This is a genomic window from Bacteroides sp. 41_26 (assembly GCF_949740115.1).
Classification (GTDB): Bacteria; Bacteroidota; Bacteroidia; order Bacteroidales; family Bacteroidaceae; genus Bacteroides; species Bacteroides nordii.
Genome location: NZ_CATJGZ010000112.1, coordinates 115,343 through 173,013, shown reverse-complemented (window position 1 = coordinate 173,013; position 57,671 = coordinate 115,343). Strand labels below are relative to the sequence as shown.

Genomic DNA, 57,671 nt, shown 5'->3' with positions numbered 1-57,671 from the left:
GCATTTATTCCATGTCATAATGTGATGAGACCTAGTATCTGTAAATAAATTATTGAAATGCAGGAGGAGAAAAGAATGGTTATTTTAAATATATTCGTATTTTAATAGAGAAGGCTGAATGTATGCTTATGTGTCTGTTGTAAAACATGTTTGATTATGATGTAGTGTATGGTTTATATGTGTATATTTGTAAACACATGCAAAAAAACGAAAAGACGTAATTTTATTTATATGAAGTTCTATTTTCTTTTTTGTGTATGTTAATAGCTAAACATACATAATTATGAAATCACTACTGTTCTTTTTATTGTCTGTTATTATTCCAATTCAGCTGTTTTCACAGCATTCTCTCGGGATTGCAACAAATCTTCCCCGTTCCGGTGATCATCTTCAGAAACAGGAAGTGTCTTATAAGTCTCCCGGATTAAAAGGTCCGGGAATCGTTTGGGATTTCAGTGAGTTAGAGAATAAAAATGCGAACTATAAGCTCAGATATACCTCTCTCCATTCTGATTCGGATACCATTATCGGTATCGAGCACCGTACGATGTATTATTACCAATTGTGCGGTGATACTCTTTTTACTCCCGGGTATGAGAACCCTACTACCCGCATCATGTATCGTGAGCCCGAAGCTTTACTTGTATTTCCCTTTCCTTATGGGCGTACCTTTACCAATTCTTTCGGTGGAAAGGGCAATTATTGCAATCGTATGAAGATTGATATTTGTGGTAATTCTACGGTTACGGCAGATGCTACCGGTATGATGGTCCTTCCTGGCGGGGATACTTTGCAGCATGTCCTGAGAATCCATACCCGCAAGTTAATCTTTGAGCAGATGAGTCCGGGATTCGTAAGTATTACTGCCGGTTTGGATACTTTACCTTCTGCGGTTTGTTATCGCGACAGTGTTAATTTGCATCTGGCTAATGATTCTTCTTATTTCCAAATTGACACCTGGCGCTGGTATGCGGAAGGTTATCGTTATCCTGTTTTTGAAAGCATAAACAGTGCCATTTGTACATCCGGCCAGAAATCGACTCATTTCTCAACCTCCTTTTATTATCCTCCTGAGGAACAATACTATGGCTTAAACGAAGATTCTGATAATCAGGAGAAACGGGATCGGATAGAGGCGGATAAACAGCCGGAATCTTTTATCCAGGGAGCTCCTGAAAATGAGAATAACGGTCACGGATATGAGGATGAATTTATTCATTACACCTTCACTTTAAGTGATCATGTGGTATCCTTGAATTATACCCTGAAAGTTGGTTCGGATGTGACTCTCGGTTTGTATGACATTCAGGGCCGTCAACAATCCTCCATACAGAAAGCCTGTCAGGCTGAAGGCAGTTATCAAAAACAGTTTCCGTTGGATGGTCTACCAGGCGGAGAATACCTGTTGCGTATCGTTGTAGGTGATAAAGCATACGGCGAGAAGATTCTGAAACGATAATCATTATTCTTTCCTTAAAAACAACACACTTATGAAACGTACCGGTATATTGGCAATTCTGTTTGTATTTGTTTTTGCCTGTGGCTTTTCTCAGGATATTAATCAAAACTATATCCGTACCCGCGTCATGCTACACGAAAGTGACCCTTCCAAATGTCTTGAAACGATACAGTATTATGATGGTCTGGGGCGTCCGTTCCTGAATGTACAAAAAAATGTGACCCCTTCGGGTACCAATCTTGCCACCCTTCAGGAATATGACGGAGTGGGGCGTGAATCAATATCCTGGTTGCCATATGTAACCTCTTCAGATTATTTATCGCCTCAAGACATAAAGAATGATATTTCTGCTACCTATGGTGGTGATTCCCGCCCTTTTAGTGAATCTGTTTATGAAGCTTCTCCTTTGAATCGTATTGTCAAGCAATACGGCCCCGGCGCTGCCTGGACTGATCATCCTGTATCAACAGCCTATCTGACAAATACTGCTACCGATACACTTTGCTGCAAATTATACAAAGTGGACACTTCCGGTTCATTGGTGCAGAATGGCAATTATGCCGCCGGTTCATTATACGTTAATCAAGCGGCAGACGAGGACGGGCGTCTATCCTACTCCTTCACGGATATGCTTGGACAAGTCGTTTTAACCAGGCAATTGGTTAGTGGTGAGCCTTATGATACCTATTATGTATATGATGACTTTGGGAATCGACGTTTTGTACTTCCTCCTGCCTATCAGGATACTCCCGATCTTTCTCTATATGGTTATCAATATAAATATGATTCCCGCAACCGGTGTGTTGAGAAGACTCTACCGGGTTGTGAGCCTATATGGTATGTGTACGACAAGGCAGATCATCCGATTCTTTCTCAAAGTGGCGTTCAACGTGCAAAACAGGAGTGGAGTTTTATGCTATATGACGCTCTCAATCGGGTTGTTGTAACGGGAACTATTCAAACACAACGTTCGAGGGAGCAATTGGCAAATGACTATAAGGATGTCTTATTCAAAGGAACACTCAGCACGAATTGTTCTTTCGATCTCAGCAAAGCAGATAACTTGTTGGGATACGAAGCCCCTGTTTTGTCGGGCTATAAAGTCAGGGTGCTGTTGGCTAACTATTACGACCGGTATGATTTCCTTTCTTTGGATTGTTTCAATACCTATGTGATGGATTATGTGGAAGATGCTTCGTTTGGTATCAGGCATGAAAGTGCTCAGGGGTTATTGACGGGAACGTATGTCCGTCAATTGGATGATTTGAGTAAAGGAGAGTTTGTTGCGCATTATTATGATGTGAGAGGGCGGGAAATACAGACAGTGAGTAAACTGACTCCGTACGGGCATTATAATCTTGGCTGGACCAAATATAATTTCACTGGTCAGCCATTGCTCACGAAATATCTGCATTCTTCCTCCTATTATATTTATCCCTATCCTCCCGGTGATCCCAGGGGTAATAATAGTCAGCAGGAACTTTACGAATATGACTATGATAATGCCTCGAGATTAATAAAAACCTATCACACTCATAATGGCGGACAGAGAGTCTTGCTTTCCGAGTTGATCTACGATAATTATGGCAGGCTACAGGAGAAGAGACGGCATGACGGGCAAGATACCGTGCGGTATACATATAATATAAGAAACTGGACCTTATCCATAAAAAGTCGGGGATTTGAAGAGGAGCTGTTTTACAATACCGGTTCATTTACCGATGCGGATCCTTGTTATAATGGCAATATATCCGCTATAAAATATAATCAAAACGGGAATAAATATACTTATCAGTTTCTCTATGATGGATTAAGCCGTTTGTCGGCTGCCAATGCTTATGACAGTCAGGGAATCAGAGTGCCGCATCATGAGTTTTATCTGTATGACAAGATGGGTAATATAACCTATCTGGAACGCAGACTGAATAGTAATAAAATAGATGCGTTGGAAATCCGGTACACAGGCAACCAGATAAAAAATGTATCTTTAAGAAATCCTATATCCGGTTATAGTTATGATTTTGGCAGTATGTCTTATCCTGATTTGTCGGATGCAGCCATTGAATATTATTATGATACTAACGGTAATTTAATTAAGAATTTAGATAAGGGAGTTGTTTCAACGCGGTATAATTTCTTAAATTTGCCGGATACCGTTCAATTCCAGAATGGGAATCAGATTATAAATAGTTATTTGGCCGACGGTAGAAAGGTGAAAACCGTTTATAAAACATATAGTACGGGAATAGTTGTTCCCCAGGATTCTGTCTATCATGGTAATGCTTCTTATAGCAAAGCTACGGATGAATGGAACGGTCATTATATGTATCGTACTTGGCAAAACAGTACCCCTGAGATGTTTATGGTTCAAACTCCCGAAGGTTATATCGGTGCAGATCATGTAGGCATTGACTCTCGTCGTAACTATGCTTATTATTACTATGTCCATGATCATTTGGGTAATGTTCGTATCACCCGTAATTCTCAGGGCTATTACCAGGATCAGTCTTTGGAATATTATCCCTCCGGTGTTCTGTTTGACCGTAGTGTTGACCTTTATCGTCAACCTTATATGTTTGGTGGGAAAGAACTGGTGAGCATGCATGGGCTGAATGAATATGACTTTACAGGACGGCGGCAGGATCCGCTTATACAGAGTTTTACTTCGATAGATCCGTTGTGTGAGAAATACTATTCGATAAGTCCGTATGTGTATTGTTTTAATAACCCGATCAAATATTTTGATCCGGATGGAAAGCAGCCCAGACCGGTAAGACCACCGGTTAGAAGAGGATATAGAAACGGCGGAAGACCAAATCCTTATACTTTTTATCCGGGAGGCGCTAAACCACAATCTTATATGCAAACTACAAACCTCTCTTATACAGGGAATGGGTTGAGAGGAACAGTAGCAATGGAACCACAATCTTTTTTGCTAACAGTAAATACAGCGGGAGGAAATAGTGTGCAGATGAGTAATAATAATGCAATAGCTCATTTTGCTACTGGTGTTGCGGAATTTACTGATGCGCATATAGATTTTAAGAACAAGTTAGCAAGTCTTGTTTCTACAGTGAAGTATGGCGAAGATGGTGTCATCCAAAATAGTACAGAACTTGTGATTAATGATCCTGATTTGGCAATACAGCAACTTAGTTATGAGACTCAGGCTACAGAAATGAATGAGAGTTTAGGTGAACTTGACTTTACTGGCAAATCGTTAGAGGAAATGGTAGAGATGTCTGCAGAGCGAAAAGCTACTATACAGAAAAAGTTAGGATTATCACCCAAAGATTTAATAATGATTGAATTTTTTACGAATCCAAATGCTTTTCAATCTACTCAACAAGAAAGAAGATTTTTACCAGAATTTAATCAACGATGATGAATTATGAAAAAGAGAAAGAATAAAAAGTGGACAACTAAAAATACTCATATAAAAAAAGAAAATAAAAGTATTGATATAAAACCTGAAAAATGGTATTTTAAATGGGGAACATGGATTATTATAGCATTGGCCATTTTAATTATAATATTACGTGCTTTAAATAGCCATATTGTAGGCTATGATCGTTTTATTGGTATGCCAATAGAGTGGATGCGATCACTACTTGATTAGTTTGTATAATGTGTATTGCTTATACTTTCTATTTCAGTCAATGTGACAGGTAGGAGGAATTTGGTTAATAATAATGAATTATGAAAAAGAGAAAGAATAAAAAGTGTACAACTAAAAATACTCATATAAAAAGATTTAATAAAAGTCGTGAGATAGAACCTGAAAAATGGTATGATAAATTAGCAACATGGGTTGTTATTGCAGTGGCTATTGCACTTATAATATTAATTGCTCTGAATAATCATATTGTAGGTTATGATAATTTTATTGGTATTCCAATGGAGTGGGTACGATCACTGTTTGAGTAATAGTCTTTTTATGGTTTTAAATTATCAATACAAAAAAGTTCTTTTGTATGTTTTGCTTAGATGGGAGAAACCCAATATTGGCATTATACAAGGCATATTGAGGATATAAGGCTTATAGGGCAGCAAGAGTAGCAGCTACGGCAGTGAGAGTTACGGATGCCACAACAATAGCCACAGCTACCACTGCGACTGCCACTTATAGTTATAATTATTTTCTAAGTCCTGAACAAGCAGCAAAAGCACAGCAATCATTACTTGATGGAATTAAGAGTGTTGTAAACCAAAATTCTGTAGTTTCTCCGGAATATAATAACCAGCGAAAACGTGAAAGGGATGCAAGAGATCAGCGAAATCAAGAACAAGCGAATATTGCCCAAAGTATTGATACTAATATATCAGGTACTATGCCAAATGGTGATCCTGCACCTAAAAGAGATCCTAATGATGGTCAAAAAGGGACAAAAACGGCTATTGGTGTTGTAATCGTTGCTGGTGGTGTTAGGAGTGTATTGGAGTTGACTAACCCAGATCCTAATAAAGATGCGATTGAAGCACATGAAGAAAGGGCTAAAACCTCTTAAACACAACCGGTACAAGATGACCAGGGATTATGGGAGAAATTCAAAAAATGGATGTTTAATGAATAAAGTTTGTTTATGAAAGATTTTTTTATTAATGTAGGTAGAAAGTTATTTATCCCTACGATTACTTTAATAATTACTTATTGTGTTTTGTATCAATATATAGCAAATTTCTCTTATCTTATTGTTATAAAACTAATATTGTTGATTTTATCCGTATTCTTATTTATAGGATGGATATTCGAATTCTTTAATGAGTTAAAACATAACAATAAGAGTCAAAAGCCTACGAAGAAAAGAGTTAAGAACTTCTATTTGAAATCATATGTGATAATTGTTCAAGTATTTTGTTATTATTGTGCGATTTATTTTCTGTTTTTTTTAGATAAGGAATCTATTCTATTCAATTACTTACTATTGTTTTTATTTGGATTATTGATTGGATGTAGAATTACACGTAAAGCCAACAGCTCTTTCGAGAACATTCAAGATAAATGAGTGGTCATGAGTGTGTATCTATTGGTTGTTAATATAATGAATATATTGGGATTGAACAATGAAAACCGTTTATAAAATATATACGATAGGGATAGTTGTTCCACAGGATTCTGTTTATCATAGTAATGCTTCTTATAGCAAAGCTACGGATGAATGGAACGGTCATTACATGTATTGTACTTGGCAAAAAAGTACCCCTGAGATGTTTATGGCTCAAACTCCCGAGGGTTATATCGGTGCTGATCATGTAGGCATTGACTCCCGTCGTAACTATGCTTATTATTACTATGTCCATGATCATTTGGGTAATGTTCGTATCACCCGTAATTCTCAGGGCTATTACCAGGATCAGTCTCTTGAATATTACCCCTCCGGTGTTCTGTTTGACCGTAGTTCTGAGCAGAGTCGTCAACCTTATATGTTTGGTGGGAAAGAATTGGTGAGCATGCATGGGCTGAATGAATATGACTTCACAGGACGCTGGCAGGATCCGCTTATATCGCGGTTTACTTCGATAGATCCGTTGTGTGAAAAGTACTATTCGATAAGTCCGTATGTGTATTGTGCGAATAATCCGATGAGAAATATTGATATTAAAGGTGATAGCACTACTATTTTGAATCTGGGATATGGTTTAAATCAGCACATAGCAATGCTTATACAAAATAATGAAGGGTTATGGCAATACTATTCTGTTAATGGAGATAATGTATATGCATCAGAAAATCATACAGGTGGACGTGAATCGGATGACTTGAGTAAAGGATTTTTTAGCTCTCCTCAAGAATTTATGGACAGTGAATATTAATCAAGCTGGTGATAAGAATGATGAGAACATTAATTCTTATGGATATTCTGAGGGGTACATATTGCCAACCACAGCAGAGCAGGATAATATAGCGAGAGAGACATTTGTTTCTATAAGTGAAAATGAAGAATATAGCTTTAATCCTTTTAATCCTAATCAATGCGCTACAGTTACTCAGAAAGCATTAAATGCAGCGGGAATCAAAACGGCAAGGAATAATATACGTATTGTGCAACGACAGTTTAGGCAAAAAGAATATGTGATTGACATGAAGCCTTATTTGCCTAGTTGTACTTTTAAGTCAATAATAAGGTACAATCCTAATGGTCAAATAATAAATAGAAAAAAATAAGATGCAGTTAAAGTATAAAATATTCTGGAATTTAAAGTTGGGCTATTGGATAGTGCAGGCTATATTACTTTTTGGAATAAAAGGTTATGGTTTACTCCCAGTCATAACAGCCATTGCAATTATATTATTATGTATATATGCTTTTTTTTGTTCCAATAGTCGGAATCGTATGATTTTATCGTTACTATTTATCGCATATACTGTACTTTTTGCATTTATCGCTATTATAAGTTCCGTTTTTATACATGATATTCTCATTAAAACAATGTTTTTTATGATAACTATTGTGAATTTTATTATTTCAATATCAATGTTTGTGGGTGTAAAAAATATTTAAATCACTAATGAAATAAAAATTTATACAAACAATATTATGAGAATTATTGGCTTAATTCCCCAGGTGTACCTGTTGGTCGTAAATAAATGCAGCTTATTCATTGTTGTTGTATTTTCCATGTTGTCTTGTTATTCTGTAAGAGACCAACAAACAAATGATGCTATACAGTATGATGATTTGACAAAGAAATACGTATATACCTTTGTTGAACAAATGCCCAATTACAAGGGTGGTGATGATACTTTTATAAAAGATTTTAGAGATAATTTTAGTTATAGTTTTAAACCATATGAAGATATTCAAACCAAACTTAAAGTTCTGTTTGTTATTGATACAAAAGGGAAAGTAATTGGTGTAAGAATTTACAATAAGGAAAAAAAACTAACTGATTTTGAAAAGGCAGGATTAAAAGCATTAGAGTTAATGCAAAATTGGGAAAGTGGAAAATATAATAACAAAAATGTTAATGTTATATTAACAAGGACGATAAATGTAGATTTTAGATAATCCGTTGGCGGAATCAAATTAGCATACGTTTATCTGTCAACGAGCTAATAATGGTAATTTAATAAAAAAATGAGGCGAGAGAGCACTTTAATCTTGCATAATTTCTTAAATCTGCTGGATACGGTTAAATTTTACCAGGGTTAAGATACATAATAAAAAAATTGAAGTAGTATGAAACAGAATATTTCTATAATATGGTTGATATTAACGCTTTGTATTATGTCGTCTTGTTTTACAGAGACAAAAAGAGAGTTTAAGTTCTATATTTCTGAAGTAAATATGTATGTGACTACTTTCAAACGTCCTGGTAAATTCTATGTTCTTATAAGTCCGACAAGATATGAGACATCACTTTCTGATAGCGTCGATTATATTGAATTAAGAATAGGTGCTTATGCCAATATTATTCTTGATTCATTGGATAATAGGAATGTATTTATCGAAGATTATTATGGAGACAAAAAGCCGAAAATTCATAAAGTTAACTATAATATCAATCTTGTGGAGAGTAATATCTTTTCAAAACAATATTTTGATAATCATCTCGCTAAGAAAGGATATATTCTTATGAACCTATCTACAGATGTATATGGAATAAATGTGGGCGGGAAGGTGATAAAGAAGGAAAATATATGGGGAGATTAGAAATCTATTGTATTGAATTTCTTGGAGTGCAGTGGATTATTCATATGTATATTGCATGAATGATCTATTTGTGGCAGTATGAGTGAATGGAGAAGCTTCTCAAAATCGTAAAGGGTGAAAAAATATAGCAGTTCAATAAGGATTATAGTGAAAATAGTACTTCAATAGAAAAAGTAAGTAAGCAAAGAATATAGAATAAGAGTGAAAATGATGCATTAGAAAGGAAGAATAGGGGATGGACTTCAAAACCATAATGATATTTATAGTAACTGTGCTGAATGTGCCTTATGGTTTAGGACAGAAGGATACACTCTGTTTTGACGAATATCATGGTGTCGATTTGAATGGTACGTTTATGAAAGATATTCCGGATGCGGTCCGGTCTATACCTTATTATTGGGAATTGAGTCCGGAGCAGTTGGAAGAACATTTGGATAAGATAAAGAAGCACAACGATAACGGTAGCGGTAACTCGCTTTATCATTCTGAGATAGGCGTTCAATACTAAGGGATTTATTATTCAGCTATAGCTACTTTAATCGTTTATGTGAGGTTTATCGAACTTTCTTTTAGCTCAATAGTAACCTTGGTAGGGAGAAACTCCCATCCTTTGTAATATAGGGGAATATCCTGCGAAAAACGATGGGATCCGATTTCTAAGGTATTTACGATAGTGTTGTATTACTATTGACACAATCGTCTTAGTACCTCTTCGTGCTCCGGAAAAAGCTTAGATAATTCATCAAATGTACCTAACTCGAAATTATCGAAAGTAAAGGCAGGAGCAACCGCACAACTAACCAGCGCATATCCGAAGTGTGAAGGCAGCTCGGCAGCAAACCAACATCCGGGCTCGATGGCTACTTGCTGTTCACCTGAAATATCGGTATTCATCAAATGAGTGACTAATCTTCCGTCAGGATGGATTACATATAACATTAATGGGTAACCGGCATGATAGTACCATACTTCCGGCGAAGAAAGTCTATGAAATGCTGATATTTCATTATTCTCTAATAAATAATATATGGAAGTCATAGCGGGTTTGTTACCATCTACCATTTTTCCGGTTCGGAAAATTTCTCTGTAATACCCTCCCTCCGGGTGACGACGTAAATTTAGATGTTCTATCCAATCTGCTGCTTTCATAAGGTTACTGATTTATTAATATAGTCCGGGATGAGGACTATTATATTGTCTGAATTACAAATGTATATGAATGTATGAACAGTAACAAGTAAAGTAACTAATATATTAGTTATATTAACTCTTCATTTATTCCGGCAGATACCAGTGAGATTGAATGGTTATATACATTGGGTTACGTATCCTGTAAGGATTTGTGTAACCCAATGCTTAAAGTGTTTATACCGCCATAATATGATGGGATGTTTGTACTGTAGTTCTGAAATATATGGTTCTATTCTTATTTTCTCTATACTGCGTGGGAGATAATTTCAGATAATTAGTAAATAGTCTTGAAAAATAAAGCGGGTCATCAAATCCTACCAATGGGCTGATTTGATTGACTTTCATTTCTGTCTCTTCCAGGTAATGGCAGGCTTTCTCCATACGGAGCTGTGCCAGATACTTGGAAGGAGAAGTTCCGGTCTGGGCTATAAATATTCTGGAGAAATAGGATACGGAGAGATTTACATGTTCTGCCATATTTTTTAGGGAGAGATGCTTGTGCAGATTCTCCCGCATAAATTTTAAGGAAGTATCAATGATATTACTTTCTTTAATGGTTTCTGATTCCTTTTTATTCTGATTGGAACATCTGATAATACCCAGGAAATGGAAGAATACACTGGTTGCATAAGACATCTGTTCGGTGCTATTTTCTTGTTGTAATGTGTTGAATATCTCTTCGAACATGTCTATCTTATTTTTAAATCTCGACTGTGAGTTATAAGGCATGTCCTGAGGTACATCAAACCCTTTGCTGAAATATCCTGCTTTTTTACCGTTGAAGTGAATCCAGTAAATGGACCATGGTTTCCCTTTACTGCTTCCATAGGCGTGCGGGGTTCCCTGAGGGATAATAAAGAATTGATCTTCTGTTACTTTTGACTTCTTACCATTGTATTCGAGCCATCCTTCGCCTTTTACACAATATATAAGAATGTAATTGGTGGAGCTTTCCGACTCTCTACGGCAGTAATGATATTCGGCATTTGGAAAATAACCCATATTGGAGAAATACAACTCTTTGCCTAATTCGTCGTTTTTGAATTTTTCAATTGCGAATGAGGGAAGACTTATCAGTCGTTCACCTTTGAATCCTTCTTTGATCTTCAGCATAGTATTAAAATAATTAAAGGTTATTGCTCATGGTGCAAATATAAAGGAGCGGTTTTGCAATGGATATTCGATAAAAATGAAAAAGTATCAGATTTTGATTTTGTGGGGTGTAAGTACTTTTTTTAGTGAATATATTATATTTTAGTATCGAAATTTTATATTTTTCGGTGTTTGTATCGGGAAAAAGATATTTTATAATACTTAATAGTTATTTTTGTATCCATATATTGTATTACTATGAAAGCAACTTTGTGTCTGATCCTTTTTCTTAATCTATCAGTTTGGTCATTATTGGGACAGGTTCATTTTACCCGTTTGAATAATGAAGACGGATTGTCACATAGTGAAGTAAAGGCTATATTGCAGGATAGCTACGGATATATGTGGATCAGTACGCGTAATAAACTGAACCGCTATGACGGGTGTGAGTTTAAGGTATTGGATTGTTATGACCCGATAGCGAATAAGCGCAATAACAATACGGCTGCTTTGTGTGAGGATATGAACCGGCTATTGTGGGTAGGCACGGATGAAGGTGTTTTTATCTATGATCCGGTGGTGGAGACTTTTACTTATCTGGAACGTTGGCTGAATCTTCAGGACGCAGGTTTTCTATATAACTGGGTTTCAAATATCGTAGCTGACAAGGAGGGGAATATGTGGATTGTTCTACCTTCTTGTGGCATACTGAAAGTGAATGTACAGACAAAAGCATACAAACTTTATTCAAATTTTGGGCACACTGTGTTTGAAAAAGGAGGACCATTGTCATTGACAGTGGACGGACAGGGTGCTGTCTGGGTTGGATGTATTGACCAGGGAATTTGCCGGTATGACAAAGCGAAAGATGATTTTGTACAAGTACTGGAAGAAACCGGGGTATTCCGGGGGAAAGGAGTGTATGCAATGCTGTCCTGCAAAGAATCTTTATTTGTTGCTTTACACGAGGGGCGATTACTGAGGTATAATAAGGAGACAGGAACGCTGGCTCTGCATGACTTTCCGGAAGTAGACAATGTGATGATCCGCTGTTTGATGATGCCAAAGGATGAAGAACTATGGGTCGGTACAAATAATGGGGTGTATATCTATAATTTGTTGACTAAAAATTGTACTGTATTCAGGAACGATTCTTTTGATTCACACTCGCTTAGCTGTAATACAGTTACTGATATGTATATTGATAAAGAGAAGGGCATCTGGGTTGGTACTCTCTACGGAGGGCTGAATTATCAGAGTCGTAGTGCCGGGAACTTTACGGTTTATATACCGAATGATCATCCGCAGAGCGTACAAAGCCAGTGGATTCATGGCTTGTATTGGGATGCCGATATGCAGAAGCTTTGGGTGGGAACAGAAGATGAAGGCTGTTCGGTTTTTGATAAGAAGACATCGGAGTTTAGCAGGATTAGTGCACGTCATACGGCTCCCATCACTTATATACGAAAAATCAACGGGAATATCTGGATTGGTTATTTTAAGAATGGGTTGGATATTATATCTCCTTCCATGAAGATAACACACTATTCAAGTTTTGAACTGGGCTTGAGAGAAGAAAGTATCTATGCCTTTTGTGAAGATCACACGGGTACCATTTGGATCAGTGATGGTGGAGGAGTATACAGGGCGCAGAAAGGGACGATGCGTTTTGAGAGAGTAACAGAATTCGGAAACGGATACATACAGGATATTATGGAGGATAGCCAAGGGAATATCTGGATTGCGGCGATGGGTAGTGGATTATACAAATACAATATTCATTCCCGTAAATCGAGGCAATATCTTGCTGACGGTAAACCTGGGTCTATCAGTTCGAATTCGGTCAGTAGTATTTTAGAAGATAGTAAGGGACGCATCTGGGTCAGTACGGATCGTGGTGGCATTTGCTGTTTTCAGAACGGGGCTTTTCAAGCCTATTCGCTTGCTGAGGGACTTCCGGATGATATTGTTTACAGAGCAGTGGAAGATGCCCATGGAAATATCTGGTTTGGAACAAATCACGGACTTGTGCGGTTGGAACCGGATACTAAAGAGGTACAGGTTTTTGATAAGAAAGACGGTTTGAGTGTCTCTAGATTCAACTATAACTCAGTGGCGATGACAGATAAAGGTACCATTTTTATGGGGACGATGCATGGATTGGTTTCGTTTAATCCGGGGCAATTTGTGAGAAATGATTTAATCCCTTCTGTCTATTTCACCGATTTTCTGGTAAATGGTAAGAATCTTCTTCCCAATGTTATTAACCAGTATGAAAAGAACTATAAGATCACGCTTAATTATGATGAACGAAATATCAGTATCCGTTTTGTTGCATTGAGTTTTGCTTCTCCTGGGGCAAATCGCTATGCTTATCGTATGAGCAATGTAGACAATGATTGGATTTATACGGATAAGAATGTGATTTCTTATGCCGGACTTACTACCGGAAAATATGTGCTTCATGTGAAGGGAGCCAATAACATGGGAGTATGGGATGAAACTGAAAAGGTGTTGAGCATTGATGTATTGCCACCGTGGTGGGCATCTCCTATGGCTTATGTAATCTATGTGCTGGTAGTACTTTCATTACTTTTTTATTGGATTCGTACATATCTGAAAAGGATAGCCCGTAGAAATGAGGAAAAGAATCTCATCTATACAATCGAAAAAGAGAAGGAGCTTTACGAGTCGAAAGTAGCGTTCTTTACGAATATTACGCATGAGATACGTACTCCGTTGACACTGATTAACGGCCCGTTGGATCTGGTAATACAGGAATCTGCACTTTTCCCGAAGAATGTACAACGTTATCTGGGATTGATAAAGCAGAATGTGGAACAACTGTTGAATCTGGTCAGTCAGTTACTGGATTTTAAGGCTGCCGAAAATATGAATAAACCGTTGATTTTCTCAGAAATTAAGGCTTTGCATCTGATTGAATCTCTGAAAGAACGATTCTCTGTGTTACTTTTGGAACGGAATAAAACCTTTGAAGTTATAGCGGACCGCGTAGATCCGGATATTTGTGTCATTGCAGATAAGGATGCGGTTGATAAGATAATGAATAACCTCATCTTTAATGCGATCAAATATAGTGATACGTGTATTACCGTGCGGGTGAGTCGTGATGATGAGTTTTTGATACTTGAGATCATAAATGATGGTTTGCTGGTATCAAAAGATATGCACGAGGCAATCTTTGAACCTTTTGTCAGGGCAGAAAACAGTAAGGAAAATATAGGGGTAGGCATTGGATTATCGCTTTGCCGGAGCCTGGTGGAACAACATCGGGGTACTTTAACTTATCAGGAAATGGAAGGTTTGAATTGTTTTGTACTGAAACTTCCCGTTCGTCAGAAAATAACGGAGAACGTACAGGCTGTTGAAATGAGCAACGGGCAGATTCAGCTGAACCGAAACAGTATAAGAGTGACTTTACTGATCGTGGACGATCATCCGGATGTGGTGGATTTCTTATCAGAGCAGCTATATGAGGAGTATACCATCCTGACAGCTTCGGACGGAGTACAGGCCCTCAATATAATAGAGCATAATAAAGTGGATATTGTATTGAGTGATATTATCATGCCTAATCTGGATGGTTTGTCTTTGTGCCGTAAACTGAAGTCGGAGGTAAACACCAGCCATATATTGGTGGTGTTGTTAACATCGAAGAATGATGTCAGTACAAAGATTCAAGGACTGGAAGCCGGGGCGGATGCATACATTGAAAAACCATTTAATCTGAATTATTTGTCGGCTTTACTAAAGAGCCTGATAATAAATAAAAACCGCGATATCAGCTTGCAGAACTCTAAACCATTGGTACCTATCGGCCAGGTAGAGATTAATAAGGCTGATGAGAATTTTGTGAATCAGGTAGTAGATATCGTGAATGCGAATATATCCGATCCTGCTTTTAATGTAGAAGTGCTGACTAATAAGATGTGTATGAGCCATTCTAATTTCAGCAAAAAACTGAAGGGAATTGTGAATATGAGTCCTGTAGAATTTATCCGCTTTGTTCGTTTGAATCGTGCGGCAACTATTCTTTCACAGGAGGATTGCCAGGTGAATGAGGTGAGTGTACTGGTAGGTATAAACTCTACAAGCAATTTTATTCAGCAGTTTCAGAAGCAGTTTGGTAAAACTCCCAATGAATTCCGAAAAGAATGTAAGCGGAAGGGGATTGAACCGGAAAAGTAAAATTGTCCATACTTTAAGTAATTCTCTCTATTTCTTTATAGGCTAAATCCCGGTTACTTTGCGGTCATCAAATTAATGATTAATATTTGTATGATCCTAATGAAAACACAATCAAATCTTTATCTGTTCCTGATAGCTTTAATATCGGCTATGGGAGGTTTCCTTTTCGGCTATGACTGGGTAGTGATAGGGGGAGCCAAACCTTTCTACGAACAATATTTTCAAATTGCGGATAGCCCGGTCTTACAGGGCTGGGCAATGAGTAGTGCACTGATAGGCTGTCTGGTGGGTGCACTGAGTGCCGGAAAGATGAGTGACCGTTTCGGGCGGAAGCCTATTCTCACATTGGCGGCAGGGCTTTTTATCTGTACGGCTATTGGTACAGGTGCCGCTCACTCCTTTACTTTTTTCAATATTTTCAGATTGATAGGTGGATTTGCTATTGGTATAGCTTCCAGTCTATCTCCTATGTATATTGCTGAAATTGCTCCGGCTCATTTGCGCGGACGTTTTGTCTCTATTAATCAGTTGACGGTTGTATTAGGTATTCTTGCTTCTCAGATTGTGAATTGGCAGATTGCAGAGCCGGTGGCTGTAGGAGCGACTTACGAGATGATACGTGAGTCATGGAACGGACAAATGGGTTGGCGTTGGATGTTCTGGGCCATGACAGTTCCTGCGGCATTGTTTTTTGTTTTTAGTTTTATACTTCCTGAGAGTCCCCGTTGGCTGGCATCTTCCGGGCATAGAGAGGCTGCTTTTAAAGTCTTCAGCCGAATGGGTGGGCATGATTATGCTCGCCAGGAGTTGGATGCAATTGCTATGGCTTCTTCGAATGGCGAACAACAAGGAGGCTTTAAACAATTGTTGCGTCCTGCAATGCGCAAAGTGCTGATTATTGGTATTGTGATGGCTGTTTTGCAGCAGTGGTGCGGCATTAATGTGATATTCAACTATGCACAGGAGATATTCATGGCTGCCGGATATGGTGTCTCGGATGTGTTGATGAATATCGTGGTGACCGGAATCACTAATGTGATATTTACAATTCTGGCTATGTTTGTGGTGGATCGTTGGGGGCGTAAGGCGCTTACCCTGATAGGCTCATTCGGGTTGACTGTGATTTATGCTTTTATGGGGGCGGCCTATTATTTTCATATTACCGGTATTGTACTGCTCATTATTGTAGTGATGGCTATTGCATGTTATGCGATGACACTGGCAACAACGATGTGGGTGATTATTTCTGAAATTTTCCCCAACCGGGTTCGGGGGGTAGCTATGTCAGTCTGCACATTTGCTCTGTGGGGGGCTTGTTTCATTCTTACATATACTTTCCCGGTACTGAATAGCGGATTGGGAGCTGCCGGAACCTTCTGGCTTTATGGCATCATCTGTCTTGCCGGGGGGATTTTTGTGGTGTTCTGTCTGCCCGAAACCAAAGGTAAGAGTCTGGAAGAATTAGAAAAAGAATTAATAAAATAGTTGTTATATAATATGGAAAAAATAACCCAATATTTAATTCAAAGTACGGTACATACCAGTGAGGTACGTGCCTGGGAAGAAGATATTTTGCTTCCTACCTATGAAATAGGAAAGGAAGAGAAGAATCCCATTTTCTTGGAGAAGCGAGTATATCAAGGTAGTAGTGGCTCTGTATACCCTTATCCTGTAGTAGAAAAAATATCCGATAATAAAGTTGATAAGAAGTATCATGCTCTTTTTATAGAGAATGAGTATATCAAGGTTATGATATTGCCGGAACTGGGTGGACGTATACACATGGCTTATGATAAAGTGAAACAACGCCATTTTGTGTATTACAATCAGGTGGTGAAGCCTGCTTTGGTAGGGCTTACCGGTCCATGGATTTCGGGTGGGATTGAATTTAACTGGCCTCAGCACCATCGTCCCTCCACTTTTCTTCCTACTGATTTTTCTATAGAAGAGAATGCGGACGGTAGTAAGACAATCTGGTGTAACGAAGTGGAACGCATGTTCCGTACCAAAGGGATGCAGGGCTTTACCCTCTATCCGGGTAAGGCGTATATTGAAATCAATGTGAAGATTTACAATCGTACAGCTTTCCCTCAGACATTTTTGTGGTGGGCTAACCCGGCTGTGGTGGTGAATGATCACTATCATTCGGTATTCCCACCCGATGTAAATGCGGTGTTTGATCATGGCAAGCGCGATGTGTCGTCCTTTCCTATAGCTACCGGAGTTTATTATAAGCAAGACTACTCAGCGGGAGTGGATATTTCAAAATACAAGAATATTCCCGTTCCTACTTCTTATATGGCCATTCAGTCGAAATATGATTTTGTGGGTGGTTATGAGGCTGATGTCCAGGGTGGTTTGTTGCATGTAGCCGATCATCATGTGTCTCCGGGTAAGAAACAATGGACCTGGGGAAATGGGGATTTTGGCAAGGCTTGGGACAGGAACCTGACTGATGAGGACGGCCCTTATATTGAACTGATGACAGGAATGTATACGGATAATCAGCCGGACTTCTCATGGTTGCAACCTTATGAAGAAAAATCGTGGGTACAGTATTTCATGCCTTACAGTGAAGTGGGCTATGTGAAGAATGCTACCAAAGATGTTCTGTTGAATGTAGAGCTAAAAGAGGATAATGCTCATCTGGTACTTTATACCACAGGAGTGAATAAAGATGTACATCTGTTGGCAAAGGATATTCAAGGTAAGATATTATTGGATAAGATAATTCAGATTTCTCCGGCAGATCCGTTTACTGTTACTTTCCCGGCAATAGGATTAAAGGAAGAAGATATCCGGATAGAAATCAGAGACTGCGAGGGAAAAGTAATGCTTACTTATCAGGCTGATAAACCGGAAATAAAACCGGTACCCGACCCTGCCAAAGCAGCGAAAGATCCTAAAGATATTGCTTCTATCGAACAGTTGTTCCTGACCGGACTTCATTTGGAACAATATCGCCATGCCACTTATAATCCAATGGATTACTATCAGGAAGCTCTGCGTCGTGAACCGGGTAATGTGCGTTGCAATAACGCTATTGGTTTGCTGTTAATGCGTAAAGGGCAGTTTGCCGCAGCTGAAGCGTATTTCCGTACGGCTGTAGCTACTTTGACAGAACGTAATCCGAATCCGTATGATGGAGAACCATCCTATAACCTGGGCTGGAGTTGTAAGATGCAAGGTAAAGCAGACGAAGCTTATGATGCATTTTTCAAATCGGCATGGAATGCCGCCTGGCAGGATGCTGCCTATTATGGACTTGCACAAATAGATACGGCGAAAGGTAAATATGAGAGTGCTTTGGATAAAGTAGACCGTTCTCTTATCCGTAACTGGCATAATCATAAAGCACGTCAGCTGAAAGCTTCGATTCTGCGTAAGCTGAACCGTAAGGAGGAGGCTTTAAGCCTGATAGAGGAGTCTTTGAAGATAGACCGTTTCAATATGGGATGCCGTTTTGAGTATTATCTGTTGACTAAAGACGAGAACTCACTGGTGGAGATGAAGGAACTGATGAGGCAGTGGGAGCATGCTTATATTGAATATGCGCTTGATTTTGCAGGGGCAGGCTTGTATGAAGAAGCCATCTTGTTTTTGCAAAGTTATGTTGCTGGAGCCGGCAAGGTATATCCTATGATTCACTATGCTCTTGGCTATTTCTATGCTTGTCAGGGAGATAACAACAAAGCATTGGATTGCTATCGGAAAGCAGAACAAGCTGATCATTCTTATTGCTTCCCGAACCGTATCGAGGAAGTGGTGATTTTGCAAAATGCATTGGCTTTGAATACTCAGGGAGCTAAGGCAGCCTATAGCTTAGGAAACTTCTGGTATGCTGCCCGGCAGTATGAGAACGCCATTAATTGCTGGGAGACTTCTGTCGCTATTGCTCCGGACTTTCCTACAGTGTGGCGTAATCTGTCATTGGCCTATTATAATAAACAGAATGATAAAGCAAAAGCACTGGACGCTTTGGAAAAAGCATTTCAGTTGGATGAACACGATTCGCGCATTCTGATGGAACTGGACCAGTTATATAAACGTTTGGGATACTCGCACGAACAGCGTCTTGCATTTCTGGAGGCTCATTTGCCTGAAACAGAAGAAAGGGATGATTTATCTATTGAGCGCATCACTCTTTACAATCAACTGGGACGTTATGCTGAGGCTAGAGCGTTGATAGAAAGTCGTAAATTCCATCCTTGGGAAGGGGGAGAAGGAAAAATTACGGGACAATATGTACTTTGCCGGGTAGAACTTGCCAGAATAGCTTTACGTGAACAGCGTTATGCAGATGCATTGGCTCTGCTGAAAGAGACTGAAAACTATCCTTATAATCTGGGAGAAGGTAAGCTGGCAAATGCTGAAGAAAATGATATCTGGTATTATAAAGGTGAAGCTTATCGGGGACTGGGTGATGAGGAGAACGCCAAAGCTTGTTTTGAGAAAGCAACGATTGGCTCCCCGGAACCACAACAGGCATTTTATTATAATGATCAGCAGCCGGATAAAATATTCTATCAGGGATTGGCATGGAGAGCATTAGGTGATGAAGATAAAGCGCGTAGTTGTTTTAATAAGTTGATTAAGCATGGTGAAAAACACCTCTTTGATACGTGTCGCATAGATTACTTTGCTGTTTCGTTGCCGGATCTGGCTATCTGGGAAGATGATTTGAACAAGCGCAATCGTATTCATTGTAATTATGTGATGGGATTGGGTTATTTAGGATTGAATGAAACATCCAAAGCAATTAAATTTCTGGATAAAGTCATAGAACTGGATATTAACCACCAGGGAGGGCAGAGTCATAGAGGCCTTATTTAGAAGGGAGAAGGGAGAATTGAGAAGGGAGAAGTGGGCTGCGCTATCACGCTGCATAATACTTCTCTTCTCTCCATTCTTTTTTAATATTTTGTTTATGAAAGTAACGCATGAAATAGCAGCTTATACGGCGACAGGTGAACCTGTTTTTTTATTTAAAGTGGTCAATGGGACCGGAGCTTATGTTGAGTTTACGAATTGGGGGGCCAGATGGATAACAGCAGCAGTACCTGATACTAACGGACATCTGACCAATGTGATAGTAGGTTATGATACGCTGGAAGAGTATTTGTCTGATACTTATTATATGGGGGCTACGATAGGACGTTTTGCCAACCGGATAGCAAATGCTTCATTTGTTATAGATGATATTACTTATCAGCTGGAAACAAATGATGGGTGTAATACCAATCACGGAGGGACCACCGGATTCGATCAGAAACTGTGGCAGTGGGAGGAATTACCCAATGGAGTTCGTTTTATGCTCACGTCACCCGATGGTGAAGGCGGTTATCCCGGAAACCTTGATGTGGTGGTAGATTATTGCTGGAACGAGTGCAATGAACTGATAGTTAGCTATTGCGGGAAATCAGATAAGACTACTTATCTGAATATGACAAATCATGCTTATTTTAATCTTAGTGGTACAAGGGAGAAGGTTACTTCGCATCTTTTGACTATTCCTGCCGGGAGAATACTGGATACAACACCCGCGTTTATTCCTACAGGTAAAATAATACCAGTGACAAATACTCCTTTTGATTTTACACATTGTAAACAGATTGGGCAGGAACTCTATGCTGATAACCAGCAATTACACAATAATAGAGGATATAATCATTGTTATGTATTAAAGGAACATCCTTCCTGCGATATGCTGCAAGCTGCCTGTCTCTGCGAACCCGTATCTAAACGGCGTTTGACTGTAACAACTGATTTACCCGGAGTACTGCTCTACACGGCAGGTTATTATAAACTTCCCGATACAGCGGTATGCCTGGAAACTCAGTTTTTTCCCGATACACCTTCACACTCTCATTTTCCCTCTTGTTTGTTGCCCTCGGGACGAGCGTATAATCAGCGAACTATATATAAATTTGATATAGATGACCGGGAAGTGTATTCATAACTATCCCTTTTTCTTAGCTTTATACTCCGAAGGTGGAATCCCCATTGTTTTGGTAAATAACCTGGAAAAATAAAGAGAATCTTCGTAACCTACTAACGGACTTATCTGACTGATTTTCATATCAGTGAAGTCCAGATAATGGCATGCTTCCTGTATTCTAAGGTAATTCAGGTATCGCAGAGGTGAAGATCCGGTTTTTTCTTCAAACAGGTTCGAAAAGTAAGAAGCAGACAGCTTTACTTCGTGGGCGATATCTGTAAGACGGATTTTCTTATTCAGGTTTTCTTTCATATAATGGATGGCAAGCTGTACTACGTCTTTACGTGAGTTGTTCATAGAACCGCAGTCGCGATATTCTCCGATAAATTTCATGGAACCCAGAAAATGAAACAGGCTGGTGGTGGCGTACAGCATATAATTCTTGTTGTATCCGGAACTGATGGAAGAATAAATTTCTTCAAAAAGTGTCAGTCGTTCTTTGATCCGGGAGTGTGCTTCGGGAGTAATATTACGTGGACGGTCAAAGCCTGCACTAAAAAATGCTGCTTTATCCCCGTCAAAATGTATCCAATAGATTGTCCATGGATTAGTAGCATTACTGCCATAAGCATGAGCTTGGTGTTTGGGAAGAATAAAAAATTGATTAGAGATAATTTTGTATCGTTGATGGTCCAACTCAAACCAGCCTTCTCCTTCTACACAGTAAATAAGAACAAACTCATTCACTTCTTCGGCACTTCGCTCACGATAATGAAAACTGGCATGCGGATAATAACCAATATCAGTGATATGGAGTTCCCGGCCCAAAGGGTCCCGTTTTAGCTCTTCGATCAGGAAATCCGGCAATACAATAGCACGTTCTCCTTTGAATCCTTCTTTAATTCGTGGCATGTTTTGTCAGGTATTGGATTTTATAAATCTGAATGAAGCGGCTTATGCTCTCAGCACCCAAAGTTACAAAAAAATCTCTGGAATAAACGAATAAAAAGGGGAAAATGGCATTGAATGACCAACGGGCAGATTGCTTATATCGTTGGGTAGCAAAGTTCTTTACTAAGAGTCGGAAATTCAGAGAATGCAGAGAAAAGCAAGCTGAAAATTGTAACATCGAACTGGATACTCTAATTTATTAATTGTTTTTATTAATCAGATTTACAATTACTTTTACCATCGTTTCCATCTCTTCTGTACGGCTTTCGGCAATCATCAGTGTAAGAGCAACAAGGGTGTTGTTTCCAATTCGTTTACTTCCGTCGGTATTGTACAGAATACCATTTCGTTCCATAAACCAAAGAAATAGAAATGCGGCAATCCGTTTGTTGCCATCACTGAATGAGTGGTTCTTGGTAACCAGATAGAGCAATATGGCTGCCTTCTCTTCGATGCTTGGATAGAGATCCTGCTGGCCAAAAGTTTGATATATCGCACCAATGGAACCTTTGAACGATTGATCCTTTTCGTTGCCAAAGAGTGAACTTCCGCCAAATTTTTCTCGCAATTCATCAATCGCAGCCATCGCGTTATCGTAGGTGGCTCTGAATTGTTCCGTGTTAGTAGTCTTTTCAATTTCCAGCTGTTGATAATCGTATCTATCAAGCGTATCAAGTGCGTATGCATAATCCGTAACCACTCTCAATAAGCCCGTTGCTTCGGAATATTCCAATGTTTTGTGGTCGAGTACATTTGCAAGCACTTTGATGGTTTGCTTTAAATCTTCGTACTGATCCAACTTAATATTCTCTTTGACGGCATATCCTTTTATTAAATACTCTTTGAGTACCTTATTTGCCCAGATACGGAACCGGGTTGCATTTTTAGAGTTTACACGATAACCTATTGATAAAATAGCGTCGAGGTTATAATAAGTTGTTCGATAGTGTTGTTTCCCGTCATTACCCATATGTTCCAAAATGGAACATGTGCTATTTTCGTCAAGCTCGCCTGACGAGAATATGTTTTTGAGGTGTTTGGTTATTGCTGGACGCTTTGTACCAAATAGCTCCGCTATCTGCTTTTGAGTTAACCAAATAGTTTCTTGTTCAAGTCTAACATCCAGAGCAGTTGTCCCGTCCGAGGTTGTATATAATATGATTTCTCCTGTGTTCATAACATATAAATTGCTGAGATGCAAACTTACAGAAAAATAGTTATAATAGTGACTGACTCCTTCTAAGATTTTAGTTAGCCGACATGGATTTGATTCATCACAGATGTGCCAATGAATTAACGTAATATAAGTGTGGTGTATGTATCAAAAAGTCAGACTGTCAAAGTGATATTCCTGAGCTTCGAGAATTCGCTTGTTTGTGGAGAGCGGTGGCAAAGGTGTCCGGAATTGTCTTTATTTGGGAGTTGGATTTTTCAGATTGCTAGGGTTTGATGCTGATTGGATTTATTTTGTACCCTTGTTTTGTATTTACTATGCAGTTTGTTCCCAAACATTATCTATTTTGCTCTTTATTCTTTTTTTGGATAGCTCTGTTTCGGGGAGCAACTAGCGAAAAAATAGGTCTTCCGGTAGAGATTCAGATGTTTCTCTACGACACTCTTATCGTTTCTCTACGACATTCGCATCGTTCCTCGTAGAGTCTCGGAGTGTTTGAAGTAATGAAATTGTAATTAACGTGCCGGAATAAATGCATTTATATCCGGATAAAGCGATAATATGCAGTTTCTGTTGCATGTTATTGTGGCTTTTTATGCAGTTTTTCTTCTGGTTGTAGCAGAATTCTAAAAGTTCTTGTTATTAAAACAAACGATATTCGTGTAAAATGTTTGTTTATTCCTTGTTTTAATGACTTTTGTACAAAATCTCCGGAGGATAAATTCATGCTGCAAGGGGGAGAGGCTGACTGGCTTTTCCTTTGGGTAAGATTCTCCATATCCATGATGTTTTTGTCTATTGATTACTGTCCTTTTTTAAGCTTCCTTTGCATATGATAAACATTATTCTTATGAGTGTATAATCTTGTAATGAAATTAAGTGATGATTTAAAATAATTATGTATGGAAAAACACATGTTTGAGAAGCTTTCTTTCCGGAAAGTATTTAAGTTCATTTTGGCCTTGTTGCTGTTTTCCTGTAGTGTATCGGGCTATGCTGAAGTACTCGATAACAGAGTGGTGAAGGGAGTAGTTAAAGATGAATTGGGTGAACCGCTACCTGCTGTAACCGTAGTAGTAAAAGGTACGACCAACGGGGTAACTACTGACCTGGATGGTGAATATACACTGTCTAATGTGCCTGCCGGATCTACATTGGTGTTTTCTTTCTTAGGAATGCAGACACAGGAAATTGTAGTAAGAAATCAGAAACGTATTGATGTGGAAATGAAAGAAGATGCTGTCAGTATTGATGAAGTAGTAGTGGTAGCATTTGGTACGCAGAAAAAAGAGAGTATGGTTAGCTCTATCCAGACGGTAAAACCTGCGGCTTTAAAGGTACCTTCCAGTAACCTTACTACTGCACTGGCGGGGCGTATGTCCGGTTTGATTGCTTATCAGCGCAGTGGTGAACCGGGGCAGGACAATGCTGACTTTTTTATCCGTGGTGTGACAACTTTCGGCTATAAGAAAGATCCGTTGATTTTGATTGATGGTATTGAAACGACCTCTACTGAACTGGCACGTTTGCAGCCGGATGATATAGCTGCCTTTTCTATCCTGAAAGATGCTACTGCTACGGCTTTATATGGTGCACGTGGTGCCAATGGCGTTATTCAGGTACAGACAAAAGAAGGTAAGGAGGGGCCGGCTAAGGTCAGTCTGCGTGTAGAGAATTCCTTCTCTTCCAATACATCGAATATAGAGCTGGCAGATCCTATTACTTATATGCAAATGGCGAATGAGGCGGTAACAACACGCAATCCGTTGGCTCCTTTGGCCTATTCACGTGAGAAAATAGCCAATACAATTGCCGGTAAGAATCCGTATCTGTATCCGGCTAATGACTGGCGTAAGCTGATGACCAATCCGTTGGTAGCAAACCAGCGCGCTAACCTGAGTGTGAGCGGTGGTGGTAAAGTGGCTCGTTATTATATTGCTGCCACTTTTTCGAAAGATAATGGTAATCTGAAAAATGATAAGTATGCCGGTTATAAAAATAACATTGATCTGAGCACTTACCAGCTGAGATCGAATGTAAATATTAATCTGACGAAAACGACCGAAGCAATTGTCCGGTTGGCAGGTACATTTGATGATTATACCGGACCGCTTGATGGAGGAGATACGATGTATAAGAAGATTATGGTTTCCAATCCGGTATTGTTCCCGGCTTATTACCCTGCTTCCGATCTTCCTTCTGCTAAACATGTGCTGTATGGTAACGCATTGTATAATAATAATGTGGAATATACGAATCCTTATGCGGAATTGACCAGAGGATATAAGGATTATTCTAAATCGACAATGGATGCACAATTTGAACTGAAGCAGGATTTGTCATTTATCACCAAGGGACTGAATGTACGTGGCTTATTCAATACGTCCCGTTATGCTTATTTTGAAGTAGGTCGTGCATCGAGTCCTTACTTTTATAATGTAAGCTCTTATGACAAAGGGGGCTCGTATTCTATCATGCAATTGAATGAGGATTCAAATCCGACGGAATACCTGGAGTCTACCGGTTCCTGGACGGATGTACAGTCTACTGTATATATGGAGGCTGCGATGTCTTATAACCGTTCTTTTGGGGAACATGATGTAAGCGGTTTGCTGGTATATCAGCGTCGTGAAAAAAGAGTATCGAATATTAAAGATGACTCACAAAAAGATAATCTGCAAAAATCTTTGCCCTATCGTAATCAGGGATTGTCCGGTCGTTTTACCTATGCTTTTAATAATCGGTATATGGCTGAATTTAACTTCGGTTATAATGGTTCCGAACGTTTTTATCGTTCTGAACGCTATGGCTTCTTTCCTGCCATCGGTATAGGTTATGATATTTCCAATGAGAAGTTTTGGGAACCGTTGAAGAAGGTGCTTCCGAAGTTTAAATTGAAATACACCTACGGTCTGGTAGGAAATGATGCTATTGGTGACGAAAATGACCGTTTCTTCTATCTGTCTGAGGTAGATGCAAATGATAGTGGTAAGAGTTATGGTTTTGGTACGGACTTTAATTATACTAAGAACGGAGTAACAGTAAGGCGTTATGATAACCGGGATATTACCTGGGAAAAGGCTTATAAGTCTAACTATGGTCTTGAACTGTCGTTGTTTGACGGTCTGAATGTGCAGGTGGATTATTTTACCGAACATCGTACCAATATCCTGATGGACCGCGAATCTATTCCTTCTACTATGGGACTTTCGGCAAAGGTACGTGCCAATGTGGGTGAGGCGAAAGCGAAAGGATTAGATTTGTCTGTGGATTATAACAAGGTGTTCCGAAAGGGGATGTGGTTGCAATTACATGGAAACTTTACGTATGCTCATAGTGAGTTCCTGAAATATGAAGAACCGGAATACAACGAAAAGTATAAACTCCACGTAGGACAGTCTCTGAAACAGGAATATGGTTATATTGCAGAACGCCTGTTTATCGATGAGGCCGATGTGGCTAACTCTCCGAAGCAGACATTTGGCGAATATGGAGCCGGTGATATTAAATATCGTGATGTAAATGGTGATGGACAGATTACTGAACTTGACCAGGTACCTATTGGCTTCCCGACAGTTCCGGAAATTATTTATGGCTTTGGCTTCTCTTTTGGCAGTGCACGTTTTGATGTTTCGGCTTTCTTCCAGGGATCTGCCCGTTCTACTTTCTGGTTGGATGCTAAAAACACTTCTCCGTTTGTGCATGTATATGAAGACACTAACTGGGATAATGTATCAATGTGGAAAGACATTCCTTTATTAAAGGCCTATGCTGATAATCACTGGACAGAAACCAATCGTAATATCTACGCTTTGTGGCCACGTCTGAGCAGTACTCGTATGGAGAATAATATTCAAAAGAGTACCTGGTTTATGCGTAACGGAGCTTTTCTGCGTATGAAGACACTGGAAGTTGGATATACCTTCCCGGAAACATTGACAAAGAAGGCTTATATAAATTCTGCGCGTATTTATTGTAGTGGTAATAACCTGTTTGTGCTCAGTGGATTCCATATGTGGGATATTGAGATGGGAGGTAACGGATTAGGTTATCCTATTCAGCGGGTTATTAACCTGGGTGTCCAATTAACTTTTTAAATAGAGGAGACGAAAAGCTATGAAATATAATTTGAAAAATAAACTAAGAAACCTGGCTTGTATCTCTTTGTGTGCCAGTGGAATGTGGATGTTGAGTGCTTGTGGTGATTATCTGGATGTTGTGCCCGATAATGTAGGTACTATTGAACACTCTTTCAGTAACCGTAATGAAGCCGAGAAGTATCTGTTTACTTGTTACTCTTATATTCCGGAGTATCATAGTGAACGGGCAAATGTTGGTTTGATGGGTGGTGATGAGCTGGCTACTTTCTATCCTATTCAGAGTGGCGATGATTACGCTACCTGGCGTATCGGGTTGGGATATCAGAATGTGAATGATCCTTATCTTAATTATTGGGACGGAGGTAATGGTGCGGCTCATAGTCTGTATGAAGGGCTTCGTGATTGTAATACATTTCTGACTTATGTGTCTGATACGGATTATGTAGGCGATCTTGCTCCTTCGATGAGGAAGAGGTGGTTGGCAGAAGTGAAGTTCCTGAAAGCCTATTACCATTATTTACTGTTGCGTATGTATGGTCCGATTGTGATAGCAGATGAAAATCTGCCAATCTCTGCTACTCCGGAAGAAGTACGGTTGAAACGTGCCCCAGTTGATAAAGTAGTCTCTTATATTTCTGATTTGCTTGATGAGGCAAAGATAGATTTACCTGTGAAGATAGATGATCAGGCAACAGAACTGGGACGCATAACTCGCCCGGCAGCCTTGATGCTGAAAGCTAAATTGCTGGTAATGGCTGCCAGCCCGTTGTTTAATGGTAACCCGGATTATGCTGATTTTGTGGATAAAGACGGTGAGCATTTATTTAATAGCGACTATAGTGTACAGAAATGGGTCGATGCCCAGGAAGCTTGCGAACAGGCCATTGAAATGTGTGAGCAGGGTGAAGGTGGAATAAGTCCGGACATTGTATTGCATGAAACACATACGAATCTGGTATTCAGTGCTAAACTGAAACGTGAGTTAAGTTTACGTGAGTGTGTGACAGAAAAGTGGAATGATGAGTTAATCTGGGGACTGTCCGGTCGCCTGACAGGTGGTTTACAGCAGTCTTGTATGTCACGTGTGGGTAAGTATCCGTCGAATATGCACGGTGCATCTGAAAAAATAAATCCGACAATGTACATTACCGAATTGTACTATACAAAAAATGGTGTACCTATTGATGAAGATAAAGAATGGGAATATGCTAACCGTCTGAAGGTAAAGAAGAATACCAATAATACAGCGAATGAGTTTTATTTGATTCCGGATTATGAAACGGTAAGTGCCAATTTTGACCGGGAACCCCGTTACTATGCAAATGTTGGTTTTGACGGATGCTTGTGGTATCAAAACAACTGTGTTTCCGGGAATTCATCTGATATCTGGCAACTGAAGGGACGTGCCGGACAAGCACAAGGTATTTTGGGAGCTTACGGCTATTCTAAAACAGGGTATTGGGCTAAGAAATTAGTGAGCTTGGGATTCGTGAATACCGAAAGCGGATGGAATACAGAACAATATCCGTGGCCGGAGTTCCGCCTGGCCGATCTTTATCTGCTTTATGCAGAAGCTGTTAATGAAGCTTCGGATTCTGAAGCTGCCCGTACATTGGCAATTAGCTATGTGGATAAAATCAGAGCACGTGCAGGTCTTTCCGGAGTCAAAGAGTCCTGGGAACAACATTCACGTAAGTCGAATAAGTTCAGAACTCAGTTGGGATTGCGTGAGATTATTCAGCGTGAACGTGCCATTGAGCTGATGTTTGAAGGACAACGCTTTTGGGATGTGCGCCGCTGGAAAATAGCTGATAAGGAATATAATAAAACACTGATGGCATGGAATCCTCGTGGCAAAACGGTGGATACTTATTATCAGTTGACCGCCATGTATACTCAGCAATTTGTGGCACCACGTGATTACTTCTGGCCCATTAAAGAAAAGTCATTGGTGATCAATCCCAATCTGGTACAAAATCCGGGATGGCAATAAATCGTTTATTTGATTAAAAACAGAAAGAGATATGAAATCAATAAGAATATATATACTTATGTTGGGGATATTGATGGCTCTTGCCGGCTGTCAGACCGACTTTGTGAAGCCTTTGGAAAATGATAGCGAAGCACCAGCACCGGTGCGTGATGTAACTTATATCAAGATGCCGGGTTCTGTACTTCTTACATATACATTACCTTCAGATCCCGATTTACTCTATGTAGCAGCCAGTTATACAAATAAAGAAGGCAAAAAATATGAATTTAAGGCTTCTTACTTCACGAATACATTGCTGGTCGAAGGTTTTGGAGATATGGATACCTATTCATTGGATGTATATGCCGTGGACCGTAGTGAGAATTATTCTGCACCGGTGAATATACAGGTTTCTGCAGATACCCCTCCTGTACAGGCGGCTTATGAAACGCTGGAAGTACAACCCGACTTTGGGGGGATGACCTTTTCGTTTGCAAATACATCAAGAGCAGACTTAACAGTTTATGTTTCTACTCCGAATGAGGATAATGAAATGGTCAATGCAGAAACGTTTTATACGGGGCTGCCCAAAGCTACATTCTCCGTGCGTGGTTATCTGGATGTATCCCGTGATTTTGAAATTTATTTCCAGGATAAATGGGGTAATAAATCACAGGTAAAGAAAGAAACCCTTACTCCGATATACGAGGCGGAACTTGATAAGAAAAAATTCAAAGAGGTGATTCTGCCAGGTGATTTTCCATGTACTTTCTATGAAAGTAAGATGGAGTATATCTGGGATGGACGGGCAGCTGCCGACGGTGACGGACAGACAGGAGCCCATACAGGTATTGAAGAGCATAACGGTCCTACCTGGTTTACCTTTGATCTTGGAGTCCTGGCGAAGTTGAGTCGTTTTAACTTGAAGTTTGTACAGGATGACAAGCACTTTTATAACGACGTTTCTCCGAAAGTGTATGAGGTCTGGGGATGTGCAGAACTGGATAAATCCGGTAGCTGGGATAGTTGGATAAAATTACTTCATATTGAAAATGAGAAGCCTTCCGGTTTGCCGGGAAGTGAACTGACTGAGGATGACCGTCTGGCTGCACGGGAAGGTGATAATGCTGATTTTCCGTTGGATGCGCCACGTGTGCGTTATATCCGTATCAAATGTATTGATAACTGGACCGGTAACTCTAATATGGTATTTACTGAGGTTACTTTCTGGGGAGATGATAAATCAGAAACGAATAATTGATAAATGCTTGAATTATGAAATTGATGTTTAAATATATAGTGGCAATAGCGGCTTTGTTCTTATTTCTTGGCAGTTTTTCTTCTTGTACACAGATGGATGAGTATCTGAAGTATACGGATGGAAAGGAGATACTGTATATTGGTAAGCCGGAGGGGATGCAAATGCGTTCGGGAAAAGGGCGTGTACAATTCTACGGTATTCTTATTGACCCTAAAATTACCCGGTTACGTATTACCTATAATATGGGAAAAGAAGTAATTGACCTGCCTGTTCAGCGTGGAGAAGGAGCGGAGGTATTTACTTACGATATCCCATTGAAGGAGGGCATTTATAATTTTGTTGTTCAGACTTTTGATGACAACGGACATGCTTCTGTGCCGGAATCACTCATTGGCTCTTCTTATGGTACTATTTATGAAAGTACATTATATAGCAGGGGTATTTCGTCTGTGAAATGTGAAAATAATGCTACTACGATAAAATGGGCTACCGCTGATACTCATTCACCTTATGTCCGTATCTGGTATACGGATGTTAATGCTCAGGAACGTATGGTAGAAGTAGAACAAGCTGAGCAGGAAACGATTCTGGAAGACTACAAGTCGATGAGTGGTTTTAAGATGAAAACTTACTATCTGCCGGATGTTACAGCCGTGGATATCTTTGAGATTGAGGCAAATGTAGAAGCGGATGAAACGTTGACGGCCAGCGTATTGAAAAATGCCACTGACCCTGTGATGCGGAGTGACGATAGTACAGAGAAAAGTGGAATTCTGAAAGACTGGAAGTATACCTCTAATCTGTTGACACAGAATAATGGTACTACCGGTACTTTTTATGAGGCTTCTGCCGGTAAGACATTTATAAATATATCTACGATGAATTATGCCGCTGCCATCGAAAATGGTAAAATATGGCAGGAAGTAACTCTGCCTGCCGGGACATACGAGTTCTCATTCAATGTGAATACTTCGAAAGGCAATAATCTGAATCCATATGGGGTAGTGGTTGCCGGCAGTGAAATACCAGACGTAGATCAGGTTGAAGCACTGTCTTTGGCTTACCTTAATTGGGGGCGTACCACGGGAGTAAAAACGTTGAGTTTTACATTGGATGAAGAGACAACCGTTCAATTGGGATGGGTTGCAAGTATGGGCGAAAAGAGTGCCGATATTCGTATAAATAGTGTTACTCTGAATAAGATACATAAAATAAATACGATAGAAAGAGGCATTGAATGATGCTATTTGCTTATCTAAATGAACATTAGTAATAATATGAAGAAAAAGAGCTTTTTGATAGTTTTAGGGGTATGTATCGGGACTACCGGTTTTGTATGGGGAACCAATGATAAACCATTGTATAAGAATCCGGATGCCCCCATTGAAAACCGTGTGGAAGACCTACTGCGGCGTATGACTTTGCAGGAGAAGGTATTACAACTACAGAACAAACCCGTTGGTAGGATTGATGAGATAGAACGTGTTTTTGGCGGACAGAGTTATGGATGTACCCATGAAATGGGCCAGACAGCAGAAGAATGTGCCCGAATCTATAACGAGTTACAGAATTATATGCTGACTAAAACCCGGTTGGGTATCCCAATTTTAACAGCTGTAGAAGGTATCCAGGGTATTTTACAAAATAATTCTACCTTGTTTCCGCATGCTATTGCACAAGGAAGCACGTTTAACCCCGGATTGATAGAGCGCATGACGGAGGCGGCAGGTGCCGAAGCGGCAACGATGGGTATTCACCAGGTTTTATCTCCTGTATTTGATATTGCCCGTGAATTACGCTGGGGCAGGGTGGAGGAGACTTATGGCGAGGATCCTTATCTGATTGCTGAAATGGGGATTGGCTTTGTGAAGGGATACCAGAAACACCGGATTACATGTACCCCGAAACATTTTGTAGCACACGGTACACCGACGGGAGGACTGAATTGTGCCTTTGTCAGTGGAGGTGAACGTGAATTCCGAAGTATGCATCTTTATCCTTTTGCACGCGTTATTAAAGAAGCTGATCCGCTTTGTATTATGAGCTGTTATAGTGCCTATGATGGCATTCCTGTGTCAGCATCTCCTTATTATATGACTGATGTATTGCGCGATGAACTCGGATTTAAAGGATATGTATATTCTGATTGGGGCTCTGTTGATCGGGTGATGACTTTTCATTATGCTGCCTCTACCCGTGAAGAAGCTGCCCGTCTATCGTTGATAGCCGGTGTTGATCTGGACGTGGACTCTGATTATGAAACACTGGAACAACAGGTGAAAGAGAACATTATAGATGAAAGCTATATCGATAAGGCTGTACGGCGTGTTTTGTATGTGAAGTTTGCTTTAGGTTTATTTGACCGTCCTTATTTCGGTGATCCGAAACAGGTGAAAAAGGTCGTTCGTTCTGCCGAACACATCGCTTTGGCAAAAGAGATCGCGGATGAGAGTGCTATCTTGCTTGAAAACAAGAATAACATCTTACCACTTGATTTATCGAAATATAAATCGATTGCTGTAATAGGGCCTAATAGTAATCAGACTATCTTCGGAGATTATGCATGGACTACTCCGGATACGAAAGAGGGAGTAACTTTATACCAGGGTTTAAAAGAGGTAATGAAGAATAAGGTAAAACTGCAACAAGCAGATGGCTGTGATTGGTGGAGCCAGAAGGAGGAGAATATTGCGGATGCAGTAAGAATTGTAGAACAAAGTGATTTGGCTATTGTGGCGGTAGGTACCCGTAGTACTTTCCTGGGACGTGGCCCACGTTATTCTACGGCAGGTGAAGGATTCGATTTGTCTTCTTTAGAATTACCTGGTAAGCAAATGGAACTATTGAAAGCTGTAAAAGCAACAGGCAAACCGATGGTGGTTGTTTTTATATCGGGTAAACCACTGGTGATGACCTGGGCGAAAGAAAATGCGGATGCTGTATTGACACAGTGGTATGCTGGTGAGCAGCAAGGGCGTTCTATGGCCGATATTCTGGTTGGCAATGTTAATCCTTCAGGACGTGTAAATGTATCGTTTCCGCGCAGTACGGGAAATACACCTTGCTTTTATAATTATTTTCCTACGGACCGTGTACAGCGATTTGACCGTCCGGGTACTTACGAAGAACCGGCAGGGCATTATATTTTTGAGCATCCTTATGCGCTATGGGAATTTGGTTATGGTTTGAGTTATACCGAATTTAAGTATACCGACTGTAATTTAAGTGATTCAATTTTCTCAGACAGAGGTAAGTTGACTGCTACTATTGAGATTGAGAATACCGGAAAACGGGATGGGAAAGAGGTTGTTCAGTTGTATGTTCGAGATAAGATTAGTTCGGTTGCTACCCCTATCAAACAACTGAAAGCTTTCAAAAAGGTATCGGTCAAAGCGGGTAAAAAGGAAACGGTAACGTTGGAGCTGCCGATTTCGGAATTAGCTCTTTATGATGCCCGTATGAAGCATATAGTAGAACCTGGTGAATTTGAGATACAGATTGGTAGCTCTTCCGATCGTATCCATTTCAATAAGACTATTGTGGTGAAATAAAAGGGATTACAGAGTGTACATTTATGTATCATAAGAATGTACATTCTTACATAACAAAAGTGTACACTCTTGACATACAAGAATGTACACTTTTATATTCGTTGATTATCAGTGCGTTAGCGCTTGGACTTTTATGGAAAACTTTTACTTTATTGCTTCTTTCTGCAATAGATCCATAATCCTGCTATTGCTCCGATAATTAGTAATGCCAATCCACTGTAAGCAATGCCCTCTGTAACATGCAGACTCTTCGGATCGAAACGCATTTCGATGGTGTGTTTGCCTGCAGGAACGTTTACAGCACGCAGAATATAGTTGGCCCGGGCAATATCTACCGGCTGACCGTCAATGGTAGCTTGCCATCCTGGATAGAATATCTCTGAGAATACTACAACTCCCTCTTTCGGAGAGGACGTTTCATAAATCAGGTGATTGGGTTCATAATTGGTCAACTTGACTGTGCTTAGGGAATCTACTTTGAGATCTTCAGTTTTTCCTTTCAAAGCCTCTTTGAATTTAACATCTACAACAGCTGTATTCTTCAGATCCACTTCACCAACAGCAGCAATTTCTTCGTTGGCGTTATTGACATACTTCACATTGTTTACAAACCATGCATTGCCATATGCATAGGGGTTGAGGATAGGAGCTGTCTGGCCCTGTTGGCTGACAGGGAATATAAAGTATTTCGTATTCAGCATATTCAGAATACGGAACTTATTGGCATCTACACTGTCCATTTCTCCACCGGCTGCTGCTATCTCTTTGAACGTGGCTTGCATTTCCGGGGCAATATGGTGATCTATCATTTCCTGATAACGGCGTAACTTGGCAGCATGATAACCTCCTACGCTCTTGTGCCAGTACGAAGTATTATTTTCGTTGAATGTATTGGATGCAAAGTTCAACACGCGGTAATCCAATGATTTATCTTGCAGGATTTGTTCATCGGTAGGAGTTTTTTGGAAGGTTTCTATGCGTGCAGATTGTGGAACAAACATATCGTCATACAGGTAACGTTTGTTGATGTGCCACATTTCTCCTATACAAAGTACGGCAATGGCGCTTACTGTCCATACAGTACTCAACTTACCTCGCTGATAGAGGAAAAGAAGAACGAAACCACCACAGATAAACAGGAAACTTGCCCACGCATCTGAGGTTACCATATTCATGCGCATCTCTTTCAGATTATCAAGAATTGGTAAGAGCTGATCTCCGGGGATAGCTTGTTGCAGGGCTGCCAGTTCACGTGCAGGAATAAAACTGGGTACAAGTATGCCTGGAGCTACTGCCAGAATCAATGCCACACCTGCAGTTAATGCAAAGCTGATAATTACTCCGCGGCGGTTTTGTTTTAATACCTCGGGCTTATCAATGATTGCTTTTAAAGCAAATATGGCTAACAGTGGTATTGTAAACTCTGCAATAACCAGTATGGAAGATACTGCGCGGAATTTATTGTACATCGGTATGTAATCGATGAAGAAATCAGTGAGTGGCATGAAATTCTTGCCCCACGACAGTAGAATGGAGAAAAGAGTGGCTCCAAGCAGTGCCCACTTCATAGGACCTTTTACGATAAAGCATCCCAATATAAAGAGTGCCATGACAAAAGCGCCTACATAGACCGGACCGGAGGTCATTGGCTGGTCACCAAAGTATTGGGTGATCTGTGAATACAACCCGTTGTACATTGGGTTGGCTTTTTCCATAGCAGCTTTGTTTTCCGATAGCGGAACAGAAGCTCCACCTCTTACATTGGGAACGAAAAGGCTGAGCGTTTCGCCAATGCCATAACTCCATTGGGTAATATAGTCACGGTCGAGTCCGCTACTGGTTTGTTCGGCTTTAGGGCCTTCGTGCACCAATTCGCTCTTTCCACGCATCGTTTCTTTACTGTATTCGTAAGTATGATAGAGGTTTGACAGATTGGTGGATACTCCGATAAGGGCGGCTACTACCAATATGGCGCTGGCTTTAAAAAAATGAGGCAGCTCTTTTTTACGCCATGCTTCTTCAAAAAAAGCACCTACCATAAATAAGATGACAAATAAGAAGTAATATGACATCTGTACATGGTTGGATTGTATTTGTAAAGCTATGAACAGAGCGGTGACAATGGCTCCTAATAAATATTTCTTTCGATATGCGAGCACAATGCCGGCTATCGTGGGTGGTATGTAAGCTAAAGTGATAAACTTCCAGATGTGTCCGGCAGCTATCAGTATGAAAAAATAGGAAGAGAAGGCCCAGATGGCACCTCCTAACCCAGCCAGCCATGCTGGTAATCCGAAAGCTCGCAGCAGGATATAAAATCCTAACATCATAATGAATGTAAGCCATACATAGGGTGGAAGATAGAGGCGGTAGATATTTTCTATCCATTTCAGTGGCTTGACAGAATCGTAACTGGGAGAAATCTGATAGGTGGGCATACCACCAAAGAGACTGTTTGTCCAACGGGTTGTTTCACCGGTACGTTCGTGAAATTCTTTAGCCTCTTGTCCTGCTCCTACTCCGGCAACACTGTCATGTTGAAAAAGTGCCCGGTCTTCAATGACTGCCGGAAAGAAATAAGCGAAGGAGAGAATAATAAATGCCAGAATGGCAATGAGGTCGGGGAGAAACTTTTTCATTTACAATTTGACGATTTATGATTTACAATTGAGTTTTGTATCATTTCTGATTTGACGATTTACGGGTTCGGATGTTGATAACCAAAGGGGTTTTCAATCGTAAATCGTAAATCGTCAAATTGAAAAATTAATAGCGATAGTGCTCTGCTTTGTACGGTCCGTCTACTGATACGCCAATATATGCAGCTTGTTCGGGAGTTAACTTAGTTAGTTTCACCCCGATTTTCTCTAGATGCAGACGAGCTACTTCCTCATCAAGATGCTTAGGCAGGCGATATACATTGATATCATATTTCTTGCTGAATAGCTCAATTTGTGCCAGCGTCTGATTTGTGAAAGAGTTACTCATTACGAAAGATGGATGTCCGGTAGCACATCCCAGATTTACCAGACGGCCGTCAGCCAACAGGATGATACTGTGCCCGTCAGGGAAATAATAACGGTCTACCTGCGGTTTGATGTTTACACATTTGATACCCGGATAATGTTTCAGAGCTTCTACCTGAATTTCGTTGTCAAAGTGACCGATATTGCAAACAATAGCCTGATCTTTCATCTGTTCCATGTGGTCAATGCGGATAATATCGATATTACCGGTGGTAGTTACGAATATATTACCCTCTTTGCATGCATCTTCCATGGTTACTACTTCGAAGCCTTCCATTGCAGCTTGTAATGCGCAGATCGGGTCTACCTCCGTTACCAGTACGCGGGCTCCGTAAGAACGCATTGAATGGGAACAACCTTTGCCTACATCACCATAACCACACACTACTACTACTTTACCGGCGATCATTACATCTGTGGCACGTTTGATACCGTCGGCCAGTGATTCGCGGCAACCATAGAGGTTGTCAAACTTTGATTTGGTTACTGAATCGTTTACGTTAAATGCCGGGAAAAGTAGTTTTCCTTCTTCCTGCATTTGATACAGACGATGTACACCAGTGGTTGTTTCTTCCGATACACCACGTATTTCAGCTGCTACGCGATGCCAGCGATCTTTATCTTCTGCCAGCACTTTTTTCAAGATAGCGTTCAGTTCTATTTCATCTTCTGCATGTACTTCTTTGTCAAGTACGGCTGCATTATTTTCGGCGTCGTATCCTACGTGAATCATCATAGTGGCATCACCACCGTCATCTACGATAACCGTAGGTCCTTTGCCACCGGGGAAGTTCAATGCCTGAAGCGTACACCACCAGTAATCTTCCAGTGTTTCACCTTTCCATGCATATACGGCAACACCTGAAGCAGCAATGGCAGCTGCGGCATGATCCTGAGTTGAATATATGTTGCAAGAGCACCAGCGCACTTCGGCACCCAAAGCAACAAGTGTTTCAATCAGTACGGCAGTCTGAATAGTCATGTGCAATGAACCCATGATGCGGGCACCTTTCAACGGTTTGGATTCTCCATACTTTTCGCGAAGAGCCATAAGGCCGGGCATTTCTTTTTCTGCCAGATCGATTTCCTTGCGACCGAAGTCTGCAAGTGTGATGTCTGCCACTTTATAAGGCAGGGTAGAGAATAATTCTGTAGACATATGTAATTTGTTTATAAATAAAAGTGATGCAAAGATAGAACTTTCTGAGTAGTAGGACAAAAGCTATGACTTTTTTTATCAATAATAATTTGGAGATATGCCTCTATTTTTATGTAAAAAAACATATATTTGCATGTAAATGATCAACATATACAACAATATACCTTTGAGGAAGATGCTTTTTTATGGGACTATATGGACAAAAAACGAAAGAAGAACTACTGATAATTGTAGAGAATTTAGAGAAAAAAGTAGAAAGGCTTTCTTCAGAACTTTCCTCACTGAAAACTGGGCGATTTCGAGATAAATATAGTACCCGTATTTTAGATGCATTGCCTGATATGCTCACTGTTTTTGATCATGATGCAAACATTGTAGAACTTGCATCTTCTCCGGCAACTAATCATGTAGAAGGTACTGACTCAAATAGTATTGTTGGTTCAAATGTAAGAGAAATTGTTCCGGAAGAAGCGTATGATAGCGTTCGGAAAAATATGGATAAAGTGATTGCTACAGGTAGGGGATCTATAGCGAAACATTCACTTGTGCTTGATGGCATTTTGCATCATTATGAGAATCGTATTTTTCCTCTGGACGAAAAATATCTGCTTTGTATGTGTAGGGATGTTTCTGAAAAGGTTAAAGCGGAAGCGTTGAATGCTTCTCAGCGAAACGAGATAATTCGCCTGAATTCGTTGATGCATGCAATTTTGAATAATGTCCCCGTATATTTATTCGTAAAAGATACGGGAGATGATTTTCGTTATCTTTATTGGAACAGAGCTTTTGCAGAGCAAACAGGCATTGCTGTAGAATCAGCTGTTGGGAAGACTGATATTGAGATTTTCCCAAATAGTGAAGAAGCCAGACGATTCCGTACAGGTGATTTGGCTGTGATGCAATCCGGAAGAATGGAATATCTGGAAGAATATACTACGCTTTCAGGAGATGTGCGTGTGGTGACAATGATAAAAACGTTGGTCCCTTCAGGTAATGAACATCCGTATATCATTGGTGTAGGCTGGGATGTGACTGATATAAAGAAAGTAGAAAAAGAATTGATCACAGCACGTATAAAGGCAGAAGAAGCTGATAAGTTAAAATCTTCTTTCCTTGCTAATATGAGCCATGAGATTCGTACACCGTTGAATGCAATTGTTGGTTTCTCTAAACTTATTATAGAATCGGCTAACAAAGAAGAACAACTTCAGTATGCCGAACTTGTAGAGAAGAATTCAGGTTTACTTTTGAATTTATTTAATGATATACTCGATTTATCCGCTCTTGAGGCCGGTTCATTGAAACTCTCAATACGCCCGGTAAGGTCGATGGATGTGTGTGCTCAATTGCATTACCTGCATCGTAATTCTGTTCAACCGGATGTGAAACTTATTCTGGATGATGTTGATTCCGAATTGTTCATTCGAGGTGACTGGGATCGTATTTCTCAGATATGGCTGAATCTGCTTAGTAATGCTATTAAATTCACTTCAAGTGGAGAGATTCATTTCGGCTTTGAACAGAAAGATCAGATTGTACAGGGATATGTCTCTGACACAGGTATTGGCATACCGGCAGAGCGTGTAACTACTATTTTCAGCCGTTTTGGTAAAGTAAATGATTTTGTACAGGGTACCGGGCTTGGATTGACTATATGCAGAATGCTGACCGAAAAGATGGGGGGCCGTATATGGGTGCGTTCCAAAGTAGGAGTAGGAACCACGTTTTATTTTACTTTACCGGTAGAGTTTAAAGAAATATGAGTGAGAAATGTCATACTATAGTGATGGTTTGTGTTTGTTTTTATTCTTGTTTTGAAGCTCTATTGTTCTGATAGTATTTTGTTTATTAGCGTTTTATTGATGATGTTTTGTTTGGAATAGCCTTGAGGTGAAATAATATTTTCACATTCTTATCTATATTAATTTATACATGTGAAGAATTAATTATATCTTTGATTCTCTATACTATTAGAGAATTAAAGATATTTATTTGTATACCTAATGTTAGACTAACTTTATTATTATGAAAAATTTGTTACCATTTCTGTTGTTTATTTTCTTTTTTAATACAACTAATGCTAACTCTTATCAAAGAGATGTTTGGAAATTTTTGGATAAATCTTATAAATCGCTTCTGACTGATCCAAAGCAGGCTGTTGACTACACATTACAAGCGTTTGATATACTAAAACAAACTACCGATTCAAATCTGATTGTTTCTACATTAATTGTATCTGGGCATGCTTACATGCTTTATGGTAATTTCGATATGAGTGTAAATACATATTATAAGGCTTTATCTTATTGTCCGGCAAAAGATCTCAAAACTAAAGCTAAGATAAATGTAAATCTGGGAGCTTTATATGGTTCGTTGAAAGATTTCTCAAAAGCAATAAATCTGATAGATAATGCCACTTCAACCTATAAAGTACTAAAAGATTCTTCGGGAATGGCAAACGCCTACAATGCACGCGGTCTGATTCATGTTTATATGAAAGAATATGAAATTGCTGATAAATTCTTTAAGGATGCTTTACGTATAAATAAAACATTGGGTGATAAGAAAAACATAGCAGCGAATATAAATAACCTTTGTCTTTATGAAGGTGACACGGAAGAAAAAATAAAATTAATACAAGAAGCCATTGTCATTAATAAAAATTTGAATGCTTTATGGTCATTAGCAGAGAATTATAATAATCTGGGAATGCAGTTGCTTTATGCTAAAAAGAATAATGAAGCTTTGAGTGCTTTAAAAAAAGCAGCTGTATATGCATTTGATGTTAATGCACATGAATTAATTTGTGATAATTATGAGTATCTCTCCAAAGTCTATGCAGCACAAAAGTGTTATAAAGAGGCCTATGATAATTTATTAAATTTCGAAAAGAAACGGGAACAGCTACTTCAAAAAAGAGAATTGGTAAATATTGAAAGAAATCTCATAAAACAAAAATTACAGGATCAGAAAAAAGAATCCGAGCTTCAGAAACATATGCATCAAATTGAACTATTGAAAAGAAATATAAGCCTTGCGGTTGTGCTGTTTTTGTGCATTACTCTTCTTGCTTTCTTTCTGATAAAACAATATAAGCGGAAAAAGGATTTACAGATAGCAAAAGGACAAACTGAGTTATTATTAAAAGATAAGATAATAACAGAACTAAAGTTACAACAGCAAGCTGTGGAATTAAGTGCAAAATCGGAAAAATTGGAGAATACACAAAGTGAATTAACGAATTTTGTTCTTTTCTTAAATAGTCGAAATGAACTTTTGGAGAAAATTAGAGAGATGATTAAAAGTGCTTATAAAATGAATAACAATGAAATCTTAACTCACTTAAAAAAAATCAATACCTATATTCTCCAATTTAAAAAGTTGGAAGATGATAATAATTCTTTGACCAGAGAAGTTGATGAACAAAACCATGAATTTTTAAACCGTTTGGAACAAAAACATCCGGGATTGACTCATGGTGAAAAGAAGTTAGCGACTTTCTTACGGATTAATTTGTCTACAAAAGAAATATCTCTGTTAACCGGAATATCTATTAAAGCCATTAGTATGGCAAGGTATCGTTTGAGAAAAACACTCTGTTTGCATTCCCAGGATGATATTTCCGCTTATTTACGTGATATTTGATTTTTTTTTATTTTGTAGGCTCTTATATAGATATAAATTATCTATTATCAACGTTTTAAGAAATGTTTTGTAGGGTGTAAAGTCTTTTGTTTTACTGTTTTGTAGGGGTTATGTAGATCAATATTTTTAGGTGATAGTTAGATTTTGAAGTTTATTTGTCGCATGTTTGAAAAGCGCATTTATTAACTTTAAAATTTAATTGCTATGAAGCAAAGTAATTACTTAGGGGACACATTATTATATGCAATAATGTCATTACTCTTTCTTATTCCACTCTCTGCTTATGCACAAAATTATCAATTAAAAGGGTATGTGTTGGATAGTAATGGCGAGCCATTGATAGGTGCAAATGTCGTTGTTACTGGGACAACTAATGGTATGATTACCGATTTGAATGGAGGTTTTGTATTAGTAGTTTCTCCAAATGATCAGATTGATGTCTCTTATATGGGGTATATCAAGCAGACTATTTCTTTAAATGGAAAGAAAACGCTTAAAGTTATTTTGAAAGAAGATAGTCAGATGTTAGATGAAACGATTGTCATTGGTTATGGTACAATGAAGAAAAGTGATATGACCGGAGCTATCTCTTCTGTGGATGTTGAAGCACTGGCTAGTCGTGCAACAACAAATCCGGCAGAGGCTTTACAGGGGAAAGTAGCTGGTGTTAATATTCTGAAGTCAGGAGGTAATGCAGGGGCAGGCGTTTCTGTTAAAATCCGTGGTATTAAAACGATGGGAAGTAATGAACCACTTTATATTGTAGATGGTTTTCCGGGGGATATAACCACTGTTAATCCGCAGGATATTGAGTCGATGGAGATATTAAAAGACGGTGCAGCAGCTGCTATATATGGTTCTGTTGCTGCAAATGGCGTAGTGATAGTTACTACCAAAAACGGTAAGAAGGGTGAGACTAAGATTGACTTCAATGCATTCTGTCAATTTACAAGTGCTTCTAATAAGTTTGAAATGCTGAATTCTGATGAGTATCTATATGTACATAATATGATGTACGAAAATGCTGTTGCCAAGAAACCGGGATATTTATCATTTAAAGATTCAGATGGGAAGTTGAAGAATCCGACTGGATTTGATACGAATTGGCAAGATGAGATGCTTCGTAATGGTTTATCTCAGAATTATAATGTTAATATTAGGGGAGGTTCTGATATTGCAAAATATTCAATATCTTATAATCATTCGGATGATAAGGGGATTTTCAGGGGTAATAAATACACTCAGGATAATGCTCGTGTCAAGTTGAATCTGCAAAAAAGGATTTTTAATTTTGATGCTTCTTTGGCTTTTAAAGTAACACAAAGCCAACAACCACAATATTCCTTGAAGGAGATGTATGCAATGGCCCCAATGGTACCTGTTTATGATGAAAATCAGCCTTCTGGTTATGGTTTAAATGATATGACTGTCGATGGAGTTCGTTTGGAAATGCCTAATAATCGTAATGTGATGGCAGATGATCATTTTAAACATAAAAAAACGAATGGGTATGATATTATTGCAAATATAGGTTTGACCGTAGATATTACTCCATGGCTAAAGTTTAAGACAGCGTATGCTTATAGAGGATATTATGCGAATACTAAATACCATTCGGAGAAGTATACTGCAGACATTCAGGGACAGAGCTTATATCCATATAATTATGATAGTAATTCTTACTGGTATGAGCAGACATTCGATAATGTACTGACTTTTGATAAAACGTTTGGTAAACACTCTCTGAGTGTGATGGCTGGTAGCTCTTTATCTGCAGCTCGTAAAGACTGGAGTCAAATCAATGTTGAAGGAAAAAAGATGAACTATGATGTGGTAAATGGAAAGTTAGTAATAACAGAAGTTCCAGCGGGATTCTTTGATCCTACATCGCCTACGATAGATGCTGGTACAGGCGGAACATTTACTGGAAGCGGATCTTTCTGGAATTATAATCGTGCTTCATTTTTTGGTCGTATTAATTATTCATATTCAGGTAAATATTTATTTCAGGCAACGATTCGATCCGACGGTTCCTCTAAATTTGGAAAGAATAATCGGTGGGGCGTATTCCCTTCTATGGCTTTAGGATGGCGTATTAGCGAGGAAGAATTTTTCTCAGGGGATGTTGTGAGCAACTTGAAATTGAGAGTGAGCTGGGGACGGTTGGGTAATGAAAATGCATTAGGATATTATTATGCTCCAACGATGACCAGTGACAATACCCAGTGGATGAGCTATGTGCAAGGTGCTAATCCTTGGCCGGGTATGGTTAACTTGTATCTTGTAAATGATGCTTTGCGTTGGGAGACTACTGATACGAAGAATATTGGGGTTGATTTTGGCTTCTTTGATAATAAACTTTCGGGCTCTTTGAATTATTATTATAATACAACGGAAGATTTATTGATTGAAAAGGTTATGTCTCCATCCGCTGGTATTTATAATCCGACAGTGAATGTAGGAAAGATGAGAAATAAGGGATTTGAGCTAGAGCTAAATTATGCGGATAATAGTAATGGTTTTGAATATAATATCGGATTCAATCTCTTTACTACTAAAAACGAGATGTTAAAAGCCGATCCTAATCAGATTCTGTATGGATCAGCTTTAAAGGGTGCCGGTCATTTTGTTACTCAAACTTTAGAGGGGTATCCCGTAGCAAGTTTCTTTTTATACAAAATGGATGGAATTTTTCAATCTCCGGAAGACGTAGCAAATCACTATACGGAGGTTGTGCAACCTGATGGTTCTATAAAAAATACGGTTCTTCAACCCGATGCGAAACCTGGTGATATTCGATTTAAAGACTTGAATAATGATGGTGTTATTGATGAAAATGATAAAGAATATTGTGGCTCAGGTATACCCAAATTAGAGGCTAACTTATCGTTTAGTGGTTCTTATAAGGGCGTTGATCTTTCTTTCTTATTAGGAAGTGCCTGGGGACATAAATTGTATAATGCTAATCGCCTGTATTATGAATCAATGGACGCAGGAATCAATCTGTTTAAGTCGACGTTGGGAGCATGGACTGAAGATAACAGGAGTAATGTAATGCCACGTGCCGTACTAAAAGATCCTAATATGAATTCTCGCGAATCTGACCGTTTTCTGGAAAAAGGTAATTTCATTCGTTTACGTCAGTTGCAAGTGGGATATACCTTACCTAAAAATCTGACTAAGAAGGTTTATATAGACAAGTGTCGTTTTTATGTTAGCGGTGAAAATCTGTTGACATGGACCAATTACTCGGGTATTGATCCAGAGTTTTCTTCCAGTATTCTGGATACAGGAGTAGATGTCTTTATTTATCCTTTTACTCGCTCTTATGTTGTTGGTTTGCAGGTGACATTTTAATCAATTCTAATACTATCAGCCATGAAAAAATATATTTATATAACATCTCTTTTTTGTGCAACATTTTTGGGTGGATGCGATAACTTTCTAACGGTAGAATCTCCGGATTTTTCTACTGATAAATTTTGGAGGGATTCTATCGATGTGGAATCCGGATTATCTGCTGCATATGCCCAGTTGGATAACAGATGTGGTACTTATAATTTCTCTGAAATTAAATTTGTGATAGAAACTTTTCGTGAAGATATCATGGAGAAGGGTTCGGATGTAAATAACTATCCGGAATGGGGGCAAATTTATGATTTTACATATAATAATGAGAATTCCCGAATCAAAGAGTATTGGATGAATTGCTATAATGGCATTAATTACACAAACAATGTCTTATTTGGTATTAATAAAGTTCAGACAGGTGATCATCCGATGGATCAGGAAAAGTATAATAGTGTGGAAGGTGAAGCAGTGTTCTTACGTGCCTACTATCACATGAAGTTACTGTTGAACTGGGAGAAGATTATTATTCGTGATGAATATTTGACAAGTGAAGAACAAACGCATAAGGCTCTTTCTACCAGGGAAGCAGGCTGGGAGTTCGTTTGTTCGGAATTATCAGCGGCTGGTAAAATATTACCCTTAACCCGTCCTTCTCTACAAGCCGGCCGCGTGACAAGTGGTGCTGCTTATGCCTACCTCGGTTGGGCCTACCTGACGCGGGCTTATGAACAACCGGAGAAGAAAACGGAGTATCTCACTAAAGCAGAAGAAGCGTTAGAGCAAGTGAAAGGTTATGCTTTGGAGAAAGATTTTCTGAGTATGTTTAATGGGACAAATAAGAATTGTAAAGAATCTATCTTTGAAATTCAGTTTACAGGGAATACCTCTGATGGTGCTTATCATCAGCATGTGATGCACTATTGGGTAGCGGCTCCTGTATTGAGGGGATGGGATGAGATTCGCCCGAGCGAAATGATTTTGAATGAATATAGAAAAGAGGGGCGCATTGCTACTACAGGTAATCTGGATTCCCGGGCATATGCAAGTATGTTCTTTGACGATCCTTATTTTAACGATGGCAATGAGAGAATATATGGATTTGAGTATACAGATTTATTTGATGCGAGTGATGAGATTAATCGTTGTTTTCGCAAATATATGCCCGATGATATGCAAAAACTAAAACAATCCAATACTTCGACGAATGTACCTATTATGCGTTATGCCAATGTTCTGCTGATGCAGGCTGAGATTTACAATGAACAAGGACATCCAGAAAAGGCCGTACCATTGATTAACGAAGTAAGGAGGGTACACGGAGATATGCCGGGTATGTCAGGGGAGTCTTACGAGGCTGTAAAGGCTCAAATAGAGCATGAGCGTTTGATGGAATTTGCTTTAGAAAACTTCCGTTTCTATGATCTACGTCGTTGGGGTAAGCTGGATGAAACTTTACATTTGGCAGGGCGCAAAAACTTTAATGCAGAGAAGCATGCCTTCCTTCCGGTTCCTTTGATGGAGATTCAGAGCAATAACAAAATCGATTAGAAATAACTTTTTATTAATTGTTTAACAGGGATTTGAGGGGTCTGTGAAGACCTTTCAAGCCCACTTAATATCTGAAAAATGAAAAAAAATACACTGTTTTTACTGGGTGTACTTCTTGGAATGGGAAGTATAAACGGGGTATCGGCACAGCAAAATGTGTGTGGGTTCGAACATCAGCAAGAAATGTATAGGAAATCGCATCCTGCTGCAATAGCTGAAAATGCAGGTGCTCTGGCAGCGACGAGATCTAATGCCTCTTATCATCAGGGACAGTATGTGATTCCGGTTGTTTTCCATGTATTTGGAGACGCTACGAATGATTCTCGTCTGAAAGTGACTTATAGCTTAATAGAAAAGGCCTTAAAACAAACCAATGAAGATTTTCAAGGATTGACTGCCGATTATAACCAGGCAGGGGCGAGTAACCGTTTTGAGGAGATAAAAAAGCCGTTGAATATCGCTTTTCGCTTGGCTAAGATAGATCCGGACGGAAATCCGACGAAAGGTGTTGTATTCTATGACGAAGCCGAGAAAGGTTTTGGTAATGGAGGAGGATATGATGAAGCGATCCAGAAATATGCATGGGATAATAGCCGATATATGAATATATATATAATGAAAGATCTTTATGCAGATGGGGATTACTATAATTCCGGTGTTTCCTGGTTACCGGACAATTCAATGACAATGGAGAATTTGGCTCGTGTAGTTTACAACGGTAGTTATATTGGCAATAATACAAACGAAAATTTTCGTCGGGTTTTGACTCATGAATTTGGGCATTTTATGGGGTTGCATCACACCTTTGAAGGTGGATGTACTTATCCGAATGATGGGATTGAAGATACCCCTCCTGTAGCTACTTCCAAATGGCCGGCTGATCAGGTAAACTGTGAAGGAAATTATACAGATTGGGAAAACTTTATGAATTACACAGATGCTTACCGACATTTTACTGCAGGACAGGTGGCTCGAATGGAATATTATTTAAATGAGTCTTTATCTCGGAGTGAATTGTGGCAAGAAGAAAACCTGGTTGCAACCGGAGTAAATGATGGCTATGTAGCTGCCCCTGTGGTCCTGATTGTAAAGGGGAGGAATTTTTCCGAAACTTTAGATAATCAAGGAAATGTAAGTGGTTCTCTACAGTTAGAAGCAAGTGCCGGGATGACATTTGCCAAACTAGGTGTACTGGTAGAAGGTACTGATTATACAATTTCGAATTTGCCGGCAGGTTTGCAGGCAACAGTAACTCTTTCAAGTGATGTTACTGCTATGATTACGATGAGTGGAAAAGCCCTCAGTCACCAGGCTTCCGATAGCCGTAAGGATGTCTCTATAACTTTGAATACTTCTGTTTTAAAGGTGGAAAATGGAACGCCAACTGCACAGAAAATTAATTTTGGAGTATTGTTTAATGATCCGTATACTTCTTACTGTTTATTTAATCCTCGTTTTGCTCCTTATGCGCACATCTCTAAAGTCAAGTTTGCTCAGATAGAAAGAAATACGGACTTTGATGGACAACAGTATAAAGATTTCCGGGCTGACTATGTAGCCGGACTGGAGAAAGGTAAAACATATAAATTGGAGGTTACTGTGCAAAACTGGAAATCCGGTGAAAATGACCCTTACACAGTTCGCGCCTGGTTTGACTGGAATGGTGATTATGTATTCCAACAAGATGAAATGATTGCTCCCCAGAAAATAAATAAGATTGGTAAAGCAGGTACAGAGCATGTACTTATTTTTGATATTACTGTGCCAGATGATATGGTAGTGGATAAAGAATTTGGTTTCCGTGTAATGTTACACTATACATTAGGCAAAGACGGTGAAGATCCCTGTGGAGAAATTGATAGTGGAGATGTTGAAGATTATGGTATCATATATGGTGAAGAGAATGCTCATGTACTCCCTCCCGATGGTCCTGACGAGCCGGTTGATGAGGTATGTGTCCCGGAATTCTCTTATCGTCCTTATGCTTATATTAAAAAAGTGGAATTTGCAAATATATCTAATGAAACTACCGGTGAGGTGAATAACACGGAGATTATTGAGGATTTCAGAGACAATCAGGAGTTGAATGCGCATATAGAGAAAGGAAAAGAATATGTTATGAAAGTGACCTATTCGAATCTGAATTCTAACTCGAAGGATGCTTATGTGATACGTGCCTATATTGATTGGAATCATGATAATATACTTGAAAAAGAGGAATCTCAGAAGATAGCAATTCCTGCCATTGGTTCAGCTGATAATCCGGGAACTGTTGAATTCAGATGGACTGCACCGGATAATGCAGTACTGAATGAAAAATTACATATGCGTGTTTTTATGCATTATGGTGATGCTGATAGTATGGTAGGAGAACAGCCTTGTGGAACTGTGGAAAATGGACAGTTAGAAGAGTATTATGTGATTGTTTCTTCTGATCCCAGTATGATAATTGATCATACGATTGGAGCTATTAATGTTTACCCTAATCCTACAGATGGTATTTTACATATTGGTGGTGAAAATATGGATATGGCAAAATATAGCTTATACAGTATTGATGGGCGTCTGGTACAACAAAACAATATTACTACCTCTCAAATAGATATCAGCAAGCAACCGAAAGGTGCTTATCTTTTAAAAATCGAGACAAAAGAATCTGTATTACAGCAAGTTGTAATTCTAAAGTAAATAATTGGACCGGTAGGCGATCACTGGTTTCCTACCGGTTGTATGTCTATTTATTAATTATCAAAACAAATTAAAATTATGAAGAAAAAATTACTTTGTTGCTTTATGCTATTTAGTATGGTAGCTGGGCAAGCGATGTCGCAATCTCAATTGTGTAGACCTGAATTAACATGGGGTGCTTATGCTTGTATCTCTAAAGTTGAGATTAATGGTATGGTGAGTGAATCATCTACAGCTCCTGAAGGATGGGATGGGAAGATAGGCTCTAATACTTATGATGAAGGTGTTCTTTTTGCTGATTTCACGATGGATAAAGAGCGTGTTGTTACATTGGAGGCAGGTAAAGAGTACGAGCTGAAAATTACTGTTTGCAACTTCTCTTCCGGTGCCGGAGATGAGTATTATGTAACTGCCTTTTTTGACTGGAATGGTGATAGTAGACTGACTGCTGCCGAGACGGTTTTTCAAAAATCGATTGCTGTAGGAAAACCGGGGCAGAGTTCTTTTAAAGTAGTTTCCGGAAAGGTAACTGTTCCTGCCGATGCCAGCAAGACTTTTACAATGCGTACTTATCTGCATTATAAAACTCCGGATGTTCCTTATACAGATCCTTGCAGCACACAAGATGGCGGTGTATTGCAGGACTATACCGTTCAGCTTGGTGGTGGAACCTCTATTGAAAATACGTCACTTGATGCATTTGCTGTGTATCCGAATCCAACAGACGGAGAAGTCTTTATAAAATTGGAGAATGCCAAAGAATATATGCTTTATAGCATTGATGGCAAATTGGTACAAAGGGGAATGATAACAGGAAGCTCTATCAATATTTCAGGTAATGCTTCCGGCATGTATATTCTGCAGGTGAAGACAGACGATGGATTAGTAAAACGGGCCAATATTATCATTAAATAATATTTTTCACATTCATAGAGTATTTAGAAGCTGGTTCGACTGATCGTGACTGAATACAATTGTATATGGTCTATGAACCTTAATACAGGATTCTTGTAGAGGGGGCCGAACCAGCTTTTATTTTTCAATATTAACTGATAAAATCTAATACTGATATGTTTAGAGAGAAATTTAAAGTACAAATGTGGCGATTACTGTTTGTGGTGGTGTATATCATTTGCTTCTCCATATCAGTTTCTGCAACCAAACAAACAACTATTTATAATGTAGACTCTTATAGTGATATTTTAGATATCCAGTGTACTCCATACAGTAATGATTATTTTACAGGAGGCTTTTCTGATTTAGGTTCATGGATGTGCTTTACATTACCTTCGGAGAATAACTGGATAAATGGTTTCTGCGGTCCTTTTGAACTCGATCACCGGCAATGGATATCGGATGCTATTCTCCAAGTCGGATTTACTGCAGACATCACAGCTGAAACCTTTATTCCTGATAGCGTGACATACGTTCCGGGAGAACTATACATGAACTCTTCTTCTAAACAGGGGAGGATACAACAACGCTTATTTTTTGTAGATAAGTATACGGCTTTATGGAGTTGTGAAACCAGTGAGAAGCGGGAACTTTACATTACAAATGGTTCGTTACAAGGAATACAATCATCCGGATTGGAGAATAATATTCTATCTTTGAAACTATCAACCGGGGAGATGTGTGTAGTTACATTCTCGTCGGATATTCAGCTTTCCTATGAGAATTCCAAGCTCTTGGCCAAACTTCCTGAAGGACATAAAGGATATGCCACTATATCTTATTTCTACGAATCGAAACGACCGGATAACTATGCTCAGCTGATACAGAGTATATTATTACATCCTGATAATTATACTACCGAACATACGAATCGTTGGATAAAATATCTGAAAGCTGTTTTACGTCCGGAAATGCCAGTAGAATATCATCGTATCGCAGTAAAAGCTATGGTGACATTGTTGACAAACTGGCGTACATCCAGAGGAGATTTACTTCATGATGGAGTTATTCCTTCTCATGCAATGTCTTACTTCGTCGGTTTTTGGGGATGGGATTCATGGAAGCATGCGGTAGCATTGAGTCTGTTTGAACCCGATCTTGCTAAAGATCAGGTTCGTGCAATGTTCGATTATCAGACCTCAGAAGGGATGATCATCGATTGCATCTATACCGATAAAAAAGAAAATAATGAACGAAACAGTAAACCCCCATTGGCAACATGGGCAGTGAACGAAATCTATAAGGCTACTTTAGATGCTGATTTTGTGAAAGAGATATATCCTAAATTACTGAAATATCACCGTTGGTGGTACGAATATAGAGATCACGATAAAAATGGTTTTTGTGAATTTGGCTCAGTGGATGGTACACTTGAGGCTTCTGCCTGGGAAAGTGGCATGGATAATGCAATTCGTTTTGATCATTCTTCTATGCTGAAGAATGACAACAGAGCCTGGAGTTTAAATCAGGAATCTGTTGATTTGAATGCTTATCTGGCCCATGAATATCTATTGTTAAAGGAATTGAGTATAATAGCCAATTGTGAGTTTAATGAACCGGATCGGACAGCAACGACATCCGATTATTTCTTTGATAGAGAAAAAGGATTTTTTTATGATAAAAGGCTGAGTAATCACAGTTTTGTACAGGTAGAAGGTTGTGAGGCTTATATTCCACTTTGGGCAGGAGTTGCCACACTTGATCAGGCTGAGTCTGTTTTGAAATACTTGACTGATCCTTTGAAGTTTGCAACGTATATTCCTTTTCCTACTGTTACGGCTGATCATCCGGATTTTTCGCCGAATGGTTATTGGAGAGGTCCGATATGGCTGGACCAGGTATATTTTGCAATTCATGGATTAAGAAACTATGGCTATACTGAATTGGCCGATGGTTATACAAAACAAGTGTTCGATCGTCTTAATGGTTTACGTGCAGATGCTCCAATTCATGAAAACTATGAAACAAGTACCGGGAAAAGACTGAAATCTCCACATTTCAGCTGGTCTGCTGCTCATTTACTGATGCTTTATCGTGAATCGGGGGTATTGGATAGTAAACAGACTGATTTATGTCTGTTTCAATCAGATTACCGTAACTATGCTTATATAAAAGAGGTTGAATTTGCCGGGATTAATAATAATGTTTCTTACTCGGAGACAGGATGGATGGATTATTCCAAAGAAAATGTAGCCGAGTTGGAATGTGGGAAGATATATGTGATGAATGTAAAAATAGAAAATTGGGATTCGGGTTCTTCAGATATCTATAAACTGAGACTCTGGATGGATTGGAATGGTAATTATGAGTTAGAAGAGAATGAACTGGTTGATACCAAGCTTATTAGTCCGATTGGACAGCAACATAAAGAGCATGATTGTCAATTCCAGATTACTATTCCGGAAAATGCAGTAAAAAACGAGAAACTCAAATTTAGGCTATTCTTACATTTTGTTACGGACGAATCGGACGGAGTAACCCCTTGTGGCTGGGTGGATAGCGGCATTGCACACGACTATGGCTTCGTTGTAAAGTCGGGTGGATCTTCTGTTCAGCAGAAGACTAATACTCTGAAAGCAAAAGTTTTTCCGAATCCGGTAACAGATTATCTATATATACAGGTAGATTCTCCAATCAGACAATATTCAATTTTAGGTTTAGAAGGTACCGAATTATTCAAATACTCCGGAGATATAGATAAAATAGATATGAGATCTTTTGCTTCAGGCAATTATATTCTTCAAGTTAAATATGAAGAGAAAGGGAAAGAGCGGACAGAGGTTTTTAAAATAGTTGTTCAATAGGATTTATATAATTTGTATGTTTATATTTACTATTATTGGATTGATGGGCAGTGGTGTATTATTTGGTTATCTATTAAGAAAACGAAACCTGAATATTGTACATCGGATTATTACGTGGCTAATATGGATTCTTCTATTTCTTCTTGGAACGGAGGTTGGTGGTAATAAAATGATTATAGAAGGATTGCATACGATCGGGCTTGAAGCACTGGTAATTACATTGACAGCTGTTGTAGGCAGTATTTTGGGGGCCTGGGGATTGTGGCTTTTTATATCATACCGGGACGTGAAAGGAGGAAGGGGATGAAAAGTAGCATTGTTATTGTACTGTTCTTTATATTGGGTATCTTACTTAATTTGTACGGTTTGTATCCTTCGTACTTAGAACAACTGGATTTGAGTTTTTATGCATTATGTGCCTTGATGTTTTGTGTTGGTATTACTGTTGGCAATAATCCTCAAATACTATTGAATTTTAAGACAGTAAATCCAAGATTCTTTTTACTTCCTGTATTGACTATTCTAGGTACTCTTGTTGGCTGTTGTATGAGTAGTGTTTTTTTCAACAAGCATTCTCCGGTTGATTGTATGGCTGTGGGAGCGGGTTTTGGATATTATTCGTTATCAAGCATTATTATTACTGAATATAAAGGAGCCGAATTGGGAACTATAGCCCTGCTATCCAATATAATGAGAGAGATTATAGCTTTGCTGGCAGCACCTTTTCTGGTTCGTTTCTTTGGAAAATTGGCACCTATCTCAGTAGGAGGGGCTACGACGATGGATACTACTCTTCCCATTATAACTCGCTATTCCGGAGAAAAATATATAGTTGTGTCTATTGTCCATGGGTGTTTACTGGATTTTTCCGTACCATTCATTGTAACGTTATTGTGTACCATTTAACTATAATACATTGAGAATATGAAAAAGCATATTTTATACTTGATCATTAATGGTTTGTTTTGTTCTGCATCTTTGTTGGCAGGGGAGCAAGTTCCCTGGCAGGATCCACAAATCAGCGGTATTAACAGAGAGCCGGCGTGTGCCTATTTTGTTTCCTTTCCTTCCGAAGCAAAAGCGTTGTCCAACGATGTACAGGCTAATGAACGGAAAGTCTCTTTAGACGGGACGTGGAAATTTCTTTACTCCCGGAATGTGGATGCATGTCCAAAGAATTTCTTTAAACCGGATTTTAATACAAAGAAATGGAGTGATATTGAGGTACCTGGAAGTTGGGAACTCCAGGGCTTCGACTGTCCTATCTATACAGATGTCAAATATCCTTTTCCCGCTAATCCCCCTTTTGTACCTTCAGATTATAATCCGGTAGGTATTTATGCCAGAGATTTCATTGTACCGAAATCCTTCAGTGGAATGGATGTATTTTTGGACTTTGAAGGAGTTGAATCTGCTTATTATTGCTGGGTAAACGGACAGTTTGTAGGGTATGCCGAAGACAGTCGTCTTCCTTCACACTTTAATGTGACCTCTTTGCTGAAAAAGGGCAACAATAAAATAGTGGTTCAGGTTTTCAGATATAGTGACGGCTCTTATTTAGAAGGGCAAGATTACTGGAAATACAGTGGCATTGAACGAAGTGTCTACCTGATCGCCAGACCAAAGTGTCGGGTAAAGGACTTTAAGACGTCAGCTCAGTTGGTGAATGACTATAAAGATGGAGATCTGCAATTGGATTTGGCGATGACTTTACCTGCTGATGCAGTGGGAAACCGCGTACAGCTGAAGTTAATGGATGGTAAGGATACTCTATTTTCTGATGAAAAGATTATTACTTCTTTGTCCGACACTCTTTTAGGCCTCAATCATTTTATTAAAAATGTGAAAGCATGGAATGCGGAAACACCTAATCTTTATACTATGGTAGTAAGTGTGAAGGATAAGGAAGGGAACGCTTTAGAGGCATTTCGGCATCGTGTGGGCTTCCGTACGGTTGAGATGCGTAACGGACAGCTTTTGATAAATAATGTTCCTATTTTAATTAGAGGGGTAAACAGGCAGGAGCATGATCCACATCGGGGACGTACACTTTCTTTGGAAACTATGCTCACAGATATTAAGATGATGAAGCAGTTCAATATCAATGCTGTCCGCTGCAGTCATTATCCCAACAGGCCGGAGTGGTATGAGTTGTGTGACGAATACGGACTTTATATGATTGATGAGGCCAATATTGAATCACACGGAATGGAATATCATGAGGATGGTACTTTAGCCAATTATCCTGACTGGGAACGTCCTTTTATGGAACGTATGAAACGTATGGTAATGCGTGACCGTAATTTTACAGCTATTATTACATGGTCATTAGGTAATGAATCAGGCTATGGAAAGAATTTTGAAACACTGTATAATTGGACAAAAAGCTTTGATACGACTCGGCCGGTTCAGTATGAAGCAGCTCGTCGTGAAGGTTTGTCGGATATCTACTGTCCCATGTATGCCCGGATTTGGTGGTTGCGTGAATTTGTCAATGAACGGAAGTTGCGTCCGATGATTATGTGTGAATATGCGCACTCTATGGGGAACAGTACAGGTAACCTGCAAGACTATTGGGATTTGATTTATAAGTATGATAATTTGCAGGGTGGATTTATTTGGGATTGGGTTGATCAGACATTTGCTAAAAAGGATGAGAAGGGTCATGATATCTGGGCATATGGCGGTGATATGGGATATGTTGGTGTACCTAATGATTCTAACTTTTGTGCGAATGGTCTGGTAGCAGCAGACCGTTCACTTCATCCACACATCTGGGAGGTAAAGAAGGTTTATCAATATGTACATTGTGAACCGGTTGCTTTCACAAAAAACAAGATACTTGTTACCAATCGCCATGATTTTATAGATCTGTCAGGTTATTATCTGAGATGGGTTGTTGAAGCAGACGGCGAAGAAATTCAATCGGGTGTTTTAGATTTTCCTGTTATTCCGGCGAGTTCCTCCCGGAAAATAACAATTCCTTACCGTGAACTTCTTCCTGCATCAAAAGAATATTTCCTGAAGGTTGAAACGCTGACCAGGCGGGAAGAATCTTATGCTCCGAAGGATTTTATTGTAGCGATGGATCAATGGCAGCTACCGGTTGAGAAGAGTGGGCAACATGTAAATAAAACCAATGAACCCATTAAGGTATTGCGTACAGAAAAAGAATTGATACTCGAAAGTAAATCGTTCAGAACAGAGTTTTCAACTGTTTCAGGAGAAATGACTTCTCTGAAATATGGCAGTAAAGAAATGCTTCTGGCGGGGTTAAGACCTAATTTTTGGAGACCCTCTACAGATAATGATGTGCCCAGTGGTTTGCTCTCACGTAGTGTGGAATGGAAGAGAACAATGGAAGTTGCCCGGCTTCTTAAGTTGGACATGGAAACTAACCCCGATAGTACATGCATTAAAGTACTTACCAAATATCGTTTGGAAGAGCAGGACTCTTTTGTGCAAATAGCCTATCAGATTCTTGGAAACGGAATAATTAAAGTGGAAATGTCGTTTATACCGGGACAAAAAACATTACCGGAAATGCCTCGTTTTGGAATGCGTATGATTATTCCAAAAGAGTATGACCGGATGACCTGGTTTGGAAGAGGGCCCCACGAAAATTATGCTGATCGTAAAACGTCTGCTGCCATAGGATTTTACCAGGCAAGCGTATGGGAACAATTTCATCCTTATGTGCGTGCACAGGAGACCGGTAATAAGTGTGATACCCGCTGGCTTGCCCTTTGTGATAAAGAGCAAAAGGGATTATTGATTACAGGCACAGAACCTTTGTCTGTAAGTGCGTGGAATTTTATACAGGATGATATTGACTACGTTCCTTTCAGTGTAGAACGCAGGCATGGTGGAAGTATAGAGAAGAAAGATTTGGTGTGGATTAATGTAGACCAGATGCAAATGGGAGTAGGTGGAGATAATAGCT

Annotated in this window: 35 protein-coding genes (1 of these 35 cut by a window edge); 29 read left to right on the top strand and 6 right to left on the bottom strand. The window is 39.2% G+C overall.

Annotation, left to right across the window (positions count from 1 at the left end; genetic code table 11):
- Positions 1–283: 283 nt before the first annotated feature.
- The 10 genes from QX565_RS17055 (at position 284) to QX565_RS17010 (ending at position 9,622) form a co-directional block, all read left to right on the top strand.
- On the top strand, positions 284–1,459 hold the full coding sequence (locus tag QX565_RS17055; RefSeq protein ID WP_289293639.1) for a T9SS type A sorting domain-containing protein: 1,176 nt from the start codon (positions 284–286) through the stop codon (positions 1,457–1,459).
- Between the two features lie 31 nt (positions 1,460–1,490).
- A complete protein-coding gene (locus QX565_RS17050) occupies positions 1,491–4,844 on the top strand; it encodes a DUF6443 domain-containing protein (RefSeq protein WP_289293638.1) in 3,354 nt (1,117 codons plus the stop codon).
- A 6-nt stretch (positions 4,845–4,850) separates the two neighbouring features.
- Complete coding sequence (locus tag QX565_RS17045; protein ID WP_221650095.1) at positions 4,851–5,078, top strand: hypothetical protein; 228 nt, start codon at positions 4,851–4,853, stop codon at positions 5,076–5,078.
- 80 nt (positions 5,079–5,158) lie between these two features.
- The gene (locus tag QX565_RS17040) at positions 5,159–5,386 is read left to right on the top strand and encodes a hypothetical protein (protein ID WP_289293637.1); all 228 of its coding nucleotides are present in this window, start codon (positions 5,159–5,161) and stop codon (positions 5,384–5,386) included.
- A gap of 143 nt (positions 5,387–5,529) precedes the next feature.
- Positions 5,530–5,967, top strand: coding sequence for a hypothetical protein (locus tag QX565_RS17035; RefSeq protein WP_221650093.1), 438 nt, complete (start codon positions 5,530–5,532; stop codon positions 5,965–5,967).
- A gap of 556 nt (positions 5,968–6,523) precedes the next feature.
- Positions 6,524–7,273, top strand: coding sequence for an RHS repeat domain-containing protein (locus QX565_RS17030; protein ID WP_221650092.1), 750 nt, complete (start codon positions 6,524–6,526; stop codon positions 7,271–7,273).
- Positions 7,263–7,625 carry a hypothetical protein gene (locus tag QX565_RS17025; protein ID WP_221650091.1) on the top strand — a complete coding sequence of 121 codons (363 nt, stop codon included), beginning with the start codon at positions 7,263–7,265 and terminating at the stop codon, positions 7,623–7,625. Before QX565_RS17030 ends, QX565_RS17025 begins: the two co-directional genes overlap by 11 nt.
- A 373-nt stretch (positions 7,626–7,998) precedes the next feature.
- Entirely contained in the window at positions 7,999–8,469 is a 471-nt protein-coding gene (locus QX565_RS17020; RefSeq protein WP_221650090.1) for an energy transducer TonB, read from the top strand.
- 171 nt (positions 8,470–8,640) lie between these two features.
- Complete coding sequence (locus QX565_RS17015) at positions 8,641–9,114, top strand: hypothetical protein (protein ID WP_221650089.1); 474 nt, start codon at positions 8,641–8,643, stop codon at positions 9,112–9,114.
- 253 nt (positions 9,115–9,367) lie between these two features.
- Positions 9,368–9,622 carry a hypothetical protein gene (locus tag QX565_RS17010; protein ID WP_221650088.1) on the top strand — a complete coding sequence of 85 codons (255 nt, stop codon included), beginning with the start codon at positions 9,368–9,370 and terminating at the stop codon, positions 9,620–9,622.
- 176 nt (positions 9,623–9,798) lie between these two features.
- Here the strand turns inward: QX565_RS17010 and QX565_RS17005 are convergent, their stop codons facing one another.
- The gene (locus QX565_RS17005) at positions 9,799–10,263 is read right to left on the bottom strand and encodes a cupin domain-containing protein (protein ID WP_002558281.1); all 465 of its coding nucleotides are present in this window, start codon (positions 10,261–10,263) and stop codon (positions 9,799–9,801) included.
- Between the two features lie 216 nt (positions 10,264–10,479).
- Positions 10,480–11,418 carry an AraC family transcriptional regulator gene (locus QX565_RS17000; protein ID WP_221650086.1) on the bottom strand — a complete coding sequence of 313 codons (939 nt, stop codon included), beginning with the start codon at positions 11,416–11,418 and terminating at the stop codon, positions 10,480–10,482.
- Positions 11,419–11,655: 237 nt separating this feature from the next.
- Here QX565_RS17000 and QX565_RS16995 point away from each other — a divergent pair, with 237 nt between their 5' ends.
- From QX565_RS16995 to QX565_RS16980, 4 genes are all read left to right on the top strand, one after another.
- The gene (locus QX565_RS16995; RefSeq protein WP_289293635.1) at positions 11,656–15,606 is read left to right on the top strand and encodes a hybrid sensor histidine kinase/response regulator transcription factor; all 3,951 of its coding nucleotides are present in this window, start codon (positions 11,656–11,658) and stop codon (positions 15,604–15,606) included.
- A gap of 90 nt (positions 15,607–15,696) precedes the next feature.
- Positions 15,697–17,091: a sugar porter family MFS transporter gene (locus tag QX565_RS16990; protein WP_221650084.1), complete on the top strand. Its 1,395-nt coding sequence runs from the start codon at positions 15,697–15,699 to the stop codon at positions 17,089–17,091.
- A 12-nt stretch (positions 17,092–17,103) separates the two neighbouring features.
- A complete protein-coding gene (locus QX565_RS16985; RefSeq protein ID WP_289293633.1) occupies positions 17,104–20,439 on the top strand; it encodes a DUF5107 domain-containing protein in 3,336 nt (1,111 codons plus the stop codon).
- Positions 20,440–20,533: 94 nt separating this feature from the next.
- Positions 20,534–21,565: an aldose epimerase family protein gene (locus QX565_RS16980; RefSeq protein WP_289293632.1), complete on the top strand. Its 1,032-nt coding sequence runs from the start codon at positions 20,534–20,536 to the stop codon at positions 21,563–21,565.
- On the opposite strand, the gene QX565_RS16975 is transcribed toward QX565_RS16980, so the two are convergent.
- Both QX565_RS16975 and QX565_RS16970 read right to left on the bottom strand, forming a co-directional pair.
- A complete protein-coding gene (locus tag QX565_RS16975; protein WP_289293631.1) occupies positions 21,566–22,456 on the bottom strand; it encodes an AraC family transcriptional regulator in 891 nt (296 codons plus the stop codon). It lies immediately after the preceding gene.
- 238 nt (positions 22,457–22,694) lie between these two features.
- The gene (locus QX565_RS16970; protein WP_289293629.1) at positions 22,695–23,672 is read right to left on the bottom strand and encodes a virulence RhuM family protein/type II toxin-antitoxin system death-on-curing family toxin; all 978 of its coding nucleotides are present in this window, start codon (positions 23,670–23,672) and stop codon (positions 22,695–22,697) included.
- 899 nt (positions 23,673–24,571) lie between these two features.
- Between QX565_RS16970 and QX565_RS16965 the strand changes: the two genes are divergently transcribed.
- From QX565_RS16965 to QX565_RS16945, 5 genes are read left to right on the top strand one after another with little or no spacing between them, the layout of a single operon-like run.
- Positions 24,572–27,766: a SusC/RagA family TonB-linked outer membrane protein gene (locus tag QX565_RS16965; protein ID WP_221650079.1), complete on the top strand. Its 3,195-nt coding sequence runs from the start codon at positions 24,572–24,574 to the stop codon at positions 27,764–27,766.
- Positions 27,767–27,785: 19 nt separating this feature from the next.
- Positions 27,786–29,762 carry a RagB/SusD family nutrient uptake outer membrane protein gene (locus QX565_RS16960; RefSeq protein WP_289293628.1) on the top strand — a complete coding sequence of 659 codons (1,977 nt, stop codon included), beginning with the start codon at positions 27,786–27,788 and terminating at the stop codon, positions 29,760–29,762.
- Between the two features lie 31 nt (positions 29,763–29,793).
- Positions 29,794–31,002, top strand: coding sequence for a DUF5000 domain-containing lipoprotein (locus QX565_RS16955; RefSeq protein WP_289293626.1), 1,209 nt, complete (start codon positions 29,794–29,796; stop codon positions 31,000–31,002).
- Between the two features lie 14 nt (positions 31,003–31,016).
- Positions 31,017–32,243, top strand: a complete 1,227-nt coding sequence (locus tag QX565_RS16950; protein WP_289293624.1) for a DUF4998 domain-containing protein — start codon at positions 31,017–31,019, stop codon at positions 32,241–32,243.
- A 36-nt stretch (positions 32,244–32,279) separates the two neighbouring features.
- Complete coding sequence (locus QX565_RS16945) at positions 32,280–34,553, top strand: glycoside hydrolase family 3 N-terminal domain-containing protein (RefSeq protein ID WP_289293623.1); 2,274 nt, start codon at positions 32,280–32,282, stop codon at positions 34,551–34,553.
- 149 nt (positions 34,554–34,702) lie between these two features.
- Here the strand turns inward: QX565_RS16945 and QX565_RS16940 are convergent, their stop codons facing one another.
- Positions 34,703–37,192 carry a YfhO family protein gene (locus QX565_RS16940; RefSeq protein ID WP_289293621.1) on the bottom strand — a complete coding sequence of 830 codons (2,490 nt, stop codon included), beginning with the start codon at positions 37,190–37,192 and terminating at the stop codon, positions 34,703–34,705.
- 127 nt (positions 37,193–37,319) lie between these two features.
- Positions 37,320–38,738, bottom strand: a complete 1,419-nt coding sequence (gene ahcY / locus QX565_RS16935) for an adenosylhomocysteinase (RefSeq protein ID WP_002558259.1) — start codon at positions 38,736–38,738, stop codon at positions 37,320–37,322.
- A gap of 185 nt (positions 38,739–38,923) precedes the next feature.
- Between ahcY and QX565_RS16930 the strand changes: the two genes are divergently transcribed.
- The 10 genes from QX565_RS16930 to lacZ form a co-directional block, all read left to right on the top strand.
- On the top strand, positions 38,924–40,501 hold the full coding sequence (locus QX565_RS16930; RefSeq protein ID WP_289293620.1) for a sensor histidine kinase: 1,578 nt from the start codon (positions 38,924–38,926) through the stop codon (positions 40,499–40,501).
- Between the two features lie 262 nt (positions 40,502–40,763).
- Entirely contained in the window at positions 40,764–42,383 is a 1,620-nt protein-coding gene (locus QX565_RS16925) for a tetratricopeptide repeat protein (protein WP_221649097.1), read from the top strand.
- Positions 42,384–42,587: 204 nt separating this feature from the next.
- On the top strand, positions 42,588–45,740 hold the full coding sequence (locus tag QX565_RS16920; protein ID WP_289293619.1) for a SusC/RagA family TonB-linked outer membrane protein: 3,153 nt from the start codon (positions 42,588–42,590) through the stop codon (positions 45,738–45,740).
- A 21-nt stretch (positions 45,741–45,761) separates the two neighbouring features.
- On the top strand, positions 45,762–47,282 hold the full coding sequence (locus QX565_RS16915; RefSeq protein ID WP_221649099.1) for a RagB/SusD family nutrient uptake outer membrane protein: 1,521 nt from the start codon (positions 45,762–45,764) through the stop codon (positions 47,280–47,282).
- A 78-nt stretch (positions 47,283–47,360) separates the two neighbouring features.
- Entirely contained in the window at positions 47,361–49,970 is a 2,610-nt protein-coding gene (locus QX565_RS16910) for a zinc-dependent metalloprotease (protein WP_221649100.1), read from the top strand.
- Between the two features lie 78 nt (positions 49,971–50,048).
- Positions 50,049–50,885, top strand: a complete 837-nt coding sequence (locus QX565_RS16905) for a T9SS type A sorting domain-containing protein (RefSeq protein ID WP_221649101.1) — start codon at positions 50,049–50,051, stop codon at positions 50,883–50,885.
- Positions 50,886–51,040: 155 nt separating this feature from the next.
- Entirely contained in the window at positions 51,041–53,728 is a 2,688-nt protein-coding gene (locus QX565_RS16900; RefSeq protein WP_289293618.1) for an MGH1-like glycoside hydrolase domain-containing protein, read from the top strand.
- Positions 53,729–53,750: 22 nt separating this feature from the next.
- Complete coding sequence (locus QX565_RS16895; protein WP_221649223.1) at positions 53,751–54,035, top strand: LysO family transporter; 285 nt, start codon at positions 53,751–53,753, stop codon at positions 54,033–54,035.
- Positions 54,032–54,634 carry a LysO family transporter gene (locus QX565_RS16890; RefSeq protein ID WP_289293616.1) on the top strand — a complete coding sequence of 201 codons (603 nt, stop codon included), beginning with the start codon at positions 54,032–54,034 and terminating at the stop codon, positions 54,632–54,634. The genes QX565_RS16895 and QX565_RS16890 overlap by 4 nt, the downstream gene beginning before the upstream one ends.
- Positions 54,635–54,652: 18 nt before the next feature.
- A protein-coding gene (gene lacZ / locus QX565_RS16885; RefSeq protein ID WP_289293615.1) for a beta-galactosidase, LacZ type crosses the window boundary here: on the top strand, positions 54,653–57,671 show its 5' portion. 122 nt of this gene lie beyond the right edge of the window; only the first 3,019 of its 3,141 coding nucleotides appear in the window; it begins with the start codon at positions 54,653–54,655; its stop codon lies beyond the right edge, outside the window.

Excerpts from the sequence above, each read along its gene's own strand:
- QX565_RS17055 (WP_289293639.1), top strand. The coding sequence starts at position 284 with ATGAAATCACTACTGTTCTTTTTATTGTCTGTTATTATTCCAATTCAG.
- QX565_RS17050 (WP_289293638.1), top strand. The coding sequence starts at position 1,491 with ATGAAACGTACCGGTATATTGGCAATTCTGTTTGTATTTGTTTTTGCC.
- QX565_RS17045 (WP_221650095.1), top strand. The coding sequence starts at position 4,851 with ATGAAAAAGAGAAAGAATAAAAAGTGGACAACTAAAAATACTCATATA.
- QX565_RS17040 (WP_289293637.1), top strand. The coding sequence starts at position 5,159 with ATGAAAAAGAGAAAGAATAAAAAGTGTACAACTAAAAATACTCATATA.
- QX565_RS17030 (WP_221650092.1), top strand. The coding sequence starts at position 6,524 with ATGAAAACCGTTTATAAAATATATACGATAGGGATAGTTGTTCCACAG.
- QX565_RS17020 (WP_221650090.1), top strand. The coding sequence starts at position 7,999 with ATGAGAATTATTGGCTTAATTCCCCAGGTGTACCTGTTGGTCGTAAAT.
- QX565_RS17015 (WP_221650089.1), top strand. The coding sequence starts at position 8,641 with ATGAAACAGAATATTTCTATAATATGGTTGATATTAACGCTTTGTATT.
- QX565_RS17010 (WP_221650088.1), top strand. The coding sequence starts at position 9,368 with ATGATATTTATAGTAACTGTGCTGAATGTGCCTTATGGTTTAGGACAG.
- QX565_RS17005 (WP_002558281.1), bottom strand. The coding sequence starts at position 10,263 with ATGAAAGCAGCAGATTGGATAGAACATCTAAATTTACGTCGTCACCCG.
- QX565_RS17000 (WP_221650086.1), bottom strand. The coding sequence starts at position 11,418 with ATGCTGAAGATCAAAGAAGGATTCAAAGGTGAACGACTGATAAGTCTT.
- QX565_RS16995 (WP_289293635.1), top strand. The coding sequence starts at position 11,656 with ATGAAAGCAACTTTGTGTCTGATCCTTTTTCTTAATCTATCAGTTTGG.
- QX565_RS16990 (WP_221650084.1), top strand. The coding sequence starts at position 15,697 with ATGATCCTAATGAAAACACAATCAAATCTTTATCTGTTCCTGATAGCT.
- QX565_RS16985 (WP_289293633.1), top strand. The coding sequence starts at position 17,104 with ATGGAAAAAATAACCCAATATTTAATTCAAAGTACGGTACATACCAGT.
- QX565_RS16980 (WP_289293632.1), top strand. The coding sequence starts at position 20,534 with ATGAAAGTAACGCATGAAATAGCAGCTTATACGGCGACAGGTGAACCT.
- QX565_RS16975 (WP_289293631.1), bottom strand. The coding sequence starts at position 22,456 with ATGCCACGAATTAAAGAAGGATTCAAAGGAGAACGTGCTATTGTATTG.
- QX565_RS16970 (WP_289293629.1), bottom strand. The coding sequence starts at position 23,672 with ATGAACACAGGAGAAATCATATTATATACAACCTCGGACGGGACAACT.
- QX565_RS16965 (WP_221650079.1), top strand. The coding sequence starts at position 24,572 with ATGGAAAAACACATGTTTGAGAAGCTTTCTTTCCGGAAAGTATTTAAG.
- QX565_RS16960 (WP_289293628.1), top strand. The coding sequence starts at position 27,786 with ATGAAATATAATTTGAAAAATAAACTAAGAAACCTGGCTTGTATCTCT.
- QX565_RS16955 (WP_289293626.1), top strand. The coding sequence starts at position 29,794 with ATGAAATCAATAAGAATATATATACTTATGTTGGGGATATTGATGGCT.
- QX565_RS16950 (WP_289293624.1), top strand. The coding sequence starts at position 31,017 with ATGAAATTGATGTTTAAATATATAGTGGCAATAGCGGCTTTGTTCTTA.
- QX565_RS16945 (WP_289293623.1), top strand. The coding sequence starts at position 32,280 with ATGAAGAAAAAGAGCTTTTTGATAGTTTTAGGGGTATGTATCGGGACT.
- QX565_RS16940 (WP_289293621.1), bottom strand. The coding sequence starts at position 37,192 with ATGAAAAAGTTTCTCCCCGACCTCATTGCCATTCTGGCATTTATTATT.
- ahcY (WP_002558259.1), bottom strand. The coding sequence starts at position 38,738 with ATGTCTACAGAATTATTCTCTACCCTGCCTTATAAAGTGGCAGACATC.
- QX565_RS16930 (WP_289293620.1), top strand. The coding sequence starts at position 38,924 with ATGGGACTATATGGACAAAAAACGAAAGAAGAACTACTGATAATTGTA.
- QX565_RS16925 (WP_221649097.1), top strand. The coding sequence starts at position 40,764 with ATGAAAAATTTGTTACCATTTCTGTTGTTTATTTTCTTTTTTAATACA.
- QX565_RS16920 (WP_289293619.1), top strand. The coding sequence starts at position 42,588 with ATGAAGCAAAGTAATTACTTAGGGGACACATTATTATATGCAATAATG.
- QX565_RS16915 (WP_221649099.1), top strand. The coding sequence starts at position 45,762 with ATGAAAAAATATATTTATATAACATCTCTTTTTTGTGCAACATTTTTG.
- QX565_RS16910 (WP_221649100.1), top strand. The coding sequence starts at position 47,361 with ATGAAAAAAAATACACTGTTTTTACTGGGTGTACTTCTTGGAATGGGA.
- QX565_RS16905 (WP_221649101.1), top strand. The coding sequence starts at position 50,049 with ATGAAGAAAAAATTACTTTGTTGCTTTATGCTATTTAGTATGGTAGCT.
- QX565_RS16900 (WP_289293618.1), top strand. The coding sequence starts at position 51,041 with ATGTTTAGAGAGAAATTTAAAGTACAAATGTGGCGATTACTGTTTGTG.
- QX565_RS16890 (WP_289293616.1), top strand. The coding sequence starts at position 54,032 with ATGAAAAGTAGCATTGTTATTGTACTGTTCTTTATATTGGGTATCTTA.